The 54,925-nt window shown below is 29.8% G+C and carries 69 protein-coding genes and 1 tRNA gene (2 of these 70 running past the window's edge); 46 read left to right on the top strand and 24 right to left on the bottom strand.

What is annotated here, in order from left to right; all coding sequences use genetic code 11:
- Window positions 1-606 carry the 5' portion of a GNAT family N-acetyltransferase gene (locus VP90_RS02005; RefSeq protein ID WP_262589388.1) on the bottom strand. 66 nt of this gene lie to the left of the window's left edge, so 606 of the gene's 672 nt are visible here — the first part of the coding sequence; its start codon is at window positions 604-606; the stop codon falls past the left edge of the window.
- 28 nt (window positions 607-634) lie between these two features.
- Window positions 635-838 carry a hypothetical protein gene (locus VP90_RS02000; protein WP_262589386.1) on the bottom strand — a complete coding sequence of 68 codons (204 nt, stop codon included), beginning with the start codon at window positions 836-838 and terminating at the stop codon, window positions 635-637.
- Between the two features lie 32 nt (window positions 839-870).
- On the opposite strand from VP90_RS02000, the gene VP90_RS01995 reads away from it, so the two are divergent.
- The 14 genes from VP90_RS01995 to VP90_RS01930 all read left to right on the top strand — a co-directional run bounded on the left by VP90_RS01995 (window position 871) and on the right by VP90_RS01930 (window position 13,699).
- Window positions 871-1,428, top strand: a complete 558-nt coding sequence (locus VP90_RS01995) for a DUF4174 domain-containing protein (protein ID WP_262589385.1) — start codon at window positions 871-873, stop codon at window positions 1,426-1,428.
- A gap of 25 nt (window positions 1,429-1,453) precedes the next feature.
- The gene (locus tag VP90_RS01990) at window positions 1,454-2,053 is read left to right on the top strand and encodes a LysE family translocator (protein WP_262589384.1); all 600 of its coding nucleotides are present in this window, start codon (window positions 1,454-1,456) and stop codon (window positions 2,051-2,053) included.
- 11 nt (window positions 2,054-2,064) lie between these two features.
- The gene (locus VP90_RS01985) at window positions 2,065-2,484 is read left to right on the top strand and encodes a hypothetical protein (RefSeq protein ID WP_262589383.1); all 420 of its coding nucleotides are present in this window, start codon (window positions 2,065-2,067) and stop codon (window positions 2,482-2,484) included.
- Between the two features lie 46 nt (window positions 2,485-2,530).
- On the top strand, window positions 2,531-3,877 hold the full coding sequence (locus VP90_RS01980) for an NAD(P)/FAD-dependent oxidoreductase (RefSeq protein ID WP_262589382.1): 1,347 nt from the start codon (window positions 2,531-2,533) through the stop codon (window positions 3,875-3,877).
- Window positions 3,878-4,063: 186 nt separating this feature from the next.
- Window positions 4,064-4,639: a thermonuclease family protein gene (locus VP90_RS01975; protein WP_262589381.1), complete on the top strand. Its 576-nt coding sequence runs from the start codon at window positions 4,064-4,066 to the stop codon at window positions 4,637-4,639.
- A gap of 67 nt (window positions 4,640-4,706) precedes the next feature.
- Window positions 4,707-6,149, top strand: coding sequence for a hypothetical protein (locus VP90_RS01970; RefSeq protein ID WP_262589380.1), 1,443 nt, complete (start codon window positions 4,707-4,709; stop codon window positions 6,147-6,149).
- A complete protein-coding gene (locus tag VP90_RS01965) occupies window positions 6,149-6,982 on the top strand; it encodes a hypothetical protein (RefSeq protein ID WP_262589379.1) in 834 nt (277 codons plus the stop codon). The genes VP90_RS01970 and VP90_RS01965 overlap by 1 nt, the downstream gene beginning before the upstream one ends.
- Window positions 6,983-6,987: 5 nt before the next feature.
- On the top strand, window positions 6,988-7,932 hold the full coding sequence (locus tag VP90_RS01960) for a hypothetical protein (protein ID WP_262589378.1): 945 nt from the start codon (window positions 6,988-6,990) through the stop codon (window positions 7,930-7,932).
- On the top strand, window positions 7,929-8,687 hold the full coding sequence (locus VP90_RS01955) for a hypothetical protein (RefSeq protein WP_262589377.1): 759 nt from the start codon (window positions 7,929-7,931) through the stop codon (window positions 8,685-8,687). The genes VP90_RS01960 and VP90_RS01955 overlap by 4 nt, the downstream gene beginning before the upstream one ends.
- Complete coding sequence (locus VP90_RS01950) at window positions 8,674-9,111, top strand: hypothetical protein (RefSeq protein ID WP_262589376.1); 438 nt, start codon at window positions 8,674-8,676, stop codon at window positions 9,109-9,111. The genes VP90_RS01955 and VP90_RS01950 overlap by 14 nt, the downstream gene beginning before the upstream one ends.
- Before the next feature lie 73 nt (window positions 9,112-9,184).
- Complete coding sequence (gene rseP, locus VP90_RS01945) at window positions 9,185-10,297, top strand: RIP metalloprotease RseP (RefSeq protein ID WP_262589375.1); 1,113 nt, start codon at window positions 9,185-9,187, stop codon at window positions 10,295-10,297.
- 157 nt (window positions 10,298-10,454) lie between these two features.
- The gene (locus VP90_RS01940; RefSeq protein ID WP_075506581.1) at window positions 10,455-10,730 is read left to right on the top strand and encodes an HU family DNA-binding protein; all 276 of its coding nucleotides are present in this window, start codon (window positions 10,455-10,457) and stop codon (window positions 10,728-10,730) included.
- Window positions 10,731-10,875: 145 nt separating this feature from the next.
- Window positions 10,876-12,177 carry an ammonium transporter gene (locus VP90_RS01935; RefSeq protein WP_262589374.1) on the top strand — a complete coding sequence of 434 codons (1,302 nt, stop codon included), beginning with the start codon at window positions 10,876-10,878 and terminating at the stop codon, window positions 12,175-12,177.
- Between the two features lie 229 nt (window positions 12,178-12,406).
- On the top strand, window positions 12,407-13,699 hold the full coding sequence (locus VP90_RS01930) for an ammonium transporter (RefSeq protein ID WP_262589373.1): 1,293 nt from the start codon (window positions 12,407-12,409) through the stop codon (window positions 13,697-13,699).
- Window positions 13,700-13,754: 55 nt separating this feature from the next.
- Here the strand turns inward: VP90_RS01930 and bcp are convergent, their stop codons facing one another.
- Complete coding sequence (gene bcp / locus VP90_RS01925) at window positions 13,755-14,222, bottom strand: thioredoxin-dependent thiol peroxidase (protein ID WP_262589372.1); 468 nt, start codon at window positions 14,220-14,222, stop codon at window positions 13,755-13,757.
- Between the two features lie 87 nt (window positions 14,223-14,309).
- On the opposite strand from bcp, the gene VP90_RS01920 reads away from it, so the two are divergent.
- Entirely contained in the window at window positions 14,310-14,654 is a 345-nt protein-coding gene (locus VP90_RS01920) for a rhodanese-like domain-containing protein (RefSeq protein WP_262589371.1), read from the top strand.
- Here VP90_RS01920 and VP90_RS01915 read toward each other — a convergent pair.
- Both VP90_RS01915 and VP90_RS01910 read right to left on the bottom strand, forming a co-directional pair.
- On the bottom strand, window positions 14,651-15,229 hold the full coding sequence (locus VP90_RS01915) for a 2-hydroxychromene-2-carboxylate isomerase (protein WP_262589369.1): 579 nt from the start codon (window positions 15,227-15,229) through the stop codon (window positions 14,651-14,653). The two genes, VP90_RS01920 and VP90_RS01915, sit on opposite strands and share 4 nt — an antisense overlap.
- Complete coding sequence (locus VP90_RS01910) at window positions 15,222-15,695, bottom strand: ABA4-like family protein (RefSeq protein WP_262589366.1); 474 nt, start codon at window positions 15,693-15,695, stop codon at window positions 15,222-15,224. Before VP90_RS01910 ends, VP90_RS01915 begins: the two co-directional genes overlap by 8 nt.
- 24 nt (window positions 15,696-15,719) lie before the next feature.
- On the opposite strand from VP90_RS01910, the gene VP90_RS01905 reads away from it, so the two are divergent.
- Entirely contained in the window at window positions 15,720-16,283 is a 564-nt protein-coding gene (locus tag VP90_RS01905) for a regulatory protein RecX (RefSeq protein ID WP_262589365.1), read from the top strand.
- On the opposite strand, the gene VP90_RS01900 is transcribed toward VP90_RS01905, so the two are convergent.
- Genes VP90_RS01900 through VP90_RS01890 form a run of 3 tightly spaced genes read right to left on the bottom strand, consistent with a single transcriptional unit; the run spans window position 16,275 to window position 17,356 of the window.
- The gene (locus tag VP90_RS01900; protein ID WP_179850440.1) at window positions 16,275-16,418 is read right to left on the bottom strand and encodes a hypothetical protein; all 144 of its coding nucleotides are present in this window, start codon (window positions 16,416-16,418) and stop codon (window positions 16,275-16,277) included. The genes VP90_RS01905 and VP90_RS01900 overlap by 9 nt on opposite strands.
- The gene (locus VP90_RS01895) at window positions 16,418-17,182 is read right to left on the bottom strand and encodes a 3'(2'),5'-bisphosphate nucleotidase CysQ family protein (protein WP_262589363.1); all 765 of its coding nucleotides are present in this window, start codon (window positions 17,180-17,182) and stop codon (window positions 16,418-16,420) included. Before VP90_RS01895 ends, VP90_RS01900 begins: the two co-directional genes overlap by 1 nt.
- 3 nt (window positions 17,183-17,185) lie before the next feature.
- Window positions 17,186-17,356, bottom strand: coding sequence for a DUF3553 domain-containing protein (locus VP90_RS01890; RefSeq protein ID WP_075506600.1), 171 nt, complete (start codon window positions 17,354-17,356; stop codon window positions 17,186-17,188).
- A 41-nt stretch (window positions 17,357-17,397) separates the two neighbouring features.
- On the opposite strand from VP90_RS01890, the gene mnmA reads away from it, so the two are divergent.
- The 13 genes from mnmA (at window position 17,398) to VP90_RS01825 (ending at window position 28,864) form a co-directional block, all read left to right on the top strand.
- Entirely contained in the window at window positions 17,398-18,516 is a 1,119-nt protein-coding gene (mnmA, locus tag VP90_RS01885; RefSeq protein WP_262589361.1) for a tRNA 2-thiouridine(34) synthase MnmA, read from the top strand.
- Between the two features lie 163 nt (window positions 18,517-18,679).
- Window positions 18,680-19,855 (top strand): trans-sulfuration enzyme family protein, encoded by a 1,176-nt coding sequence (locus tag VP90_RS01880; protein ID WP_262589359.1) that lies wholly within the window; start codon window positions 18,680-18,682, stop codon window positions 19,853-19,855.
- Between the two features lie 3 nt (window positions 19,856-19,858).
- Window positions 19,859-21,073, top strand: coding sequence for an MFS transporter (locus VP90_RS01875; RefSeq protein ID WP_262589358.1), 1,215 nt, complete (start codon window positions 19,859-19,861; stop codon window positions 21,071-21,073).
- Window positions 21,039-22,259, top strand: coding sequence for a chorismate-binding protein (locus VP90_RS01870; RefSeq protein WP_262589356.1), 1,221 nt, complete (start codon window positions 21,039-21,041; stop codon window positions 22,257-22,259). The genes VP90_RS01875 and VP90_RS01870 overlap by 35 nt, the downstream gene beginning before the upstream one ends.
- Window positions 22,256-22,816 carry an aminodeoxychorismate/anthranilate synthase component II gene (locus tag VP90_RS01865; protein WP_262589355.1) on the top strand — a complete coding sequence of 187 codons (561 nt, stop codon included), beginning with the start codon at window positions 22,256-22,258 and terminating at the stop codon, window positions 22,814-22,816. The genes VP90_RS01870 and VP90_RS01865 overlap by 4 nt, the downstream gene beginning before the upstream one ends.
- A complete protein-coding gene (locus VP90_RS01860; protein ID WP_262589354.1) occupies window positions 22,776-23,519 on the top strand; it encodes an aminotransferase class IV in 744 nt (247 codons plus the stop codon). The genes VP90_RS01865 and VP90_RS01860 overlap by 41 nt, the downstream gene beginning before the upstream one ends.
- Before the next feature lie 2 nt (window positions 23,520-23,521).
- Window positions 23,522-23,920, top strand: a complete 399-nt coding sequence (locus VP90_RS01855) for an HIT family protein (RefSeq protein WP_262589353.1) — start codon at window positions 23,522-23,524, stop codon at window positions 23,918-23,920.
- 98 nt (window positions 23,921-24,018) lie between these two features.
- Window positions 24,019-24,813 (top strand): adenylyl-sulfate reductase, encoded by a 795-nt coding sequence (locus tag VP90_RS01850; RefSeq protein ID WP_262589352.1) that lies wholly within the window; start codon window positions 24,019-24,021, stop codon window positions 24,811-24,813.
- Between the two features lie 33 nt (window positions 24,814-24,846).
- Window positions 24,847-25,317: an adenylyl-sulfate reductase subunit beta gene (gene aprB, locus VP90_RS01845; protein ID WP_075506608.1), complete on the top strand. Its 471-nt coding sequence runs from the start codon at window positions 24,847-24,849 to the stop codon at window positions 25,315-25,317.
- Window positions 25,317-27,176, top strand: coding sequence for an adenylyl-sulfate reductase subunit alpha (aprA, locus tag VP90_RS01840; RefSeq protein ID WP_262589350.1), 1,860 nt, complete (start codon window positions 25,317-25,319; stop codon window positions 27,174-27,176). The genes aprB and aprA overlap by 1 nt, the downstream gene beginning before the upstream one ends.
- Before the next feature lie 28 nt (window positions 27,177-27,204).
- Window positions 27,205-27,555, top strand: a complete 351-nt coding sequence (locus tag VP90_RS01835; RefSeq protein WP_075506610.1) for a hypothetical protein — start codon at window positions 27,205-27,207, stop codon at window positions 27,553-27,555.
- 66 nt (window positions 27,556-27,621) lie between these two features.
- Complete coding sequence (locus VP90_RS01830) at window positions 27,622-27,756, top strand: hypothetical protein (RefSeq protein WP_262589346.1); 135 nt, start codon at window positions 27,622-27,624, stop codon at window positions 27,754-27,756.
- 28 nt (window positions 27,757-27,784) lie between these two features.
- Entirely contained in the window at window positions 27,785-28,864 is a 1,080-nt protein-coding gene (locus VP90_RS01825) for a sulfite exporter TauE/SafE family protein (protein ID WP_262589345.1), read from the top strand.
- On the opposite strand, the gene VP90_RS01820 is transcribed toward VP90_RS01825, so the two are convergent.
- The 3 genes from VP90_RS01820 to VP90_RS01810 are packed head-to-tail and all read right to left on the bottom strand — an operon-like array spanning window position 28,861 to window position 31,406.
- Complete coding sequence (locus VP90_RS01820) at window positions 28,861-29,934, bottom strand: YeiH family protein (protein WP_262589344.1); 1,074 nt, start codon at window positions 29,932-29,934, stop codon at window positions 28,861-28,863. The two genes, VP90_RS01825 and VP90_RS01820, sit on opposite strands and share 4 nt — an antisense overlap.
- A gap of 16 nt (window positions 29,935-29,950) precedes the next feature.
- On the bottom strand, window positions 29,951-31,117 hold the full coding sequence (locus VP90_RS01815; RefSeq protein WP_075506613.1) for a UxaA family hydrolase: 1,167 nt from the start codon (window positions 31,115-31,117) through the stop codon (window positions 29,951-29,953).
- A gap of 4 nt (window positions 31,118-31,121) precedes the next feature.
- Window positions 31,122-31,406 carry a UxaA family hydrolase gene (locus VP90_RS01810; protein WP_075506614.1) on the bottom strand — a complete coding sequence of 95 codons (285 nt, stop codon included), beginning with the start codon at window positions 31,404-31,406 and terminating at the stop codon, window positions 31,122-31,124.
- A gap of 116 nt (window positions 31,407-31,522) precedes the next feature.
- On the opposite strand from VP90_RS01810, the gene xsc reads away from it, so the two are divergent.
- Both xsc and VP90_RS01800 read left to right on the top strand, forming a co-directional pair.
- A complete protein-coding gene (gene xsc, locus VP90_RS01805; protein ID WP_262589343.1) occupies window positions 31,523-33,307 on the top strand; it encodes a sulfoacetaldehyde acetyltransferase in 1,785 nt (594 codons plus the stop codon).
- A 39-nt stretch (window positions 33,308-33,346) separates the two neighbouring features.
- Entirely contained in the window at window positions 33,347-34,651 is a 1,305-nt protein-coding gene (locus VP90_RS01800; protein ID WP_262589342.1) for an NAD(P)/FAD-dependent oxidoreductase, read from the top strand.
- Here VP90_RS01800 and VP90_RS01795 read toward each other — a convergent pair.
- Genes VP90_RS01795 through VP90_RS01785 form a run of 3 tightly spaced genes read right to left on the bottom strand, consistent with a single transcriptional unit; the run spans window position 34,648 to window position 37,237 of the window.
- Complete coding sequence (locus VP90_RS01795) at window positions 34,648-35,529, bottom strand: DMT family transporter (RefSeq protein WP_262589340.1); 882 nt, start codon at window positions 35,527-35,529, stop codon at window positions 34,648-34,650. The two genes, VP90_RS01800 and VP90_RS01795, sit on opposite strands and share 4 nt — an antisense overlap.
- 57 nt (window positions 35,530-35,586) lie before the next feature.
- Window positions 35,587-36,363, bottom strand: a complete 777-nt coding sequence (locus VP90_RS01790; protein WP_262589339.1) for a fumarylacetoacetate hydrolase — start codon at window positions 36,361-36,363, stop codon at window positions 35,587-35,589.
- Between the two features lie 13 nt (window positions 36,364-36,376).
- Window positions 36,377-37,237, bottom strand: coding sequence for a DMT family transporter (locus VP90_RS01785; RefSeq protein WP_262589337.1), 861 nt, complete (start codon window positions 37,235-37,237; stop codon window positions 36,377-36,379).
- 51 nt (window positions 37,238-37,288) lie between these two features.
- On the opposite strand from VP90_RS01785, the gene VP90_RS01780 reads away from it, so the two are divergent.
- Window positions 37,289-37,888 (top strand): LysE family translocator, encoded by a 600-nt coding sequence (locus VP90_RS01780; RefSeq protein WP_262589335.1) that lies wholly within the window; start codon window positions 37,289-37,291, stop codon window positions 37,886-37,888.
- Here the strand turns inward: VP90_RS01780 and VP90_RS01775 are convergent.
- From VP90_RS01775 to VP90_RS01760, 4 genes are read right to left on the bottom strand one after another with little or no spacing between them, the layout of a single operon-like run.
- A complete protein-coding gene (locus VP90_RS01775; protein ID WP_262589332.1) occupies window positions 37,885-38,688 on the bottom strand; it encodes a M23 family metallopeptidase in 804 nt (267 codons plus the stop codon). The two genes, VP90_RS01780 and VP90_RS01775, sit on opposite strands and share 4 nt — an antisense overlap.
- A complete protein-coding gene (locus VP90_RS01770) occupies window positions 38,673-39,431 on the bottom strand; it encodes an SDR family NAD(P)-dependent oxidoreductase (RefSeq protein WP_262589330.1) in 759 nt (252 codons plus the stop codon). Before VP90_RS01770 ends, VP90_RS01775 begins: the two co-directional genes overlap by 16 nt.
- Entirely contained in the window at window positions 39,431-40,024 is a 594-nt protein-coding gene (locus VP90_RS01765) for a TerC family protein (protein ID WP_262589329.1), read from the bottom strand. The genes VP90_RS01770 and VP90_RS01765 overlap by 1 nt, the downstream gene beginning before the upstream one ends.
- On the bottom strand, window positions 40,024-41,619 hold the full coding sequence (locus VP90_RS01760) for a GMC family oxidoreductase (protein WP_262589328.1): 1,596 nt from the start codon (window positions 41,617-41,619) through the stop codon (window positions 40,024-40,026). Before VP90_RS01760 ends, VP90_RS01765 begins: the two co-directional genes overlap by 1 nt.
- 140 nt (window positions 41,620-41,759) lie before the next feature.
- On the opposite strand from VP90_RS01760, the gene VP90_RS01755 reads away from it, so the two are divergent.
- From VP90_RS01755 to VP90_RS01735, 5 genes are all read left to right on the top strand, one after another.
- Complete coding sequence (locus tag VP90_RS01755) at window positions 41,760-42,854, top strand: TRAP transporter substrate-binding protein (RefSeq protein WP_262589327.1); 1,095 nt, start codon at window positions 41,760-41,762, stop codon at window positions 42,852-42,854.
- Window positions 42,855-42,926: 72 nt separating this feature from the next.
- Window positions 42,927-43,541, top strand: coding sequence for a TRAP transporter small permease subunit (locus VP90_RS01750; RefSeq protein WP_262589326.1), 615 nt, complete (start codon window positions 42,927-42,929; stop codon window positions 43,539-43,541).
- On the top strand, window positions 43,541-44,875 hold the full coding sequence (locus VP90_RS01745) for a TRAP transporter large permease (protein ID WP_262589325.1): 1,335 nt from the start codon (window positions 43,541-43,543) through the stop codon (window positions 44,873-44,875). Before VP90_RS01750 ends, VP90_RS01745 begins: the two co-directional genes overlap by 1 nt.
- A 26-nt stretch (window positions 44,876-44,901) precedes the next feature.
- Entirely contained in the window at window positions 44,902-46,359 is a 1,458-nt protein-coding gene (locus VP90_RS01740; RefSeq protein WP_262589324.1) for a cytosine permease, read from the top strand.
- Between the two features lies 1 nt (window position 46,360).
- Complete coding sequence (locus tag VP90_RS01735) at window positions 46,361-47,365, top strand: alcohol dehydrogenase catalytic domain-containing protein (RefSeq protein WP_262589323.1); 1,005 nt, start codon at window positions 46,361-46,363, stop codon at window positions 47,363-47,365.
- On the opposite strand, the gene VP90_RS01730 is transcribed toward VP90_RS01735, so the two are convergent.
- The gene (locus VP90_RS01730; protein WP_262589322.1) at window positions 47,349-47,483 is read right to left on the bottom strand and encodes a hypothetical protein; all 135 of its coding nucleotides are present in this window, start codon (window positions 47,481-47,483) and stop codon (window positions 47,349-47,351) included. The genes VP90_RS01735 and VP90_RS01730 overlap by 17 nt on opposite strands.
- A 75-nt stretch (window positions 47,484-47,558) precedes the next feature.
- Here VP90_RS01730 and VP90_RS01725 point away from each other — a divergent pair, with 75 nt between their 5' ends.
- Window positions 47,559-48,209 (top strand): DUF3047 domain-containing protein, encoded by a 651-nt coding sequence (locus tag VP90_RS01725; protein ID WP_262589321.1) that lies wholly within the window; start codon window positions 47,559-47,561, stop codon window positions 48,207-48,209.
- Here the strand turns inward: VP90_RS01725 and VP90_RS01720 are convergent, their stop codons facing one another.
- A complete protein-coding gene (locus tag VP90_RS01720) occupies window positions 48,210-48,350 on the bottom strand; it encodes a hypothetical protein (protein WP_262589320.1) in 141 nt (46 codons plus the stop codon).
- A gap of 58 nt (window positions 48,351-48,408) precedes the next feature.
- Here VP90_RS01720 and VP90_RS01715 point away from each other — a divergent pair, with 58 nt between their 5' ends.
- Entirely contained in the window at window positions 48,409-48,825 is a 417-nt protein-coding gene (locus VP90_RS01715; RefSeq protein ID WP_262589319.1) for a YbgC/FadM family acyl-CoA thioesterase, read from the top strand.
- On the opposite strand, the gene VP90_RS01710 is transcribed toward VP90_RS01715, so the two are convergent.
- Window positions 48,818-49,498: a uracil-DNA glycosylase gene (locus VP90_RS01710; protein WP_262589318.1), complete on the bottom strand. Its 681-nt coding sequence runs from the start codon at window positions 49,496-49,498 to the stop codon at window positions 48,818-48,820. The genes VP90_RS01715 and VP90_RS01710 overlap by 8 nt on opposite strands.
- A gap of 2 nt (window positions 49,499-49,500) precedes the next feature.
- Here VP90_RS01710 and VP90_RS01705 point away from each other — a divergent pair, with 2 nt between their 5' ends.
- Window positions 49,501-50,058 (top strand): histidine phosphatase family protein, encoded by a 558-nt coding sequence (locus VP90_RS01705; protein WP_262589317.1) that lies wholly within the window; start codon window positions 49,501-49,503, stop codon window positions 50,056-50,058.
- 10 nt (window positions 50,059-50,068) lie between these two features.
- Window positions 50,069-50,206: a hypothetical protein gene (locus tag VP90_RS01700; RefSeq protein ID WP_262589316.1), complete on the top strand. Its 138-nt coding sequence runs from the start codon at window positions 50,069-50,071 to the stop codon at window positions 50,204-50,206.
- On the opposite strand, the gene VP90_RS01695 is transcribed toward VP90_RS01700, so the two are convergent.
- Genes VP90_RS01695 through VP90_RS01685 form a run of 3 tightly spaced genes read right to left on the bottom strand, consistent with a single transcriptional unit; the run spans window position 50,203 to window position 51,032 of the window.
- Window positions 50,203-50,631 carry a hypothetical protein gene (locus VP90_RS01695; RefSeq protein WP_075506629.1) on the bottom strand — a complete coding sequence of 143 codons (429 nt, stop codon included), beginning with the start codon at window positions 50,629-50,631 and terminating at the stop codon, window positions 50,203-50,205. The two genes, VP90_RS01700 and VP90_RS01695, sit on opposite strands and share 4 nt — an antisense overlap.
- Complete coding sequence (locus VP90_RS01690; RefSeq protein ID WP_179850442.1) at window positions 50,618-50,788, bottom strand: hypothetical protein; 171 nt, start codon at window positions 50,786-50,788, stop codon at window positions 50,618-50,620. The genes VP90_RS01695 and VP90_RS01690 overlap by 14 nt, the downstream gene beginning before the upstream one ends.
- Window positions 50,781-51,032, bottom strand: coding sequence for a DUF1289 domain-containing protein (locus tag VP90_RS01685; RefSeq protein WP_262589315.1), 252 nt, complete (start codon window positions 51,030-51,032; stop codon window positions 50,781-50,783). Before VP90_RS01685 ends, VP90_RS01690 begins: the two co-directional genes overlap by 8 nt.
- A gap of 84 nt (window positions 51,033-51,116) precedes the next feature.
- Here VP90_RS01685 and VP90_RS01680 point away from each other — a divergent pair.
- From VP90_RS01680 to lon, 5 genes are all read left to right on the top strand, one after another.
- Window positions 51,117-51,201, top strand: a tRNA-Leu gene (locus tag VP90_RS01680).
- Window positions 51,202-51,211: 10 nt separating this feature from the next.
- Entirely contained in the window at window positions 51,212-52,681 is a 1,470-nt protein-coding gene (gene tig / locus VP90_RS01675) for a trigger factor (protein ID WP_262589314.1), read from the top strand.
- A gap of 32 nt (window positions 52,682-52,713) precedes the next feature.
- Window positions 52,714-53,325, top strand: a complete 612-nt coding sequence (clpP, locus tag VP90_RS01670; protein ID WP_262589313.1) for an ATP-dependent Clp endopeptidase proteolytic subunit ClpP — start codon at window positions 52,714-52,716, stop codon at window positions 53,323-53,325.
- A gap of 89 nt (window positions 53,326-53,414) precedes the next feature.
- Complete coding sequence (clpX, locus tag VP90_RS01665) at window positions 53,415-54,683, top strand: ATP-dependent Clp protease ATP-binding subunit ClpX (protein WP_262589312.1); 1,269 nt, start codon at window positions 53,415-53,417, stop codon at window positions 54,681-54,683.
- Window positions 54,684-54,743: 60 nt separating this feature from the next.
- A protein-coding gene (gene lon, locus VP90_RS01660; protein WP_262589311.1) for an endopeptidase La crosses the window boundary here: on the top strand, window positions 54,744-54,925 show its start. It continues 2,197 nt past the right edge of the window; the window shows 182 of its 2,379 coding nt (coding positions 1-182); it begins with the start codon at window positions 54,744-54,746; the stop codon falls past the right edge of the window.

The following is a 54,925-nucleotide window of genomic DNA, read 5'->3' as shown; positions in this document are numbered from 1 at the left end:
CAAATAACCTTTTTTTATCTTTTTCCAATCTTTATCAATGATTGCATACCAGGAAGTGTCTCTATTTCTTTTTTTATAAATTGTTGCTTGTCTAAATATACCTTCAAATTTAAAACCTAATCTTAAAGCAGCTTTATTCGATTTTTTATTTAAACTATCACATTTCCACTCGTATCTTCGGTAACCTAAATTCTCAAAAACATTTTTCATCATAAGATACATTGCCTCTGTTGCTTCAACTGTTCTTTGAAGATTTTTAGCATAAGTAATCCAACCTACTTCAATGGTTCCTATTTCTGGTTTAATTCTAAGATAACTTGCTAAACCACAATAGGTTTTAAGCCTTTTTGAATAAATTGAGTAAAAAAATGGATTACCTGATAACTTGTCAGTAGTTAAATACTTCTTAAAAGAACTAAAAGTCTTATAGGGTCCTGTTGGCATATAAGTCCAATCAATTCCTTTTTTGTCTAAAGAAAAGTTTTTATACAAATCTTTAGCATGCTTTTTTGGGTTAACTGGTTCTAAAAAGCAATATTTACCAATTAATTTTTTCTTTGAAGGGTATTTTGCTTTATTAAATTTTACACTAAAGCCTATTTTCATTTTTTTTCTTAACTGATTTATCTCATTATCAGATATCAAATTTTTCTAATAAGAAATTGATTAATAAATTGTAAATGAATGCAAAACTAAAAATATAAAATAGAAAAATTGCTGCTTTAGAATTAAATATGTATCCGGTTGAAGTTAAAAGAACCAAGAAAAAGCTTATTGATAAAGCAAGTTTAGATAGTGCTTTTTTCTTTAAATGAGATTTAATAACTTTTTCCTTCATATATCCTATTAACTAAAATACTTAATATACCAATGAATTTTAAAAAATATATATGGAAATGTAGATTGTTAGTTTTGAATACTCCAAACTACAGTAATCAAGAGTACAAAAGTTCAAAAGATATTTACCAAAAGTACATTAAAGAATTTCACAAACGATTTATTAAATTAGTTACAAAATTAGATAAAACTAAAAACTTTAGTGTGAGTTTAATTGGTTTTGATGGAACTGAAAAAGCTAACTTAGATACTATAAATCTAAAAAAAATATTTACCTTGGTTGATAAAATGCCAATGAATAAAATGATTAAGGATAAAAGTTTTAAACCTTTAAATCTTTCATTATTTTCTGATTATAAACCTGAGACAACTTTACATGGCTTAGGTTTTAAGAATAAAGAAAAGGCGCTTTATACAGTTAAAGCAATTAAAAAAAGATCAATCAAGTATCAAGTAAATGTTATTGCAACAATGCTCGGAAGAGCAAAAAATCATCCTAACAAAACTAAAGATATGGATGACGCAATTTTGATCTTTGAAAAGTGGATGAGAATGTATAAAAAAAATAAAAAGGAACAAATTAAAGAATAGTATAAATATAATCACTTATTAAAATATGACTTTAATTGAAATAGTAGCTTTAATAATTTTTTTATTTCCTCTAGCTTTTAGCCCAGGACCTGGGAACATGTTCTTTGCAGCTAATGGAGCTAGATTTGGTTTTGCTAAAACTTTATCAGCAAATTTTGGTTATCATCTTGCAACGATTATAGTTACTTTTCTTATTGGTTTTGGTTTTAATATATTTTTTTCATTTATTAATGATAAATATCAATACATTCAAATAATTGGATCATTATATGTAATCTATCTTGCTTATAAATTCTTCAAGGCAAGCACATATGAAAATAACAATCAAAATTTAAAATGTACTTTTGTTGATGGAGTTATACTTTTGGTATTTAACCCAAAAGCTTATGTGATAATTTCTTTAATGTTCACAATCTTTTTAGACGGTTCTCAAAGTTTAATAAGAATAATTTTAATCAGTACAATTTTTACAGTTAATAACTGCGTGTCATTTACTCTGTGGACATTATTTGGTGACTTACTAGGTGCAAAATTTAGAAATGAAAAATATTCAAAAATATTAAACAAATTCTTCTCATTGTCTTTATTTTTGGTTGGTATATGGATGCTTTCAATTAAAATTTAAAAAAACAAAATATGAAAAAACTTTTATCTGCAATAATTCTTAGCATCTTAAGCACAAGTGCTAATGCTGATGATCAACAAACTTTTGTGTTTAATAACTTACAAGGGGATTTCACTAATTGTTATAGTTATTATTTATTGTCTGAAGAAGGTTTTAAAAAAAGTGGTAGTGCTAACGATGAAACTATAGCAGGACTTAATAAATCAGCAGATTTATCATTAGAATCTGTTTTTATGATTGGTCAGCAATTAGGTATGAACACAGATACAATGAGAAATAGAGTTAAAACTTCCTTTGAAAGCATGAAAAAAGAGATGGGTGAAGATTATAAAAACTTTTCATCAGTTTTAGATAAATACGGAATATTTTGTAAGGACTTAATAGAAAAAACAGACGATAGAGTTGTATTCTGGGAAGATAAATTTAAGTAAATTATTATTTAGATAATTAAGGTTTATGTTAACCTAACGTTAACTAATGAGTAATATTTATCATTCAGATATTTATCAGTTCAACAAACCTGTTCCTAGTTATTGGGAAGCAACTTCAAGTGACAATTTAAATTTAGATAAACTTCAAAAAGATATTAGTTCAGAAATAGTAGTTATAGGTGGTGGTTACACAGGTTTACTTTGTGCAATTAACTTAATTGAAAATTATAATTTAGATGTAGTTTTGGTTGAGGCAGGAAAAATAGGTTGGGGTGCTTCTTCTCGTAATGCAGGATTTTGCTGTCTTCCTCCAAGCAAAATGTCTTATAAAAAAATGCAATCTGTTTATGGAACAGAGGAGACTAGAAAATTTTTTAAAAATTCTGTTGAAGGAGCTAATTATACTAAAGAATTAATCGATAATTATAATATTGATTGTGATGTAACAGGTGAAAATAACTTTGTTGTAGCTAATCACAAAAACAAATTTGATCAAATCAAAGAACAAGCTGAAGTTTATAAATCTGAATTTGGTATAGAGACTAAAGTATATTCAAAAGAGGAATTTGATGAAGTAGGTCATGGTGGAACTGAGCAATTTGGAGCTTTTTCATATAAACCTGGATTTGCAATCAATCCTTTAAAATTTGTGAATGGCCTTGCAAAATATGCTTTATCTAAAAAATTAAAAATCTATGAACACACAAAAGTTGAAAAAATTGAAAAAGAAAATGGCTCTTATCTTTTAAGAACTAATGAAGGGTCAATAAAAACTAAAAAAATTGTACTTGCAACTAACGGGTTTTATCAAGAAGGATTAATTCCTGAAATGGATGGAAGAGTATTACCTGTTATATCAAATATTATTGTAACAAGACCACTTACTAATGAAGAGCTTAGCTTACATAATTTTAATACTTACGCTCCAATAGCTAATTCTAAAAACCTTTTATATTATTATCGAAAGTTACCTGATAATCGAATTTTGTTTGGTACTAGAGGAGATTTTGAAGGAAGCGATCAATCAAATCAAAACAGAGCAAATGATATGGAAAAATTTTTAAAAAATATTTTTCCTAAATGGAGTAATGTTACAATTAATTATAATTGGAGAGGTTTGATTGCATTATCTCAAAAGCTCACTCCTTCAATTGGTAAAATAGATAATGAAGAAATTTATTATGGATTTGGTTATAGCGGTGTAGGGGTTAGTGCTGCACCATGGACCGGAAAGCAATTGTCTAAGCTAGTTTTTTCATCAAATAGTAAAGACTTAGATATCTCGTTAATTTACAAAGGTTTACCTAAGAAATTTATTTTCCCACAATTAAGAGTATTTTATTTTAAATTAGCAGTGTGGTTTTATAGAATTAAGGATAAGTTAAATATTTAATGATTGAGTTTATAGATATATTTTTTAATCAATATTTAAGGATATTTGTAGGTATTGTCCTAGTGGGTCTTATTTTGTTTTCTCTATATTATAAGTTTAAGAATAAATAGAACTCCTTTATTGTGTGATTGTTGAGGATTTGGTAATCTTAAACTATTAGATGAAGAAAGATTATGGCCAAAGCTAATGCAACAAGCAAAAATAAGTATTTTAATTCATATATTTTTTTTTAGCTTATTTTTAATATCTTCAGTATCTGCTCATTCTGGCAGAACTAACTCAGAGGGCTGTCATAATAAAAAAAGTGATAATACTTATCACTGCCATAAAAAAATTAATAAAAGTAAAGAGAGTAAAATTTCATCAACCAAAATCAAAGTAATTGATGGCGACACAATTCATCTTGGAAATAAAAAAATTCGTTTTTCTGGGATAGACGCTCCTGAGAAAAATCAAACATGTAATTTAAATGGAGAAAAAATTTACTGTGGGATTATAGCAAAAAAAAAATTAGAAGAAAAAATATCTAACAATATTGTAAAATGTATTAAGGAAGGATCTGATCGGTATAAAAGGATTATTGCTGAATGTTTTGTAAATGATGAAAGCCTATCATCATTCCTAGTACGTTCTGGATACGCTTTTGCATATAAAAAATATTCAAATAAATTTATTGAAGATGAAAAATTTGCTAAATCAAATAAATTAGGATTATGGAAAACCGTGTTCGAATATCCTTGGAAATTCAGGAAAAAAAAGTAGTTTTTTATAGTTTTTTTTTAGGTTACTCTAAGTTCTTAAGTCATTTTGTTAAAGTAAAAATACACCAATGTCGATAAAAAATTCTCTATTTAAATTTCCAGATATTTTTAAAAAAAAATCTTTAGATGCATTAACAAATTCTTCTACAGAATTTCCTTTATTAGATGTTGAGGCGCTATGTGAGGAGTGGCAGGTTGCTAAACTGGGAGATGACGACGGTAAGAAAAATATACCTTCATCATCAACAACTACCCATGGTTCTAATGAACAACAAATTATAGCAAGTTTTTCAGGTGTTTTGACTGAAAGAAAAAATCAAGCAATATCTCATGTTCAAGATTTGGATAGACAATTTGGTAATATGAAATTGAGCGAAATGGTATCCCAACTTAATACATTTGCTAGGAATGCAAAAAATTCATTTGAAAAAGTGATTCAAAAAGCTGCTGATGAATTACAGCAATCAAAATCAAGCTTTGAAAGTTTTAATAAAAAATATGAAAAATTTAAAAGTCAAAATAATTTAGAATATGATCCACATTATCCCCCAAGTAGAGTGTTGTTGTTTTCAATTTTATTTATTGAAGTATTGATCGAGACTTTTTTTAATTTTAGTTTTTTCAAAGATGTTTCAGAGGATTATATTATTGGAGGTGTAATCACAGCATTTTTTCTTTCATTAATAAATGTCGGTGTTTTGGGTTGGTTTTTTGGTAAAAATTGTTTTTGGTATAAAAATCATACAGATAAAAACAAAAAAATCTTTGGCTGGTCTTCATTTGGAGTTTTTTTAATTCTTGCTATTGCACTTAATTATTTTGTTGCAAATTACAGAGCTATTGCAACAAAGGCTACAACTAATGAAACAGTTTTCAATTTTAGCGAAGTATTTGAAAACATGTTTTCGTTAATTCATCCTCTGAGTTTAAATGATTTATTCCTCTTTCTTATAGGATTTGTAGCTGCAATTATTGCTTTCGTAACATCTTATAATATGGATGATAATTATCCTGGTTACGGAAAAATTCATAGACAACTCCAAGATATTAGAGAGGAATACAACGAAACCAAAAGTATAATTGAGGAAGAATTAGATTCTATACAAAAACAACAAATTAAAGATGTTTCGAAATTGTCTGATGATTTAAGAGTTAGTTACAATGTATCAACATCAATAATTGCTGATGAGGAAACATATTTATTAAAACTTAAAAATAGTCACGGATACTTAGAGCAAACCTGCAATGTGTGTTTGCGTAAATATCAAGAGAACAATGAATCAGCTAGAAACAAAACCAAACCTAAATATTTTGGAAAAAAATATAAATTTAATGATGATTTGAAAATTAAAAATAATTTAATAGAAAACAAAAATATATTAAAAAAAGCTTCTGTATATGTTGATCAAATAGGTGTTCACCTTACAAATGCTAAAAATGAAATCACAAATAACTATGAAGCAGCTAGAGATCGTTTTAGAGTTGTTGAAAATAAAAATAAACTTAATTAATGAGTTTCAAAGATAGAAAAAGATCAGGAGATTTAAAGGGTTATTTAATAATAGCTTTGGTGACTATAGTTTTTATTTTTGGTGCTGTATATTTTTTTATAAATGAGGAAAAAAAAGTTAAAATAGACCCCAAAACATTTTGTCCTAAAGAAAATAAGGAAAATTATGGAAAAACAGTTGCTTTACTAGATTTAACAGACAGTTTAAACAAGGCTCAAAAAGAATTTTTTATAAAAGAGATCCAAAGTTTAAAAAAAAATCTTCCCAAGCATCACAGTCTTACAATTTACACTTTGGATGCAAGTCTTGATTTGAAATCAAGTAGAAAAATCACAATGTGCAATCCAGGTACAGTAGATGACATTAACACTACGTATCAAAAAATATCTATTAACCCTAAAGAGATAACAAAAAGATGGAATGAAGATTTTTCAAATCAAATTATTAATGTCATTAATAATATTATAATTGAAGAAGATAGTCAGAATTCTTCTCCTGTAATGGAGATGTTTCAGTTGATAGCTTTAAATGAATTTAAAAACTTTGAAGGTATTGATAATAACTTATTAATTTTCTCAGACATGATTCAGAATACAAATCAAATGTCCATGTATAAAAATGGAATAATTTCATTTTCTGAGTTTAAAAAAGCTGAATATTTTTCTAAAGTTTTTACCAATTTGAATAATAACGTTGATATCGAACTCTTAGTAATAAAAAGAGATGGTTCAAGAATAATGCAGCAAAGTAAAAACTTTGTAAATTTTTGGGCTCAATTTTTTATGAATGGTAATAGAGCAAAAGATTTTAAACTTACTTTTGTTGACGGGTAAATAATATGAAAAAAGTAAAAAAATTTTATTTTGATAAATTAGATGATAGTTCAGTTAAATATGTCTTTTTTGGAACATATTTAATTGGGGCAATTATAATCGCTCTGGGTCCCAGAATTCCAGGAGAATTCACAACAACTTTTATTTTATTTGGTTTAATGATCATTTATTTATTTGGAATACTATTTTTGAATAAAAAATTTAATAAATTTGTTCGTGATGAACAATTAGGGGATAGTTTTTATTATCTAGGATTTCTTTATACATTAACGGCATTGGCAGTTTCTTTGTTTAGTATTGAGGAAAATATTAATGATTTGTTAAAAAATTTTGGTGTAGCAATCACAACAACTTTAGTAGGTCTAATTGGCAGGATAGTTCTTAGCCAATTTCGTGAAAACTTAGATGAAATTAAAGAAAAAGCAGAAGCTCAAATTTCTGACTCAGCAAGAAAACTAAATACTCAACTTATTGCCTCAATCGATATATTAAAAAACCAATCAGTTAATATATCCAAAAATACTGATAAAGCCTTACAAGATAGCTCATCTAGTTTAAGAAAATATATGGAAGAAAATAGCAAAATTCTTCAAGATAGTACTCAGAAATCAAAGGAGGTAATAGACGAGTTCAATATTAAGGCTAACGATATAACAAAAAAAATATCAAAAATTAATATACCAACTGACAAATTTATTGAATTTCAAGATGCAACAGATGGTATTGTTAAGACTTTAAATGATTTAGAGGCAGGTCTAAAAAAAAGTTCAGCTGAAAGTGAAATACACAAAGTTTCAGAAAACTTTAAATCATTAAACGCATCAATTTCAAATCAATCAAAACTTCTTAATGAAGAATTTGCTAACAGCAAAGAAACTCTTGAAGCACTTTCAAAAAATCTGGTCAATGTTGCTAAATTTATCTCTGACAATTTAAAAAAAAGTAAGTGATTAATCTTAGAGAACGTAGACGCCAGTTATTAAATCTTACTATTACAGAGATAATTTTAATTTTATTATTTCTTATTTTATTGATTACAGCTTCTCTTATTCAAAAAAATAGAGACCTTGAAAATGAAGTTGAAAAATTAAATATATTAAATGAAGAGTTTAGAGCATTAGATGTTGATGCAGCAAGGCTTGTTGAGTTTAGAAAATTTGAAGACGCTATAAAAGAATTAAAAGAGAAAAATGGCGACTTTGCCGAAATGGAAATTGAGGAAATTATAGGTGAATTAATATTGGCTCGAGATAACTACAATGAAATAAAAAAAAAGGATACAGAGATTGCAAAATTGATGAATAAATTAAAAGATTATGAAAAAACCAAAGATCAATTAGCATATTATAAAGAACGTTATGGAAACGATAAGCCTCCATGCTGGAAGAAAGAGGGAACCATTGCAAGACCAGAGTATTTATATGATGCTATTATCAATGATGTAGGAGTAGTTCTTTTAAATACAGATAGCAGGTATCCACACAGGATTGCTGAGAGAAAAGCACTTCCTTTAAATAGTATAGTAGAAAATATTACGCTTAGTTCCGATCAATTTTTAAGTCAAACAAAAGATGTTTTTGAATTAAACAAAGAAACCTGCAGACATTATCTTTTGGTCAAAGATCAGTCAGGAAATAATAAAAACCACTTTAAAAGATATTTGAGCGCAATTGAAGATCGATTTTATAAATATGAAGATAAATAACAAAGATAAGATCAATGAATATTTTAATGATGTCAAATCAGAAATCATTTTTAAAGCTTTAAAAGAGAGAAGCTTTAAAGGTGTAAGAAGATATGAAATCAATCATTTGTTAAAAACCTATAATATGAATCAAGTTTATTCATATTTAAAAATTAGATACAAAAAAAACAATTATTTATATATTTATTCTATTTCCTTAATTTTATTTTTAACAATATTTCTAAGTTTTATTGCTTACAATCAATTCTATTTAGAAAATAACATTATAGATCAATATTTGAATTTGAGATTTGTAGAAAATTTTAAAATCAATAATTTCTTTAACATTTTACTAATAATGATCATGATTAATTTTTTTTTAATTCTATATGAATTAATAATAAAAATACGTAATATAAAGTTTATAAAAAAAATAAAAACGTAAAGACAAAAAGTATCAGTATTGTTGATGATTGTGAGGTTGTGATTAATTTAATATTAACTTAAAATATAAAAATATGCTTAGTTATATTGTTCCATTTTTAATTCTTATTTTAGTAGTTGTTTTTATTCATGAATATGGACACTATTATTTTGCTAGAAGATATGGAGTAGGGGTCACTGATTTTTCTATTGGATTTGGTAAAGAATTATTTGGATGGAATGATAAACATGGGACTAGATGGAAAGTATGTGCAATTCCATTAGGTGGATACGTTAAGTTTTTTGGAGATCGTAATGTTTATTCACAAGCAGATCATGAAGAAATTTTAGAAAAATATAATGAAGAAGAGAGAGATAAATTATTTATTTTAAAACCTTTATATCAAAGAGTATTAATTGTGTTTGGTGGTCCTTTAGCTAACTTTTTATTAGCTTTAGCAATCTTCTTTTGTATTTACACTTTTGTTGGAAAAGATTTTACTCCTGCTGTAATTAGTGAAGTTCAAAAAGATAGCCCTGCAATGGTTGGAGGCTTAAAAAACCAAGATATTATTTTAGAAATTGATGGCAATGAAGTTAAAAGCATCATGGAGGTTTCTAAATATATCACAATGTCAACTTCAGACTTTATAGATTTCAAAGTTAAGCGTTCTTACGAAGAATTAATTTTAAAAGTAAAACCAAATATTGTTGAAGGTGAGGATGGATTAGGAAATAAAATTAATAAAAGAATGGTTGGTATAAAATTAAGTGCTTACAATGATAAAATTAATCATGTTAAATTAGGTCCAGCACAAGCATTGTATCATGCTGCAAACGAAGTTTATTTCGTAAGTGTTTCTTCTTTAAAATACATCGGTGGAATGATCATGGGTAAAGCAGACACCTCGCAACTTGGTGGCCCTATAAGGATTGCAAAAATATCAGGGCAAGTTGCAACCTTTGGAGTGTTAGCTTTTATTAGTATGATGGCCTATATTTCAATAAGTTTAGGCTTAATTAACCTGTTTCCGATACCAATGTTAGATGGTGGACACTTAATGTTTTATGCATTTGAAAAGGTTTTAGGGAGGCCTTTATCTCAAAAAACACAAGAGGGCTTTTTTCGAATCGGATTGTTTTTGTTGCTATCATTGATGTTTTTCACCACCTTTAATGACCTAAAAGACCTTGGTTTATTTAGATAATCTAAATTTCTAAATTGTTAAAAAGATCAATAAAATCAACGTTAATTTAATTTTTAACAAGATATTGTGTGTCTTGTTAATAAAGATACTAAAAAAAAGCTTGATTTATCAACGTTTATGACAAGTATCAATATTAACCAACAAAACCGGAGCTAAAATGAACAAAAAACAACTAGTAGCAAAGCTTTCTGGCTCATTAAACTTGAGCAAAGCAGACGCTGAGCGAACTTTTGATACAATTACCAACACTATTTTAGATGCACTAAAAGGTGATGATTCAGTAAAAATCGCTGGATTTGGTACGTACAAAGTAGCTAAAAGAAAAGCTAGAGTTGGAAGAAACCCAAGAACTGGTGAGCAGATTCAAATCGCTGCTTCTCAGAAAGTAAAATTCTTACCAGCAAAAGCTTTAAAAGAAGTATTCAATAGATAATATTTTTTTAACAGCCCTAACGTATTATAAAAACTCGTTTAGGGCTGTTACTATATGCAAAAACTGCATACCCAATTTTCCTAATCAGCGTTAGTTTTTAAATTTTTTAAATTTATAAACCACCTCTTTAACAAGTGGAGGTCTTATGACTAAAATAATAAAGAGAATATCTGCACCATTACTAAGTTTGGTATTTTTACTAAACATGAGTAGTGCAGGTATGGCAGAGACAACTGTTTCTGCTGAAGTGGGGTTTATATTTAACACTCTACTATTTTTAATTTGTGGTTTCCTTGTCATGTTCATGGCAGCAGGTTTTGCAATGTTAGAATCTGGAATGGTAACTTCAAGAAGTGTTTCGGTAATTTGTGCAAAGAATATTGGTTTGTATGCAATTGCTGGAATTATGTTTTGGCTAGTTGGTTACAACTTAGCTTATGGTATTCCAGAAGGCGGATACATTGGATCATTTACACCATGGTCAGATGCAAGTGCAATTGACACTGGTTATTCAGATGGTTCAGACTGGTTCTTCCAAATGGTATTCTGTGCAACAACAGTTTCAATTTGTTCAGGTGCTATGGCTGAAAGAATTAAGTTATGGCCGTTCTTCTTATTTGCAGCTTTATTAGCTGGAGTTATTTATCCAATCGTAATGGGTTGGCAGTGGGGTGGAGGCTGGTTAGCAGAACTAGGCTTCTCTGATTTCGCTGGTTCAACTTTAGTACACTCAACTGGTGGTGCTGCTGCTTTAGCGGGTATCATGTTGTTAGGTGCTAGAAGTGGAAGATTTGACAGTAAAGGTCAACCAAAAGCGTTACAACCTTTTGCTGCGTCTTCAATTCCATTAGTAACAATAGGTGTATTCATCCTATGGTTAGGTTGGTTTGGATTTAACGGTGGTTCACAATTAGCATTAGGTACTTTTGATGATGCAGTTGCGATCTCATCAATATTTATCAATACAAATCTTGCAGCTTGTGGTGGAGTAATGGCTGCTGGTATCATTACAAGATTAATGTACGGTAAAACAGATGTAATTCAAATGTTAAACGGAGCAATTGGTGGTCTAGTAGCAATCACTGCAGAACCATTAGCACCATCACCATTCGCAGCAATTTTAATTGGTGCTGTTGGTGGATTAATCGTAGTGTTTGGAACTAAATTATTATTTAGCTTTAAACTTGATGATGTTGTAGGTGCAATCCCAGCTCACTTATTTGCTGGAATTTGGGGAACACTTGCAGTGCCATTAACAAACGCTGATGCATCGTTCAGTGCACAATTAATTGGTGTACTTTCAATTAACATTTTTGTGTTTGCTGTGTCTTACATCATATGGTCAATAATGAAAGGTACGTTTGGAATCAGATTAAGTAAAGAAGCTGAAACTAAAGGTACAGACGTTACTGAAACAGGTGTAATTGCTTACGCAATACGTGACTAATTGCATGCAATATAGAGGCTCTTCGATCTCCATGTCGTTATCTCATTGAAGAGCCTCTAAAAAAAGAATTAACTTATATCTCTCTCTAGTTAGTTAATAACCAAAGGCCCCAGAAATGGGGCCTTTTTTTTACACATATGCTTATTTCTCATAACTCTTTTGACCTATCAGCAGTACTTAAAATTTTAATGTTTATTAAAACGACAAGATCAAAAAAAGGAGAGAGATAATGATTAATCATTTAAAAAAAATATCATTAAGCTTATTAATATTTTTAAGCTTTACTAATTTAGCTTCAGCAGAAACAACAATGTCAGCTGAAGGACAATATATTTTCAATTCATTAGGATTTTATCTTGGTGGTGTTTTAGTTGCATTCATGGCAGCAGGTTTTTGTATGCTTGAAAGTGGACTGGTGACAACTAAAAGTGTTTCAACAATTGCAGCAAAGAATATAGGTAAGTTTGCAATTTGTTCATTAATATTTTTTTTCTGTGGTTACAATTTAGCTTACGGAATTCCTGAAGGTGGATTTATTGGATCATTTTCAATGTGGAGTGATGCTTCTGAAATTTCAACAGGTTATTCAGATTATTCTGATTGGTTTTTTCAAACAATGTTTGTATGTGCAACTGCATCAATTGTATCTGGTGCTGTAGCAGAAAGAATTAAAATTTGGCCATTTTTCATTTTTGCAGCAATCATGGCTGGTATCATCTATCCTATTTCAATGGGATGGCAGTGGGGTGGAGGTTGGTTAGCAACTTCAGGTTTCTCTGATTTTGCTGGTTCAACTTTAGTTCACGCATGTGGTGGAGCAGCTGCTTTAGCGGGTGTAATATTATTAGGTGCAAGAGAAGGAAGATTTAATAAAAAAGGTGAAACAAAATCTTTAGTCCCATTTGCAGCATCTTCAATACCACTTGTGACATTAGGAACTTTCTTATTATGGTTTGGCTGGTTTGGATTTAATGGTTTCAGCCAACTTGCTATGGGAACGTTCGATGATGTTAATGCAATTAGTAAAATTGCAGTTAACACACATTTAGCAGGTGCTGCCGGTACTGTTACTGCTGCAGTAGTTACAAGATTGCTAGGTGGTAAAACTGATATCGTAATGATGCTTAATGGAGCATTAGCAGGTTTAGTTGCAATTACAGCAGAACCTTTAACTCCAAGTCCAGTGCTTGCAATTGCTATTGGAGCTGTTGGATCAATCATCATGTACTTTGGTACAAAGTTTTTAGAAAGTAAAAAAATTGATGATGTAGTTGGCGCAATTCCTGTTCATTTATTTGCTGGAATTTTTGGAACTTTAGTTGTGCCATTAAGCAACCCAGATACAAATTTTGGAACTCAGTTAACAGGTGTAATTGCAGTATGTGCATTTAGTTTCATACTTTCTTACATCACATTTAAAGTTCTAAAACAAACAATTGGTCTTAGAATTAGTTCTCAAGCTGAAAAACTTGGAACTGATGTTGCAGAAGTTGGTGTTAAAGCCTACGCAATAAGAGACTAATATATCTCTCAATATATAACAATTAAAGGCTCCTTAGAAATAAGGGGCCTTTTTTTTATTTTGAAATTTCTTTTAATGTTTCTAGGACTTCTTTAGCGTGATCTTTTACTTTAACGTTCTCCCAGATTTTTAGAATTTTACCTTTTTTATCAATTAAAAAAGTTGTTCTATTTATTCCCATAAATTCACGTCCCATAAATTTTTTCTTACCCCAAACTTTGTATTTTTTTAATACTTTAATTTCTTCATCTGCAAGTAAATCAAATTTGATTTTGTATTTATCTCTGAATTTATCATGGCTTTTTAAGCTGTCTTTTGAAATCCCGTATACTTCACAGTCTAGTTTTTTAAATTTTGCTAGTAATTTATTAAAGTCATTAGTTTCAATTGTACATCCAGGTGTGTCATCTTTTGGATAAAAATACAGAACTACATATTTACCAAGTGAATCTTTTAAAGAATATTTATCTTTTGAAGTTGATGGAATTACAAAACTAGGTGCTTTAGAATTAATTTTTAACATAATACACTAGCTATATAGTCCTTTTTTGATATTTTAAAATAAAATAATTAAATTAAAACTTACCTAAACCAAAAATTATTAAATTTTATGAGTGACATAAAAACTATAAGTGCTGATGAAGCTTATCAAATGGTTCAAGAAAATAAATGCAATCTAATTGATATTAGAGAATTAAATGAATTAGAACTTACAGGAAAAGTTGAAGGAGCTAACCATATACCTATGGGAAATTTAGAAGTTCTTCTTGATCCTAATAGTGATGTTTATAAAAATGGTCAAATTGATAAAGATAAAGAAGTGGTTTTGTTTTGTGCTGGAGGGATAAGATCTGAGATGTCAGTAAAGTCCTTAACTGAAAAAGGTTTCAAAAATATTTCTCACATTGAAGGTGGTTTTGGATCTATAAGCAATAGTAGTTTTAAAATAGTTTAAATATTTTTAACTTCATCTAAAGCATATTCTAGACGGTCTTGTCCCCAGAATATTTTATTATTAACTATAAAAGTTGGAGCTCCAAACACCTCTTTTTTAAAAGCTTCTTGAGTTAATTCTTTTAATTTATCTTTAATATCTTGATTACCAATAGAATTAAAAAAATCATTCTCATCAATTTTTAATTTTTTTAATAGTATTTTGATATTTTCTTCATTAGATAAATCTATATCTTCCTTCCAATAAGCTTCAAAAAAACTATTTAAGTATTCTTCTTTTTTATTATCTTTAACACAAAGATAACCTCTCATTATATGCAAAGAGTTTATTGGAAATCTAGAATTCCATTTGAAACTTATGTTATTTTTTTTTGAAACAAGCTCACAATCATTTTGCATATTTTTCATTTTATATTTGTTAAATGCAGGTGCGGTAATACCTGCTAAGTTGTGAAGACCACCTAACAATATTGGCTTTAATTTAAAATCAACATTGTTAATTTTTAAAATTTTTTTATATGCGATGTAAGCGTAAGGGCTAATAATATCGAAGTAAAAATCTATATGATCACTCATATAGATTTAGTTTTTTGGCGTAAAAAATTCTAATTATCCAATAAATAAATAAACCAATAGGACCAATTAGGTATGTAATTATTAAAGGAACTGACATTAATACTTTATTTACATAGTATTTTTGAGAGTCTTTAACCATCCATCCACCAACAAATAAATTTATAGCTATAAAATGAGTCCAGAAAAGAGTTAGGTATAGATTGTCTTCAAATAGCCGAGATAACTCAACTAAACCAAGATATAAACTAAAATTAGCATCGAAGTCATAACCAACGATGAAAGATCTGTATAAAATGTAAATATAAACCCCACTTAATAATAGAAATGGAAATATAGTAGTTACTACATACCTACTTAAGTGTGACTGGGGAAAAACTATTAAGATAAACCAAAAAGGTATAACTCCTAAATTGATCCACATATACAGCACATCAATTGTGAAATAGTTATAAATTTGTTCGATCATATTTATATTATATAAAATCTAACGATGATTCCTATAAGAAATAAAAGAAAAACACTTCAAGTTACTGTTGATGAAATGAGGAATTTTGCATTTGCTTATGTTGAAAAATATGCACCTTCAAAACAACAACTTAAAACATATTTATTAAAAAAATATATGAAACTCTCTGCAACAGACTCTCGAAAAAAAGATGTGAATAAATTAATCGATATTGTTCTATCTGATCTAGAAAAAAATAAATTTATCAATGATCAATTTTATTCAGAAAGTAAAGCGAAGAGCATGATCCAAAGAGGAAACTCTATAAATAAAATTAGAAATTATTTAATGGGCAAAGGAATTGATGATGGTTTTATTAAGGATACAGTTGAGAAAATAAAAGAAGATAATTCTGATCAGGATTTCTTTTCAGCAATAAAATTATGTAAGAAAAAGAGAATAGGACCAGCAAGAGCAGAGGATAATAGAACTTTGTTTTATAAAAAAGATATTTCTTTACTAGCAAGAAATGGATTTGATTTCGAAACATCCAAAAAAGTGATGGATATTGATAAAAATGAATATGAAAAGATAATTAAATTACTTTAATTTTCTTTTTTTCTCTTCATCAACAAGATGATTTATTTTGTTTCGAATATAATTTTTAACAAAAACAAAAACTAGTAATCCAAAAATTGAGACAGATACTATTATAATTAAAATAATTCTTAATTGCTCATCCATTAAATTATATTTTTACTTTTCAAAATTAAACTTGGATTTTTTAAATCTTTCTTACCATATAAAATTTCATTACCATTAAAGTCTCTCACAGATCCCCCTGCATTTTCTAAAATTGCATGTCCTGCTGCAATATCCCACTCGTAAGCTCGAGGCTCAGCAACATAACCATCAAACTCACATGCAGCAACAACACAAAATTTTAAAGAACTTTTCATTCTAGTATGCTCCTTAACACCTAACTCATCATAAATTTTTTGTATCTCAGGTTTAATTTTATTGCTGTAAGAAATGAAATTAAGTGGATCCGTTCTTTTAGATGGTAACTCAGAAAGGTTTATTGTTTTTTCATTAGCAAACTCAAAAGATTTGCCCTTCCCATATGAATAAAACATTCTTTTTTTAGCAGGCGCATTTATTAATCCTGCAACAGGTTTATTATTGATAATTAAACCTGCATTAATAGTAAATTCCTCTAAATTATTTATGTAATCATAAGTTCCATCGATAGGATCAACCAACCAAAAATCTTTTAATTTAGAATTATCTTTATTTTCAGAAGTTTCTTCTGAAATAATTGGAATGTCTGGTGTTACTTTTGATATTTGAGAAGAAATAAAATTATTTACTTCAATATCACCATTACTTACTGGAGTATTATCAGATTTAATTTCTTTACTTAATCCTTTTTCTCTAAGCTGAAGAGATAAATCTCCTGCTGATAAAAAAGCATCAACTAAATCTTCAATAATTTTTTGTAAGTCCATTTTTTATTTACCAATTTTTTTTAATTCTATATTTTTTGCGTTTATTACTTTTTTACCTGCATTTTCAAAATTGACAGTAACCTTATCTTTTATGATTGATTGTACTTGTCCAATACCCCAGTCTTTATTCTCAGGATTAGTGACTTTGTCACCTGGTTCATAATCTAAAATCATTTAATTTAACTTATATTGTAAATCAGTATAAATACCACCTAATGAATAAAGAATTAAACTCTATCGGAATTGACAAAAAACCTGAAGATACAACAGTAGTTGTTGCAATGTCTGGTGGGGTAGACTCGTCAACTGTAGCAGGAATTATGAAAAGCGAAGGTTATAAAGTTATAGGAATAACTCTTAAACTTTATGATGATGGAAAAGAAGTAGCGCAATCTAAACAGTGTTGTTCAGGTCAAGATATAATGGATGCAAAACGTGTTGCTCATAAATTAGGTATTGAGCATAAAATTTTATACTATCAAGATAAATTCAAGCAAGGAGTAATAGATAATTTTGTTGATAGTTATTTAAAAGGTGAAACTCCAATTCCATGTGTTCAATGTAATCAAACAGTAAAGTTTAAAGATTTATTTGAAGTATCAAAAGATCTTAAAGCAGATGCATTAGTTACGGGTCATTATGTAAAAAATATCACATCAAACAACACTAACAATATGTACAGAGCAATTGATGAAAATAGAGATCAAAGTTATTTTTTATTTAACACAACAAGAGAGCAGCTAGATTATTTAAGATTTCCATTAGGTGGAATGTTAAAAGATAAAACAAGAGAAATTGCTAAAGAGCTAGATTTAAATGTAGCTGATAAACCAGATAGTCAGGATATTTGTTTTGTGCCTAATGGAGATTATGCATCAGTAATTAGAAAATTTAGACCAGACTCTTTTCAAAAAGGGAATATTAAAAATTTAGATGGAAAAGTAATTGGTGTTCATGATGGTATTATTAATTTTACAATTGGACAAAGAAAGGGAATTAAGGTTTCGGATAAAGAAGCTTTATATGTTTTAAAAATAAATTCAGATAAAAATGAAATTATAGTAGGACCCAAAGAAAACCTTGGAAAAAAAGAAATATCTTTAAAAGATTTAAATTTATTAACTGATAAAAAAGACCTTGATCAAAATATATTTGTAAAGGTTAGATCAACAGGTAGTCTTCTTGAGGCAAAAGTAGATTTAAAAAATAACAATACTGCAAATGTTCATCTATTAAATCCTGAGGATGGAATATCTCCAGGACAGGCATGCGTATTCTATAGCAAAGACCAATATGGTCATAGAGTTCTTGGCGGTGGTTGGATTAAAGAATAAAAGAATTACTTCTTCTTATTTTTTCTTTTTGCTCTTCTCTTTTTGGAGCCTTGTTTTCTTCGACCCCTATGTTTCTTCGGATAACTCATTTAGTCCTATTTATTAATTTATTGACGTTTTTTACGGGATATAGCATTGTCTTTTAAACATATCAAATTTTATTATGAGTAATTCTTTTAAAACATTTTTAAAACATACTGCTAAAGATTTTCACAATCAGTCTGTTAATCCACCAATTGTACGAGCATCAACGATTATTTTCAAATCGATGCAAGATATTAGAAAAACTCAAGACAAGGCAAAAAAAAACCCAACAGGTGGACATTTTGATTATGGCAGACAAGGAACTTCTACGACTCATATTTTGCAGCAAATTTTATCTAAACTTGAAGAAAGTTATTTTACTTTTTTAACACCTACTGGGTTTGGAGCGGTATTCCTTGCAATCTTCAGTGTTACAAGACCTGGTGATGAAATTATTGCAGCTGACCCAGTTTACAGTCCAACAAGACTTTTGACACAAGATTTTTTAAAAGAATTTAATATTAAAACAACCTTTTATGATCCACATGATCTTAAAACACTAGAAAAAGCAATTACCAAAAAAACAAAATTAATTTTTGTGGAAAACCCAGGAAGTAACACTTTTGATTTTCAAGATTTAGGGAAGATTGTCTCCATTGCAAAAAAACATAAAATTTTAACAGCAATTGATAATACATGGGGAACTCCATATTTTTTAAAACCTATTAAACTTGGTTTTGATATGGCAATCGTTTCAGCAACAAAATATTACTCAGGTCACTCTGATGTAATGGGTGGAAGTCTAGCAGTAAATAAAAAAGTTTTTCCTAAAGTTAAAGCAACTGAAAGAGTTACAGGTTTAAGATTAGGACCTGATGATGCTTATTTAATTACAAGAGGATTAAGAACTTTAGATGTAAGATTAGATAGACATAGAGAAAATGCAAAAAAAGTAGCAGAATTTTTATCTAAATTTAAAAATATAAAATTATTGTATCCTTACAAAAAAGATTCTTACAATTTTAGAATGTGGAAGAAATATTATTCAGGTGCTTCAGGTTTAATGGGTTTAAGAATTAAAGCTAAAAGTGAAAAAGCAGTTGTTAAATTTGTAAATAATTTAAAATTATTTGGTCACGGTTATAGTTGGGGAGGTTTTGAAAGTTTAGCATTACATCAAAATGTTAGAGAACAAGGAAACAGAAGTTATCTTAAATTAGCAAAAAACGAGTACATAGTTAGACTGCATATTGGTTTAGAGGATCCAGAAGACCTTATCGCTGATATTAAGCAGTCAATGAAACATTTAAAGTAAACTGTGAATAATTTTTTTCCAACCAAAACAGCAATGGTTACACTCATTGCATGTTGCTTAGTTGTAATTATATCTCTTGGAATTAGACAAACATTTGGTTTGTTTTATTTTGATTTCTCTACAGATCTTGACATCACTATTTCTCAATTTGGTTTTGCAATGGGTTTGCAATTATTTTTATGGGGCGCTTTCAATCCTCTGTTTGGAGTTATTACAGATAAGTACGGAGGTAATATTGCTATTTTCATTGGTTTCTTTTTTTATTTATTAGGAGTTTTTCTTTTTTATTTGGGTTTTAATACTGGTGTTAATTTTATTTATACAATAGGTATTTTAATAGGTGTAGGCTTAGGATCTACAGCAATCAGTATACCTGTTTCTGTTGTAGCTAAACATTATCCAGCATCTAGAAGGACAATGGCCACAGGAATAGTCACAAGTGCAGGTTCTTTTGGTTATTTTGTTTCACCTTTAATTGTAAGTTATTCTCTTGTTGAAAATGGTTGGGAGAGCACAATGCTTTACTTCTGTTTTTTATTGGGACTAGGACTAATCGTTTCATTGTTTGTTAGTACTCCAAAAACTCCTGTTGGCGTTAAAGATAATAACAATCAAACTGCGAGAGAGGCTTTAAAAGAAGCACTTAATAATAAAAGTTTTATTTATTTAACTTTAGGATTTTTTGTATGTGGATGGCACATAGCACTAGTGGCAACACATATACCAACTTATATGGTAGACAAAGGTTTGCCTGACTGGTGTGCAACAACTGTTCTTTCATTAATAGGACTTTTTAATATGGTAGGAACTATTGTGAGTGGTTATCTGGCAACTAAATATAGTAAAAAATATTTATTAAGTGCAATTTATCTATTAAGAGGTGTCTCTATAATTGTTTTTATTTCTTTTCCTCCAAGTGTAATTAATTCAATAATATTTGGTATTACTTTTGGTTTCTTGTGGCTTTCTACTGTTCCACCAACTAACGGGATAGTTGCTCACATATTTGGAACAAAGTATGTGGGTATGCTTTATGGTATTGTATTTGTGAGTCATCAATTTGGATCATTCTTAGGAGCATATTTAAGTGGAGTTTTTTATGAACTTACAGGAAATTTTGATTATGCATGGTACGGATCTATCGCATTATCAATTTTTGCAGGTTTGATACATTTGCCTATTAATGAAAAAGCAATTGAAAGAACTCAACCGGCATAAATTTAATCCTTATTTAGAGGATCTTTATCAATCAGATAAACCCATGATTATCTACAAGGTAAGTGGTGGGTATAATATTTATACTGATTTTTCTAAAAAAATTATTTTAACAAATAAAAATATTAATAATTATTTAAACAATTTTAATAAATCAAAAAAAAAATCAGAAACTGATATGTTTATTGGTTTTTTTGGCTATGAAATTTTATGTAATTTGCTTGGATTAAAAATAAAAAAACAAAAAAAATTAAATTTTTATAAAGGTGCGTTTTATAAACCTGAAACAGTAATAAAAATTAGAAAAAAAATTTCAATATTTTCTAAAGTTAAGAAACAAAAGTTTAACAGCAGCTTTAAAGCTACAAAAATATTATCACCTTTTAAATTAAATATTGATTTCAAAAAGTATGAAAAAATTTTTAATGTTTTTTCAAAAAAAATTAGACAAGGGGAAACATACCAAATTAAAATTTGTACTAAATACAAAAATAAATCAGATATAGATCCTATCAACTTTTTTTGGAAATTAATGAAAGTTAATGCGTCTCCAGAAGCTTTTATGATAAGAGATAAGAATTACTCTATAGTAAGTTGTTCACCTGAAACATTGATTGATAAAAAAGGACTAAATATTTCAACAAAACCAATTGCTGGAACACTTAGAAAAAATAGAAATCTTAACAAAAATAAAGCGTTAAGTTTTTTTAGAAGAAATATTAAAGAAACCAAAGAACACAATATGATTGTAGATATGGAAAGAAGTGATCTTTCAAAAATTTGTAATCCAGGAAGTGTAAAAATTATTAAAGAGAAAACTGTTGAAGAGTATAAGGATCTTTATCACTATGTTACTTTAATTAAAGGAATATTAAAAAAGAGTGTTAAAAACATTGATATAATTAAAGCAATGATGCCTGGAGGATCAGTAATAGGCTGTCCTAAAATAAGCACTCTAAATCTTTTAAATAACCAAGAAAAAGAAAACAGAAATATTTACACAGGAAGTTTTGGTTATATGAAATTTAATGGAGATATGAGATTTAATATTATTATTAGATCAATTTTAAATTATAAAAATACATCAGAAATTTCCGTAGCCTCAGGAGTTGTTGTGGATAGTAATGCCAAACATGAATTCAATGAAAATTATATAAAGGCAAAAGCATTAATAGATTTATTTAAATGATTTATGTGATTGATCATAAAGATTCATTTACTCACAATGTAGTACATCAACTTTCTATATTTGATGAAGTTGAGTGCAGTGATTTTAATGAAATTAATTATTCTAAACTTCACAAAGCTTCAACAATATTACTATCACCAGGTCCAGGTTCACCAAAAGATTATCCTTTAACAACTAAAATTTATAAAAAATTTAAAGGTAAAAAAAAAATAATAGGAATTTGTTTAGGATTTCAACAAATCTTATTTTCTGAAGGAGGAAAAATAGTTGAACAAAATAAAATTTATCATGGTTTTCAATCCAATGTCATAGTTAATAAACAGAGTAAGTTATTTAAAAAAGGTCAAATTTTTAAAGTAGGAAGATATCATTCATTAAAACTAAAAGAGCCTTTTAAGGCAAAAAATTTTGATATAACTATGAGATGTGCTATTTCAGGTTCTGCAATGTCTATAGAAAATAACGTTGATAAAGTTTATGGATTTCAATTTCACCCAGAATCATTTTTAACAATCAATGGTAACACTCTTATTAAAAAAATCTTATCAGCTAAGTAATCTCAAAGAAGTTTCTTTTAAAGATCTTTGGGGGTCTAGAGGTGTATTTACAACAATGCGAATGGTTGGAAAACCTTCCAAGCTAATATTGTTAAAACCACATATTGAAAATTTAATTAAATCTACAAAAAAATATGAAATTAGAAAAAAAAACTTAAAGAATATTATTTTTGATCTAATTAAGAAAAATACACTCTACAAAGGTCCCGACAATTTATTTCGAATTGCTTTAAATAAAAAAATAATATCTGTATCTATAAGAAAAAGACCAAAACTTAAAAAAAATTTTAGTCTTTTATTATTTAAATATAAAAGAGTTGAGCCAAATTATAAAAATCTTTATTACAAAAAAATTTTAGCAAAACTTAGTGAAGTTGACTCATCTAAATTCGATATTGCTTTAGTTGCAAACAATAAAATATTAGAAACTGGTACTTCAAATTTAGTTTTTGTAAAAAATGGAAAAATATTTTCTCCAAAAAAGAATTGTTATTTTGGAAACACACTTAAGTTTCTAAGTAAAAAAGTTAAAATTAATTTCAAAGATGTATCAATTAAAGAAATTAATGATTATGAAGAAATAATTCTTATTGGATCAGGAAAGGGAGTTACATCAGTATCAAAAATAGATGAATTAAAATGGAAAAGTCAAAATAATGTTTCCTTTAATAAACTTAGAAAAATATATAATACTCTAATTTAAATATGAGAGATCCTAACAATCCTTGTTTATTCTGTGACTCAAAAAAAAGCGGTATTGCCCATGAAAATGATCTTGCTTATGCAAGTTACGACTCTTATCCCGTTTCTGATCACCACTGTTTAATAATTCCTAAGCGCCATATTAAAGATTATTTTGACATGACAAATGATGAATTGATTGCTTGCAATGATCTTATCCAAATAGTTAAAAATGAAATTCTAAGTAAAGATGTTAATGTAAAAGGATTTAATATTGGTACAAATGCTGGAAAAATTGCAGGTCAATCTATAATGCATTGCCATATACACTTGATACCGAGAAGAGATGGTGACGTTGATAACCCCCAAGGTGGGGTAAGATCAGTAATTCCTAATAAACAACATTACAAACGCAAACCATAAGTTGTTATTAATGACAAAATTGACCAATAGTTTTGGTTGAACTCTTTATTTAACTAGACTAGAAAATCTCAAACTAACTTTATAAATAATTAAAAATTATGTTATCTACAAATCCTTTTTCAATTTTAGCTGAAACAATTTCACCTTTTGCAATGCAAAGCTTCATAATTGCTATGGTAGTTTTAATTGCAGCAGGAACAATTATACAAATGATTGTTCACAAAAATGTTACTTATTTTTTTAATAATGCCAAAAAAGCTAAAGCTAATGCTGTTAAGGAATTGAGTTCAGGAGAAAGAGCTTCAATTATCGCAAAGACAACAGTTTATGATATCGGCACAACTGCAGAACTTGGATTTGGAAAAAGAAGACTTGCACATGTACTTGGTATGTACGGGACAATATTATTTTGGGTTGCATCAGCAGTCCTAGTATTCTGTTATACAGGAGCTGATAAACCAACTTCATCTACATGGTCAATGATTTGGCATGTAGGTGCAATACTTACATGTATCGGTGGATATTGGTTCTGGTTTTTCTTAAGAGTAGACGTATCTGCGGAAGCGCATCCTTGGTACAGAATAATTAAAGCTGATTTATTTGTTTTAGCTCTGTTAGCTTGTTCGACTTTTGGTTTGTTGTGGTCTTACACACAATCTAATGGTGAAGCAGGTTTATCTTATTTATTTTTGACTTTATTTGTTCTTTCAAATTTAGTTTTATTTGGAGGAGTTTATTGGTCTAAATTTGCACACATGTTTTATAAACCTGGTGCAGCAATCCAAAAAAATTTAGCAGAAGCAGATGGTTCACGAGACAACTTACCTCCTCCTGCTGACGCGCCTGAACAGTTTGGTTTAGGTATTAAAAGAGAGCAACCTAAACACTATTAATATGATGAAATTAAAAAAGGAGAATAAATAATTATGTCAACTTTCGTATACATGACAAGATGTGATGGCTGTGGTCACTGTGTGGATATTTGTCCATCAGATATTATGCACATAGATGAAAATATCAGACGTGCAAAAAATATTGAACCTAACTTTTGTTGGGAATGTTATTCATGTGTAAAAGCATGTCCAAATCATGCAATTGATGTAAGAGGTTATGCTGATTTTGCTCCTATGGGTCATAGCGTTAGAGTTAGAAGAGAAGAAGAAAAAGGAACAATCTCATGGAAGATTAAATTTAGAAATGGAACAGAGAAAAACTTTGTTTCTCCAATTACTACAAAACCATGGGGTAAATTTATTCCAAAACTTGCTGAAGGTGACAAACCAAACCAAGGTGAGATTAATTCACAAAGACTTTACACTGAGCCAGAAGGTTTAAATATTGATGGTGAGTTACCATCAGTTCCAAAAGAGTCGTTTAAAAAAGGAGTTTACTACTAATGGCTAGACATAAGACACATTACGAAGATTGCGATATATTAGTTGTTGGTGGCGGTATGGCTGGAACAGGTGCTACGTTCGAAGCTAGACACTGGGGAAGAGATATGAAAATTGTTTGTGTAGAAAAAGCAAACATAGATAGAAGTGGAGCTGTTGCTCAAGGTCTTTATGCAATTAATTGTTACATGGGGATGCAATGGGGAGAAAATCAACCTGAAGACCATGTTAGATATGCAAGAAATGACTTAATGGGAATGGTTAGAGAAGATTTAGGTTACGACATGGCTAGACACGTAGACTCTACTGTTCATATGTTTGATGAATGGGGTCTTCCAATGATGAAAAATGAACAAACTGGAAGATATCTAAGAGAAGGTAAATGGCAGATCATGATCCATGGTGAAAGTTACAAACCTATTGTTGCTGAGGCGGCAAAAAAATCTGCTGACAAAATTTATAATAGAATAATGATCACTCATTTACTTATGGATGAGTCTCAAGATAATAGAATTGGTGGAGCTGTTGGCTTTAACATGAGAACAGGTGATTTTCATGTTTTTAGAGCAAAAGCCGTAATAGTTGCAGCTGGTGGTGCTTCTCATATCTTCAAACCAAGAGCAGTTGGAGAAGGAATGGGTAGAACTTGGTACGCTCCTTGGAGTAACGGTTCAGCATATGCTCTTCCTATTGCTGCTGGAGCTAAAATGACACAAATGGAAAATAGAATTGTGTTATGTAGATTTAAAGATGGTTATGGGCCTGTTGGAGCTTATTTCTTACACTTAAAAACATATACTCAGAATGCTAATGGGGAAAATTATGAGAAGAAATGGTATGACCAAACTAAAGAGTTAGTTGGCGAATATATTGATCATCACCCAACACCTACTTGTTTAAGAAATCATGCTTTTATACAAGAAGTTGCTGCTGGTGGTGGACCAATTCACATGGTTACAACTGAAGCTTTCCAAGATCCACACTTAGAAACAGTTGGTTGGGAGAATTTCTTAGGAATGACTGTTGGTCAAGCTGTAGTATGGGCGTCTCAAAATATCGACCCTAAATATACTAATCCAGAATTAACAACCTCAGAACCATATGTTATGGGTTCACACGCTACTTGTTCAGGAGCTTGGGTAAGTGGTCCTGAAGATTTATCTCCACCAGAATATTTCTGGGGTTATAACAGAATGCTTACAATTGATGGGTTATTTGGTGCTGGAGACACTGTAGGTGGAAGTGCTCATAAGTTTTCATCTGGATCTTTCACAGAAGGTAGATTAGCTGCTAAAGCTGCTGTTAAGTATATCGAAGATAAAAAAGCTGAAGGAGTTAAGGTTTCAGACAAACAATGTGAGGATTTCAAAGCTATGGTCTACAAACCACTTGAAAACTTCACTGTTGCACAAAACGAAATCACAGGGGGAACTGTTTCTCCTAGCTATATATCACCAATCCAAGGTCTACAAAGACTACAGAAGATTATGGATGAATATGTAGGTGGAATTACATCTAATTATATGACTAATGGCAATATGTTAAAAAGAGGTCTTGAATTGCTTGAATGGCTTCAAGAAGATCTTGAGCATGTTGGAGCTGAGGATTATCACCAATTAATGAGAGCTTGGGAATTGAAACATAGAGCTTTAACTTCTCAGTGTGTAACTGAACATACTTTATTTAGAGAAGAAACTAGATGGCCAGGATACTATTATAGAGGAGATCATATGAAACTTGATGATGATAATTGGCATTGTCTGACAGTTTCTAGAAGAGATCCGAAAACTGGTAAATTTAGTATGGAGAAGGTTCCTGTCTACCACATCGTGGATGAGAACGAGAAGAAAAAAGCTTCTTAAGATACTTTAATTAGAAAATAGATAAGTTATGGATATTTTATCAAAAAAAGATGATGAAATATATGAGTTGGCTAAACCTATTTGGTTCAACCTGGTAAAATCATCAAACCTTAAAGATTATGGTGGATTTACTAGAGATTTTTCAACTCAGATGCTCTTTGGAGCCAATGAAGTAGAACTTGGAAAACAATGGGCTAACAACAAGCTTATCACTAATCTTCACGAAACGTTTGAGCCTTTTGGGTGTCTTAGAAGAGGAGAGCATATAACCGTTCTGATAAAACAAACCAATAAAGAAATTCCAGGAGAATTTTTGGGAAGGTTAGTTTTAGGCGTTGAGGATGAAATGGTTAAAGTTTTTGGCGCTACGATCTATTAGAAAAAAATTTATCTAATATTAAAATAATATTTGACAATTTGTACTCTGGGTGTATTGACGCATTTAATGCAATTTTCTAACGTAAAAATTTTCAATAAACTAACTAGCTTAAAAGTTTCTTTAATGAAAACAGGTATATTTTTAAGTCTAGCTGCTTATTGGGGAGTTATTATAGTTGGAACTTTTATTACTTTTAACTAAGTTGTTTTTGAACAATTTATTTATTTAAATGGATGTATTTTTACCCATCGCTCAAGTTTTTGTTAATCCAATAGAAATTTTAATATTAAGTGCAATCGTTGGTGTCCTTTCTGGATTGTTTGGAGTGGGAGGTGGTTTTTTAATGACACCTTTTTTAATTTTTTTAGGCATTCCTCCTGCATACGCAGTTGCAAATGAAGCAAACAATATCTTAGCTACTTCAGTTTCTGGTTCAACAACACATTATCTAAAAAACACTTTAGATTACAAAATGGGTTTAATGATTGTCATTGGCGGTGCTATAGGTACCTCATTAGGAATTTTTACCTTTTCTTATTTTAAAGGTATTGGAAAAATTGATACCGTAATCTCTTTAGCGTACATGTATATTTTAGCAATCATTGGATCTTTAATGTTAGTCGAAAGTCTTGGTGAAATAGATAAAGCTAAAAGAAACGTTTTAGTTAAAAAAAAATTACATGTTCATTATTGGATCCATGGTCTCCCTTTAAGAATGAGATTTCCAAAATCCAAATTATACGAAAGTATTTTTACCCCAATAGCTATTGGTTTAGTAGTTGGTTTTATTGCTGCAATAATGGGAATAGGTGGAGCATTTATATTAGTGCCAGCAATGATTTATATAATTAAGATGCCAACTAAACTTGTTCCTGGAACTTCATTATTTGTTACTATTTTTGTAAGTGTAATTGTTACTTTCCTGCATTCATTTAATTATGGCTCGATTGATTTACTTTTAGTATTTCTACTTGTTATTGGATCAATAATTGGTGTTCAAATTGGACAAAAACTAGGAGAAAAAATTGATAGCTCAGGATTAAGAGCGTTGATGGCTATTTTGATTTTAGCAGTTGGTATTGCAATTGCTTATGATTCATTTTTTGCAGATCATGATACAAATTCAACAACCACTTCTGTAATTCCTGATTTAAATTTTTTCTCACAATTTATTTTAGATTTTTCTAATGAGATGCCATTCTTTTATGGCTTATTTTCAATTATGTTTGCAATATTTTTAGGTGTAGCAGCAGCTTTTATAAGAAGATTTTTTTCAAATTTTAAAAAACAAATGTTGATGAAATCTTAATTGAATAAGTAAAGATATAATTCAATAGTTCCCAAACAAACAATTCCAACAGTAGCCATTCCAATAAATCCAACCACAAAAGGTTTATAGCCCATATCTTTTATATCTCTTAAATTGGTAGACATACCAATTGCTGCCATTGCCATTGTTAGGAATATTTTTGATAAAGATTTAATTCCATCTACAGTGCTAAGCCAAATTTCACTATTGTTAGTAATAAAAATTTGATCACCAACATTTCGAACAATAATCATTGCAACAAATCCAAGTACAAAATAGGGAAAAATATCAATTATTGAGTATTTTTTTTCTTTAGATTGGCCTCTGTTATAAAGATACGCAAACAAGGGTATCATAATAATCAAAAAGGTATTTCTGATTAGTTTAGTAACTGTTGCTACATTTAAAGTCTCTGGACTATTGAATTGCTGATCATAGATCAATCCAGCAGCCGCTACTTGTGCTGTTTCATGTATAGAAGTTCCTAAAAACAAACCGATTAGAAGTGGTTCACCATTAAAATAAAAATTTGCAAAGTATGGATAGATCAACATTGAGAGAATTCCAAACAAAGTGATGTTCGCAATTGCATAGGATATCTCATTTTTTTTGGCACCAATAACAGGAGCGGTTGCCATGATTGCTGTTGTTCCACAAACTGTACTGCCAATTGATATTAAATAAGCCATTCTTGTTGGGATTTTTAATCTCTTAATTAAAAGTTTAATAACTACTAATACACTTACAATACAAATTACAATTAAAGGAATAGCAATTGCGCCAAATTCAAGAAACTCAAAAGGTTTTAATTGAATACCTAAGCAAATTATTCCAAGTTTTAAAATATTTTTTTGAGTAAAATTCAAACCTCTTATGAAACTTTCTCTTATTTTAAAAACATTTCCAAAGAACATTCCTAAAAGGATTGCTATCATTGCAGTGGATATAGGACTTTTTTCATATCCTAATAATTCGATACCAATAATATTATTTAAACCTTGCGATAGTGTGTAAAGAACAAACGCAAGTATAATACCAGGTAAAAGTACCAGGTACTTATTTTCAGTCATAAACTAGGGTTATTTGTTAAGCACTTCTGTAAAGCTTAGTCATTACAAATTCTCTATGACCTAAAGCTTCAGCACAAGTTAACCTTCCATTAGCTGTTCTAATAGTTGCTTTAATTAGTTCATCACCAGCTTGATCCAAATTCATTTCTCTAGAAAGTATTTTAGAAACATCACAGTCAATATGTTCTTTCATACTGACCGCCGTTAATGGATTAGCTGTTAATTTTACAACTGGCTCAATTGGGTTTCCTATAATATTTCCTTGTCCTGTTGGGAATAAGTGAATATTAAAACCACCTGCAGCTTGTAATGTAACACATTCTGCTGCAGCTGAAGAAGTATCCATAAAATATAATCCCGGACCTTTTTGCGGTTCTTCAGCAGGTGTTAAAACATCTACGAATTGTCTTGATCCTATTTTTTGAAAATTTCCAAATGCTTTTTCTTCAATTGTAGTCAGACCTCCTGCTATATTCCCAGCAGTGGGTTGACTTTCTGATAAATCATCTGTTGCTTCTTTTAAAATGAAATCATTGTATTCATTCCATGTTTTTTTAAACTTCTCTTGTGCTTCTGGAGTTTTACCTCTTTTTTCACAAACAGTTTCAGCACCTGTAAGTTCTGAAGTTTCACCAAAACATAAATGAACTCCTAATGGTTCTAATTTATCCATTAAATTTCCAACTGTTGGATTGGATGCAAGACCTGAAGTAGTGTCAGACTCTCCACATTTTACTGAAATCCAAAGATCACTTATTGGACATTCTTCTCTTTGCTTTTCAGATGCCCACATTGAAAATTCTTGAGCTTTTTTTGAAGCTTTCATGATTGTTTCAATGTCACCAGCACCCTCAATACTAAAACCTTCAACAGGTTTTCCAGTTTTTGCTACTTCATCAACAATTCTTTTAGTCCATTTAGGCTCAATACCTATAATTATAGCAGCAGCAACATTTGGATTTTTTGCTGTACCTATCATTGTTCTAAAATGTAATTCTAAATCAGCACCAAACTGCAATCTTCCATACGAGTGAGGTAATGCAATTGTGCCTTTGATATTGTTTGCGACAGCTTCAGCACAAGCATTTGAAATATCATCAACAGGCAAAATGATTACATGATTTCTTGTTCCAGCTCTGCCATTTTCTCTTTTATAACCTAAAAAACTTTTTGGGATTTCCATATTACTACCACTTCTTTGTTTTGACGTTGTGAACATGTACGTGTTCACCTTTTTTGATTGATTTGACTACTTTACCAATATCATGACCATATTTAATAATAGTGTCACCTTCATTTAAATCGCTCATAGCAATTTTGTGTCCTAGAGGGATTTCATCTTCAGATTGAATGTTAACTGTCTTGTCATTTTCCATAATCCAGCAAGAGCAGTCCTGTTTCGGAGTGATTTTTTCAATAACAACTACTCCCACGTTGTCTTTTTCGTCGTGTATAATGATGTCTGTAGCCATAATGTTGTGTCGAATTGTTTGTTTGAATTTTAAAAAATCTTATATATTAATCGCGAAAATTGACAAACGAATTTTATAAATTCTTAATAATTATACTTTAGAGGGGTTCTAGTCTTATGACAAAAATGACAACAGAAGAAGCTTTTGTAAAAGTTTTACAAATGCATGGTATCGAGCACGCTTTTGGAATTATTGGTTCGGCTTTTATGCCAATATCAGATATTTTTCCTGATGCAGGAATTACTTTTTGGGATGTAGCCCATGAAACAAATGGTGGTTTAATTGCTGATGGTTACACAAGAGCTACAGGCAAAATGTCTATGGTTATTGCACAAAATGGACCAGGAATAACAGGACTAGTAACTCCAATTAAAACAGCATATTGGAACCACACACCTTTATTGTTGGTAACACCACAAGCTGCAAACAAAACTATGGGCCAAGGTGGATTTCAAGAAGTAGAACAAATGAACCTATTTAAAGATATGGTTTGTTATCAAGAAGAAGTTAGAGATCCATCAAGAATGGCAGAAGTTCTTAATAGAGTAATCGAAAAAGCTATAAGAGGTTCAGCTCCAGCACAAATAAACGTTCCAAGAGATTATTGGTGTCAGGTTATTGATATTGATTTACCACCAATTGTAAGATTAGAAAGACAAGGTGGAGGTAACGACGCCGTATCTAAAGCTGCTGATTTATTATCTAATGCAAAATTTCCAGTAATACTTTCAGGTGCTGGTGTTGTTATTGGTGGAGCTATTGATGCTACTAAAAATCTTGCTGAAAAATTAGATGCACCAGTATGTTCTGGTTATCAACATAACGATAGTTTTCCAGGAAGTCACCCACTAGCAGTAGGACCTTTAGGTTATAATGGTTCTAAAGCTGCAATGGAATTAATTTCAAAAGCTGATGTTGTTTTAGCACTAGGTACAAGATTAAATCCATTTTCAACCTTACCAGGATATGGAATTGATTATTGGCCAAAAAATGCAAACATCATTCAGGTAGATATTAATCCTGATAGAATTGGTTTAACAAAAAAAGTAACAGTTGGAATTAGTGGTGATGCAAAATTAGTTGCAGAGCAAATTTTAGCAAAACTATCTTCAAATGCTGGAGATACTGATAGACAAGCTAGAAAAGATTTAATTCACCAAACAAAATCTGCATGGTTACAAAAACTTTCAAGTTTAGATCATGAAGATGATGATGAAGGAACGGTTTGGAATAAAGAAGCTAGAGAAAGAGATGCAGACAGAATGTCACCAAGACAAGCTTGGAGAGCAATTCAATCTGGTATGCCTGATGACGTAATTATTTCAAGTGATATTGGAAATAACTGCGCAATTGGTAATGCTTACCCCACTTTTGAAAAACCAAGAAAATATTTAGCCCCAGGTTTATTTGGACCTTGTGGTTATGGATTTCCATCTATACTTGGTGCAAAAATTGGTTGCCCTGATACTCCAGTTATTGGTTTTGCGGGAGATGGAGCTTTTGGAATTAGCATGAATGAAATGAGCTCATGCGCTAGGGAAGAATGGCCTGCAATTACAATGGTAATTTTCAGAAATTATCAATGGGGAGCAGAAAAAAGAAATACTACTCTATGGTTTGATAACAATTTTGTTGGAACTGAATTAGATCCTGAATTAAGTTACGCTAAAGTTGCTGATGCATGTGGTTTAAAAGGTGTAACTGTTAGAACAATGGAAGAAACAACAAATGCAATCAAGCAATCTTGTGAAGATCAAAAGAAAGGAATTACAACATTTATAGAAGTAATTCTAAACCAAGAGCTTGGAGAACCATTTAGAAGAGATGCGATGAAGAAACCGGTAAGAGTTGCTGGTATCAACAAAGCAGATATGAAAAAACAACCTTCATTAAACTCTTAAAATCTTTTAAAAATTTATCAATTATCGTAAAGTCACTTCATGGAAGTGACTAACGATAATTGCTGTAGTTGGATTAATGACCTTAATCCAAGAACAAACATCAATTCTCTTCTATCAAACGATGAGTGTGATTGGTTAATAATAGGAGCTGGTTATACAGGTCTATCAGCTGCAAGAAAATTAGGTCAAATAAATTCAAATTTAAAAATTATACTAGCAGATGCCCAACTAGCAGGTGAGGGTGCTAGTGGAAGAAATTCTGGTTATTTGGTTGATACAACTTTGAACGATGGTTTTACATCAAATAAAGAACTACAAAATTACAAAAAGAAAGCTGATATTTATTCATTAGGAATAGATGTAGTAAAAAAATTTATTAAAGAAAATCAAGTAGATTGTGATTGGAATGAATGCGGTAAATATTTTGCTTCATCAAAAATTGAAGATAAAAAAATTTTAGAAAATTTTTCAAGTACATTGTCTAAGTTAGGCTTTGAACATAGTTTATTTGGAAACAAAGAATTGTCTGAAAAATTAGGTACTAGTTTTTATAATATCGGACTTTACACAAAGGGTGGTATTCTAATACATCCAGGAAAATTAGTTAGAGCAATGGTTGATGCTCTTCCTGCTAATGTTTTTTTGTATGAAAATTCTTGTTTATTAAATTGGACTAAAAATAAAGATTTCATTTTTTGTAATTTCAAAAATGGAAAAATTAAAACAAAAAATATTATTTTTGCTACGAATGGTTTCTTGAAATCACTAGGGATAAAATCAAATTATAACTTTCCCATTACTTTAACTGCGAGCATGACAAGGAGATTATCTGATGAAGAATTTAAATCTATTGGTGAACCAAAAGAATGGGGTGTACTGCCTGTAAGGCCAATGGGCGCAACAATTAGAATGACAAAAGATAGAAGAATTTTAATAAGAAATACAGCAGAAGTCCACAATCCATTTGGTATGTCAAATTCCACTCTTAAAAAAAGATCTTTCAATCAGAAACTTGGAATACAAAAAAGATTTCCACAATTACCTAGTGATATAATCAAATCATCTTGGTCTGGAATAGTATCAAGAACAAGGAATAGTTCTCAAATATTTGAAAAAATTGATAGTAATATTTTTGCTGCTGGTTGTTATAACGGTTCAGGTATTGGTGTAGGAACTTTATTTGGTGAACAAATTGCTCTTAAAGCGATTAATGAAAGTACTAGTGAAATAAAAACAATAGAAGCGAGGAATAAACCTACTTGGTTACCACCGCAACCATTTTTAAATTTAGGAATAAAAACTAGATTAGTTTATGAACGTTTGAGAGCTAGATCAGAAATCTAATTGGTTCTAATTCTTTGATTTATCACAAGAACAGCACCAATGATTAAAATCGGAAGACCCATTATTAGATCATATTGCCATTCTAAATTTTCAAATATTGTTGAAATAATTAATGCTAAAACGGGCATTACAACACCAACATAACCAGCTCTTCCGGGTCCAACTTTTTCAAGTAACTTTAAATAAGATACAAAAGCAAATATTGAACCAAAAATTGAAAGATAAAGCAGTGAAGAGATGTAGCTAAAACTAGTTTCAAATAATAATTCAGCTCCTCTAAATTTTGTAATTATCAGTGTAACAATTGAACCATAAAACATAGCATATGCTATTGTTTGTATTGGAGGAAAATTATTGTTTAAGTTTCTTTGGTGAACCATATTACCTGTTGATGCACTAAATGTTCCAATCAAAGCTAGAAACAATCCTATATGGGTTCCTTCTCTGAAACTAAAATTGAAAATTTCATCATTGAAAATGATCAAAATGCCCACCATACCAATTGAAGCTCCGATTAAAGTTTTTAAAGAAGGTTTCTTTTTAAAATAGAAGGTTTCCCCAACTATATTCATTATTACCACAGTTGAAAATACAATTGCTGGAAAAGCACTAATCAAATAAGTGTTAGACAAATAGAAAAAAACATAATTTACCGAATACAAACAAATTCCAAAAAACAAAAACCAAAAATGCTGATTAATTGAAAATTGTAATTTTTCTTTTTTAATTATTAAAAAAATAAAAATTATAAATGAAGCTATTAAAAATCTATAAAATACAGATACCAGTGGATCAACATAGCCTAATTGAAATTTAATTAGATACCAGGTGGGTGACCAACAAAAAAGAGTGATTATAAAAAGAATGATATTATTCATGATTAGTTAATTTTTCACACGTATTCTATGAATAAAATTATCCTTATGATTATAATATTATGAAATAACTGCTCTTACAGATCCAAGTTTATCAATTTTTGCTGTATATGTTCCTTTTTTTATAATAGGCACAACCCCAACTGTGGATCCTGTGAAAACATAAAAATCTTTGTCTAAATTAATTTTATCTTTTTTAACCTTATTTAAAACAAATCTTAATGAATTTATTGGATTTACATAAACAGCATTTGTGTTTCCATTTACACTTTGCTTAGCTTTTTTATTTGAAATATTTGTTTTTAAATTACCTATGTTAATTTTTTTAAATTTTTTCTTTTGACCAATCAAAAATTTAATATTACCTCCAAAGTCACTACTTAAATCTCCAAAAGAAGTAATACCTTTTCTTTTTTGCCTATATCCAACTACTTCGATACACGGTGCCATGTGCGAAATATATTTAGTAACGTTACTATTTGTGAGTTTACCTTTTGAAGTGAAAAAAGTTTTTTTGATTAAATAACAAACTTCAAGTTCAATCCCTAAAGCATATTTATTTATTTTTACTTTCTTTCCACTTTTTATTAAGTTTTTTTTGAAAACAGATGCAATAAAAGGCTCTTTTTCTTTTAATTTTTTCATTAACGGAATGCCAGTTCCACCAGCTTTAAAACCTATTGTTGGATCTTTTATTTTGCTTTCACATAATTTTCTAAATTTGTCTGCTTCAATAAGTTTTTTTGTAAATTTGCCAGGTATTGGAGAAATAATTTTATTATTTTGAAAAGCATTAACTAATTTATCAGAAATTTTATCTCTAAGTATTTTTGTCATAAGAATTTTTAATTTATTTTTTTGATGTTTGATTAATAACAAATATTCCTGAAGTTGTAATTATTATTGCACCTATAATAGTAAATAAATCTGGAACATCATCATAGAAGAAAAATCCAAAAATTATTGCCCAAAAAATTAAAGTATAATGAAATGGTTGTATTATGCTAGCTCTTGCATTTTTAAGTGCTAATATTTGGAAATATATACCTAATGAAAAAAATAAACCAATCGGCACAAAGAAATATAAAGAATTAAAATTAACAGGTTGCCAAAAATTAAATGCCATTATTGAAGTTATAACAATCCCAACTAAAGAAGAGTAGAACAAGGATACTTCAGGAGCATCATATTCAGTTATTTTTTTTGTTGCGATTTGATAAAGACCCAGAAAAAAAGCTGCTAGCAATGGAATAAAAGAATTTACACTAAATACATCAGACGCAGGTCTAATAATTATCAAAACTCCAATAAAACCCATAAAGATTGCTATCCAAGTTTTGATTGATACTCTCTCATTTAAAATAAATACAGATAAGACAACTATGATTATAGGTGCTAGTGCACCTATGCTATGAGCGTTGGCTAAAGACAAGTGTTTAAAAGATAAAACAAAAAAACCAGATTCTAAAATAGATAACAGACTTCTTATTATTTGAAGTTTTAAATTATTAGATCTATAAAAATTAGTATTGTTAGCTCTTTTTGCTTCTATCAATCCTAACAAAAGCACAAAAGTATATTTGATAAACAACAATTGAAATATAGAGTAATGAATAACCGCAGTTTTCTGAATTGCATCAAGGATTGAAAATGAAAAGTAAGCAATTATTGCAAATATAATTCCTAGTGTTTCTCTTGATTTAAATTTCATTTTTTTTGTTTTAATTTTATTTCAAGTTGTTATTGATTAATTCAAACTGACATGGATTTTGTATTACTATATTTCGTTATAGCAAGTTTTTTAATAGTGATAGTGCCTGGCCCCACTGTTAGTCTGATAATTGCTAATTCTTTAAGATCTGGTGTAAAAGCAGGATTATTAAATGTTTTTGGTACTCAAATTGGCGTTTTAATTTTGTTATTTTTATTAGCACTTGGATTTGAGATAGTTTCTCCTTTTCTAGAAGTGATCATTAATTATGTAAGAATTCTAGGTTCAATTTATTTAATTTCACTTGGAGTAATTACAATTAAGTCAGATATTGATTTAAACAAAACTCAAGTAACTAGATTTGAAAAAAAATATTTTCTGCAAGGATTAATAGTGATTTTAACTAATCCAAAAATATTTTTGTTCCTTGGTGCATTTATTCCTCAATTTATTAATATAAATGAACCTGTTAGCTATCAGATAATTTATTTTGGAATTATCTTTATAATTGTAGCTACAATATTTGATAGCTCATATGCATTTGTATTTGGCAAGTTTAGAGAATTCATAGCATCAAAATATTTAAAAGTTTTAAATAAAATTGGTGGATTCATATTAATTCTTGTTGGTATTTGGATGTTTTTTTATTAATTTTCCAAAACAGACATTGGGTCCAATCTAGTTTGAAACCAATTAATTCTAAAATCAAGATGAGGTCCAGTTGATCTACCTGTCGATCCTACAGTTCCAATTACATCTCCTTGATTAATTAAATCTCCAACAGAAACTAAAACATTTTCCAAATGTGAATATATAGTTGATATACCATGACCGTGATCCATAATTACTGTACCACCGGTGTAATATAAATCATCTTCAGCCATTGTAACTTTTCCTGAGCCAGATGATTTAATCATTGTCCCTTGTTTTGCTGCTATATCAATTCCATAATGTGGCCATCTAGGTTTACCGTTTAAAATTCTTTGACTCCCATATACACCACTAATTATTCCTTCAACAGGCATTATAAACTTTTGCTTAAAAAACTGTAAATCAGAATTAATTGCTCTTGCTTCACCAATTGCATTATTTTCTTTTTTTATTCTTTTATAGACTGACTCAGGTGGGGTTACTTTGCTTTCTTCTAAGCCATCTATTCTTTGAATGTTATATTTTCTTTTTAAAACTTTTTTTGTTATTGTAGTTTTTTTTCCATCAAAGATTTTTGTAAAAATAAGATCATATTTTCGATCTCTATCAATACCAAAAACAAAAAAACCATCTTTTGATACTCTTACTTCTTTTTTTCCAACTATTATTTTAGCATCAGGATTTGTTTTCCCTAAAATAAAATGGCCTTGTAAGAATTTACCTTGAAATTCTATTGCGTTTGCAGTTGAAAAAAAAAAGAAAAATATTAATAAAAATCTATTTATTACTGAGCTGTCCATCCACCATCTATTATAATTGATGTTCCAGTTATCATTGAAGAAGCGGGTGAGGCTAAGAAACAAACTGTTGTTGCTACATCACTTTCAGTTGCTGCTTTTCCCATTGGAATATTTCCAAGTGCTAGTTTTTTAAATTTTTTATTTTTAAAGAAATTTTTAACCATTGGAGTTTCAACAAACGTAGGAGCTACTGTGTTAACTCTTATATTTCTTTTAGCCAACTCTACACCCATACCTTTTGTTAAACCTTCAATCCCAAATTTAGTCATATTGTAAACATTTCTCCCACCCATACCAACATGACCTAATTGAGAAGACATATTAATAATAGAGCCAGTTCTCTTTTTATTTTTAAGCATTTTCTTAACTACTAATTGTGCAACATTAAATGCAGCTTTTAGATTTAAATCTACCAAGTAGTTCATACTTTTTTGTTTAATTTTTTCAAAAGGTTCAGGAATATTAGTTCCAGCATTGTTTACTAACACATCAATAATTTTGATTTTTTCTAATTTTGCTTTTAGATCTTCATAATTCATTACATCACAAGGAACTTTAATTACTTTTCCTTTAATTTTTTTAATATCTTTTTCTAATTTATTTAAATCAGATGGAGTTCTGCTTAATGCTATTACTGTTGCTCCAGCTTCAGCTAGTGCAATAGAACAAGCTCTCCCTAGTCCTTTACCAGCACCAGTAACTAGTGCGTACTTATTTTTAAGATTAATTTTTTGAAGATACATTAAAAGAATATTATTTTAATATCTGTATAAATCAACTCAACAGCTACTATTAATATTGCTAATAACCCAACCCATGCAATCCATTTGTATTTTTTTATCCATCCAGAAATTAATGTGGCAGCAGTTGCCATTAAAACAATCGATAGAACCAATCCAAATACAAGTAATCCATAATGATCACCTGCAGCACCAGCAACACCCAAAACATTATCTAAACTCATTGTGAAATCAGCAAGTAAAACCGTCCAAATTGCTTTTAAAAAGCTTGAGTTATCTACTTTTATATCTTCATCTGAATCTGATCCATTGATTACATCAACATAAAGTTTGTAGACAATATAAAGAAGTAAAATTCCACCAATAAGTCTCAGTCCAGTAATTTGTAACAAATAAGCTGTTAGTAACGTTAATATTATACGTAATATTACTGCACCACCAATTCCCCAAAATATAACCTTCTTCCTTTGCTCAACAGGAAATTTTGAAGCTACCATTCCAATTATAATGGCATTGTCACCAGCTAGTACTAAATCAATAAAAATAATTTGTGTTAAAATAGCAATTTGTTCGGGAGTAAAAAATTCTGCAAACATTATTGTTGTAGTATCATGTCAGCACCTTTTTCTGCAATCATAATCGTAGGTGCGTTAGTATTTCCTGAAGTAATGTTAGGCATTATCGATGCATCAATAACTCGAAGATTTTCTATTCCTCTTACTTTTAATTTTTCATCAACTACTGACATCTCATCTTGACCCATTTTACATGTACCAACAGGATGAAAAATTGTTTGTGCAAAATTTGATGCTTCTTTTACCAATTCCTCGTCATCATCAATATGAATACCAGGTCTATATTCCTCAGGTGTATATTTCTTAAAAGTTTCAGATTCCATTATAATTCTTCTTGTCAATTTTAATCCTTTAGCAGCAATCATTCTATCGTGATCGGTTGATAGGTAGTTTTGTTTTATTTTTGCGTAAACACGGGAGTCTTTATCAACAATACTTACGTGACCTCTACTTGTAGGTCTTATATTTGAAACAGTTGGAGTAAAAGCGTGAAAATCATGATTTTTTGTAGCTCCCAAAGTATCCATACTCATTGGTTGTACGTGCCATTGTAAATCAGGTAATTCTAAAGAAGGATCACTTTTTGCAAACATACAAAGTTGGCTTGCACCCATAGTCATTGGACCACTTCTTTTAAAAACATACTCTAATCCGATAAGCAAATTTCCAAACAAGCTATTAATTTTTTTATTAAGAGATTTTAAACCGTTAATTTTATAAATAGGTCTTAACATTAAGTGATCGTGTAGATTTTCACCTACACCATTTAAATTATGAACCATATCAATTCCTAATTTTTTTAGTTTTTCTGGATTTCCAATTCCTGATACTTGCAATATTTGAGGAGAACCAATTGCACCAGAAGAAACTATAACTTCTCTATTTGCTTCAGCTGTTTTCAATTCATTATCTTGCCAATACTCAACTGATTTTGCTTTTTTATTTTCAAAGTTAATTTTTTTAACATGAGCGTGGGTAATAATTGTTAAATTTTTTCTATGCTTAATAGGGTTTAGATAACCAACAGCAGTACTGCATCTAAATCCATCTTTTTCAGTTACTTGAAAATAACCACAGCCATGATTGTCTCCTGTATTAAAATCTTTTGTTTTTGGTACACCAAATTCCTCAGCAGCGTTTTGAAACTCATCTAAAAGAGGAAGGTGTATTCTTTGATCTGAGACAGAGAGAGGTCCACCAACTCCATGATATTCACTTTTACCTCTTTCTTGATTCTCTGCTTTTATAAAATAGGGCAGAACATCATCCCAACCCCAGCCAGTATTTCCAAGCTGTCTCCAAATATCATAATCTCTATGTTGTCCTCGTATATATAAAAGTCCATTGATAGAAGAGCTTCCTCCTAAAGTTTTTCCACGGGGATAACGTATTGAAATATTATTCATGCTTTCATCTGGTTCTGTCTTATAGCACCAGTCAGTATTAGGATTGTGCATCGTTTTAAAATAACCAACTGGAATATGGATCCATGGGTAATTATCTTTACCTCCAGCCTCAATTAAAAGAACTTTGTGTGAAGAGTTTTCTGATAGCCTATTTGCTAAAACACAGCCTGCAGATCCAGCTCCTAGTATAATAAAATCAAAATTATTCATAAATTAGAACTCTTATAAATTAAAAAAATTATATTTCTAACTAATCTGTTAAAAATTTTAAAATATACCAATATTAACACTTGTTTTAGTTTTCATTCTTTGACAAAGTTTCGACTTTAAAAATAAAGAGAGGGAAACAAATGAAAAAAATCATTTCAATGTTATTTGCAGTTGCAATGGTGTTTGGATTTATTTCAAATGCTAATGCTGCAAAAACACTAAAATGTCAGACAGTTCTTAACACAAAAGCTGATGAAGTTAAGATGTTAAAGGACTTTACTGACACAGTAACAGCGTTAACTGGTGGATCTCTTAAGTTTGAAATTATGCCAGCTGGAGCTGTTGTTGGTGTAAAAGAAACTTTAGATGCAGTTGACAAAGGCCTAATCGATTGTGGTTTCGCATGGACTCACTATTGGTCAGGTGACCATCCTGCAGCTATGCTATTCGGTTCTCCAGTAGCTGGTGGTGGTGTTGGTATTGACAACATTGCATTCTTATCATGGTTTCAGTATGGCGGTGGAAAAGAGTTATACGACAGACTATGGAAAGAAATGGGAAGAGACATCAAAGGATTTATGATTCAACCAGTTGGACCAGAAGCTTTAGGTTGGTTTCCAAAACCAATTAAAGATATGGCTGACTTTAGAAAATATAAGTTCAGAACTCCTCCAGGAATTCCAGGACAAACATATAAAGACATCGGTATCGCATCTGTAGCTATGGGTGGTGGAGATATTCTACCAGCTTTAGAAGCAGGAACAATTGATGCTGCTGAATGGTGTTGTCCAAAACCAGACTTAACGTTTGGTTTCCAAAAAGTATTAAAGCACTACTACCTACAAGGTTTACACCAAGTAGTTGTAAATGCTGACTTTTATATTACTGGAAAAACATACAACGCTATGAGCGATCATGAGAAGAAGTCTCTTGAAGTTGCAGCTAATGCATCATTAGCTAAATCTTTAAGTTACAGAATCTATGAAAATGGTAAAGCTTTAAGAGAGCTTACCGAAGTTCATGGAGTTAAATTAGAGGACACACCTTCTGATTACTTCACAGAATACATGGCTGCAGCTAAGAAAAGTTTGGAAACAAACGCTGCAAACAATGCATTCTTTGCAGAAGTATGGGACTCTATGAAAGAATTTGCTGATATAGCAGTTCCTTTCTGGAGTGGTGCTCAAATGTCTAATGCGAAGCTAGGAATGGCTCACGCAGCAACATTAAAGTAATCCAATAATTAATCTATAATTCAATTAGAGCGGACTTAATTGTCCGCTCTAATTTTTCTAACAAAATTTTTTATGGCTGAAGAACCAACTAAACTAGATATATCAGATGAAATGATAGCCGAAAGGCGAGGTGGTTCAGGGAAGATGCCAAATGACATGCCATCATGGATGGCAAGTTCTATTGTAAATATTGATAAATTTAGCAAATGGATAGGTAACGTTGTTTGTTGGATACTGATGCCACTTATCTTTGCTATGACTTACGAAGTTTTGGCGAGAAAACTTTTTCATGCACCTACAATTTGGGCTTATGACATAAGTAGATTTTTGTATGGTGCACTATTCATGTTAGGTGCAGGTTATGCACTTTCAAAAGGTGTTCATATAAGAGCAGATTTTTTATACAGAAATTTCAAAACAAAAAACCAAGGGACGATTGATTTTTGGTTATATATTTTATTTTATTTTCCAGGACTAATAGTCTTTCTTTATATGACAATTGGTTATGTGGGTGAGTCTATTCAAAGAGGTGAAAGAGGAATGGATACTACATGGATGCCTTATATGTGGCCAATTAAAACTTGTTTAATGGTTGGTATAGTATTTTTATTAATCCAAGGTATTTCAGAATTATTAAAAAGTTATTGGGCTGCTACTAGAGGAAAATGGCCAGGAGAAGATGAATAATGTTAGCTGAATTTATAGATCCAGCATATTTAGGTTTTATTCTGGTAGGAGTAATGCTTTTTGCAATTTTCGTAGGATTTCCTATTTCATTTACACTTATATTTTTAGGTTTTGTATTTGGATATTTAGGGTTTGGAAAATTGGTTTTTTATTTAATGACGCTCCAATTTTCGATGGTCATGACCGAACAAACCCTCGCCGCCGTCCCGCTCTTTGTCTTTATGGGTATTATGATGGAGCAGGCAGGTTTGATGGAAAGATTATTCTCATCATTTCAAATGATGCTAGCAAGAGTTAGAGGAGCATTATATTACGCTGTTCTTTTTGTTTCAGTCATTTTTGCTGCAGCAACAGGAATTGTTGGTGCCTCAGTAACCATACTCGGTATTATGGCTGCAAAATCTATGAATAGATCTGGCTATGACGTTAGGCTTGCTGCAGGTACGATAACAGCTGGTGGTACTTTAGGAATTTTAATACCCCCAAGTATCATGCTAGTTGTTATGGGACCAATTATGGAAATTCCAGTTATTGATTTATTTGCGGCCGCTATAATTCCAGGAATTCTTCTAGCAAGTTTGTACGCTGGATACACAACAATAAGATGTATGATCAATCCTAAATTGGGACCTGTAATACCTGAAGAGATGAGAGCTGCTAGCATGAAAGAAGTTTGGATTGAATTCTTCTTAGGTTTAGTTCCACCTGCAGCATTAGTTTTTGCAGCATTAGGAAGCATACTTTTTGGTTTTGCAACTCCAACAGAAGCAGCTGGTTGTGGTGCAATGGGAGCTTTACTACTTTCTTTAGCATACAAAAAATTAACTTTTTCAAAACTTCAAGAAGCTCTTGTTAAAACTTTAGAGATAACAGCTTTAATTATGGTTTTAGTTGCCGCATCAAACTTTTTTGGTGCTGTTTTTGCAAGACTAGGTACTCCAACTCTATTAACTGAATTCTTGTTAGGTTTAGAAATGAACAAATATTTAATATTAGCGATTGTAATGGTTGCAATATTTTTATTGGGTTGGCCTTTAGAGTGGGTACCAATCGTAATGATTATTGTTCCAATTATTTTACCATTGATTGAAGCTCTTGGCTTTAATCTTACTTGGTTTGCAATATTAGTTGCCGTCAATCTCCAGACCGCCTGGCTGTCCCCACCAGTGGCTTTGTCTGCGTATTTCTTAAAAGGGGTGGTGCCTGAATGGGATTTAAAAGATATTTATTATGGAATGATGCAATTTATGGTGCTTCAAATAATTGGTTTGGTTTTAATTATAATATTTCCTAAAATTGCACTTTGGTTACCAACTCTCCTATATGGACAGTAGAAATTATTAGTTTAAAATAATTTTTAGTGAATCAACCTAAAGTTAAATACTCCCTATCAAATTGGGATTTAGTTTCGGTAAATCCAAACTATAAAACTTGGAATTGGAAAGACCTTTTTTGTTACTGGGGAGTTAATGTACAAAGTGTAATTGGTTTTTCTCTAATTGCCTCAATTTATATAATGTACAATCTAAACACCTTTGTGGTTTTAATAGGAACTTTATTAGGTTCATTTTTTGTTTATTTGTTTGCTAATTTTATTGGAAAACCTTCACAAAAGTTTGGATTACCTTTTGTAGTTTTGTTGAGATCTTCTTTAGGATTTAATGGAGCGAAATTTTTTGGATTAATCAGAAGCTTGGTTGGAATCTTCTTATTTGGAATTCAAACTTATTTTTTATCAAAAATTTTAACTTATCTTATTAGAATATTACTTTTCACTATCGATGAGTCATTGTTAGTACAAGATATATTTATTTTTTATTTTTTTGGTTTAAATATTATAGATTGGTCATCAATTTTAATTGTAATTATTTTTCAAACATTTTTGTTTAGTATTGGTGCTCAATATAATAAAAAAATAATAAATTTTTCAGCAATCAGTGTTTATGTAGGAATTATTGTTTTTTTCTTCCTTGTTTTTTTAAGTGATGTCAAATTAACATCAAAAGCCTTTGTAAATATTTTTAATACCAAAAACTTTTTTGATCTTAATAATTTATTACCACTTTTAACTGTAGCAGGAACTGTCTTTGCTTATTTTTCAATATTAATAATTAGTTTTGGGGACATTTCTAGGAATGTTAAAAATACTAAAGAGTTGGGTAAAGGGAATTTAAGTTTGCTTATTAATTTAATTATTTTCTCTTTTTTCTCTATATTTATTGTTGCCGGATCAGATGCACTTTTAAATCAAAAATTTTCAGACATAGACAGAATTTTTACAAATCCCACTGATATAATTGGCAAATATGACAATATTCAAATAACTACATTGGTACTATTTTTTATCGTAATTGCTTCAGCATCCACGAATTTAGTAGCCAATTATATTCCATCTCAATATTCACTAATAAATTTTGTTCCAAATAAATTATCTTTAAGGAGTGCAAGTTATATAATTTCTTTCCTCGGTTTTTTGGTAGCTATTTCTTGGCTTACAATTTTGAGTCAAATTGGCATTTTATCTTTTATAGATACATTTGGTGCATTTTTTGGTCCGTTATTTGGAGTAATAGTTGCTGACTATTATCTGATCAATAAACAAAGTTTGAGTAACAAAGATTTGTATTCAGTAGAAAAAGAAAGTAGTTACTATTATTCAAGAGGGTGGCATATCAAAGGTGTTTATTCAGTATTTCTAGGTTTTATTTTTTCAGCATCAACAATTTGGAACACAAATTTAATGTTTTTACAGTCTTATGCGTGGTTAATTGGTGCATTTGTAGCCTGGATAACGTATTACTTGTTGGCAAAAAAATAATATGAAAGCTTTAGTATATACTGGAACACAAGAATTAGTTTACAGAGACGAACCTAATCCAATTGAAGTTTCGGGAGAAAGTATTTTAAAAATCCATGCTTCAGGAATATGTGGTTCTGATATGCACGCATATCATGGACATGATGAGAGAAGAATTCCTCCGTTAATATTAGGCCATGAAGTTAGTGGTGAAGTCCAAAATGGTAAATTTAAAGGTAAAGACGTTGTTTTAAATCCTTTGATAACTTGTGGTAAATGTGAATACTGCACAAGTGGAAGAGAACATCTTTGTCCTCATAGAATTATTTTAGGCATGAATAAACCAATTGAAAGACAAGGGGTTTTTGCAGAGTTTGTCTCAACACCAGACACAAATATTTATGAAATTCCAGATGGATTAGATAAAAATGAAGCGCCAGTAGCAGAGCCAACTGCTGTTTCTCTACATGCAGTATTAATTGGTGAACAATCTTTAAAAAAACCTTTGTCTGAATGTAAAATTTTAATCCAAGGTGGTGGTGCAATAGGATTATTATGTGGTTTAATTTTATCTAAAATTAAAAATTGTAAAAATATAATTCTCTCTGATCCTAATAAATTGAGATTAAATGAGTGCTCAAAATATTTAGATGCAAAATATGTTGCACCAGACCATAACGAAATAGAAAGTAATAAATTTGATATTGTATTTGATACGGTAGGGTTAGAAATTTCAAGACAACAGGCTATTGAAGTAGTTAAGCCGGGTGGTTCAATTATACACATAGGCTTAACACAGCCAGCTGGAACCTTTAATTTTAGAAAAATGACACTTCAAGAGGTGACCGTAATAGGAACTTATTGTTATACCAATAAGGATTTTGAGCAAACTTTGTCAATATTAGCTAACAAAGAGATAGGTTCTCTAGATTGGATTGAATTTAGAGATTTAAAAAATGGTGGTGATGCCTTTAAACAAATTCATGATGGCACCTGTGTTGCACCTAAAATTATACTGATACCTTAGAATTAGAATTTAATTTTATAGCTCTAGAACTACCCATTTTGAGTTCATTAGACATAATTGGTGCAGATATCATTATTGACCAATAAATTAAAAGTAAAAAAATTGAAATTGTTTTCATATCATTAATTTAAAAATTAATTCTGATTTTTGCATGTTTAAATCTTGTCTAAATAATGTATTAAGAACTTAAATTATGAAAATATTTTTTAAACTCATCTCAATTTTTTTGATTTCAATTAGCTCAGTTGTTGCAAATGAAGTTGTAGTTTTTGAGTTTACAGAAGCAGAACTTTCAGAATTAACTGTCAGAAAAGTAAGGGGAGCAAAGAACGAGACAAAATATACTGTTGGGAAAAATGAAAATGGAAATTTCCTTAAGGCTGTAGCCGATAATGCAGCATCTGGTCTTGGCAAAGAAGTTAAAATTGATCTAAACAAGACTCCATTTATAAATATTACATGGAAAATTGAGCAAGATTTATCCGGAATTAAAGAAGATACAAAGAAAGGCCATGATTTTGCAGCGAGAGTTTTTGCTGTTAAAAAAACAGGTGCAACACCATTATCAAACAGAGCAGTTAACTATGTGTTTTCAAGCAATAGAGATGTTGGTGTTAGTTCACCAAGTCCATACACAAAAAAATCTATAGACAATGTAATGGCCACAACCAAAACTAATTTAAATGAATGGGTAACAGTTAAATCAAATGTAAAAGAAGATTTTAAGAAATTCCATGATTTAGATTTAGATGAATTAGATGGATTGGCGGTTATGGCTGATACAGATAATTCTAAAATGAAATCTATAGGCTATTTCCAGAATATTTATTTTTCAGCAAATTAATTAAAGTTTAGTATATTTTTTTAGACCCATACTCAGGAATGACAGTATGATTGCTACAATTACATCCTCTGTTGGAGTGGCATTAGGAACACCAAAGTTCCATAAAATTACTCCAATCAACCAAATTATATAAACATTCATTGTAGTTATTATATCTTAGTTTGTATAAAAATTTCTCATTATTTGATATTAATGAACAATGCATAAAACTTTTAGCCATAATGTTAAAATTTACTATGAAGATACCGACTCTGGAGGAGTAGTTTATTACGCAAATTATTTAAAATACTTTGAAAGAGCTAGAACAGAAGCATTATTAGCTATTGGTTTAAGTAATTTGAAAATTAAAGATGAGTTTAATTCTTTAATAATCGTTAAGTCATGCAATATTGAATATAAAAAATCATCATACTTAGAAGATAATTTAACAATAAAATCTTTTATTTCCTCTTTGTCAAAAACCTCCTTTGTAATGGATCAGTCAATTTACAGAGATGATTTATTAATTGTGGATGCAAAAATACATTTAGTATTTGTAAATACAATCGGAAAACCTACAAAAATTCCTGAGATAGTTTTAAATAGCTTTGAGCCTTATATTTTAAAATCTAAATAGCTGTTACTCTTTTAATTTTTTTGAAAAAATTAACTATCATTTTTTCAGATATTAATTTTGTATTTACATTTCTAGGACTTGGATGATAACAAGCGTACAATCTGATTTTATTTGATAAATCATAATATTTCCCGTGCTTAAAAGTATACTTTCCATTTAATTTATTTTTACTTTTGTAATATTTAATACAATTATCAAAAGCAACTTTACCTAAAGCAACAATTGTTTGGATTTTGCTTAAAGTTTCAATCTCATTTTGAAAATGATTTGAGCAATTTGATAATTCTTCATTTGTTGGTTTGTCACCAGGAGGAACACATTTCAGTATATTGGTTATAAAAGTTGATTTTAATTCTAATCCATCATTTAAATTTTCTGAATAAGGTAGATTAGAAATATTTGCTTTTTTTAAACAAGAAAACAAGAAATCGCTTGATTTGTCTCCAGTGAAAGGTCTTCCTGTTCTGGTTCCTCCATGTGCAGCTGGCGCCAAACCTAAAATTAATAATTTCGAATTTATCTTACCAAATCCAGGAACTGGTTTACCCCAATAAGTTTCGTTAATATTTTGTTTTCGTTTTACAGTAGATAATTTTTTAATAAAATTAATTAATCTAGGACATTTTCTACATTTAATAATTTTCTTATTAAGTTGTTTTAATTTATTATTCATCTATGAAAATTTTAAAATATTTTTTAATTATATTTATATTTTTAAGTTCTCCAATTAAAGCAGATTCAAATGAAGCTATGATTGGTCAGCTTCAAAAAGGTGGTAAATTAATATTTATTCGTCATGCATATGCACCGGGAGGAGGGGATCCTTCTAATTTTGATGTCAATAATTGTGAAACCCAAAGAAACTTAAATAACGAGGGAAGAGTACAATCAAAAAAAATTGGAAATTTTTTTAGACAAAATGGAATTTTAATAAACAAAATTTACTCTAGCGAATGGTGTAGATGCAAAGAAACTGCGGAAATAGCCTTTAAAAATTATGAAACAAAAAATTTTTTGAATTCATTTTTTAGTGTAAAATTTGCTAAAAATAGAAAACAACAAGTTATTGATTTTAATAAATTCTTAAACACGTGGGATCAAAAACAAAATATAATTTTTGTAACACATTACGTGGTAATATCTGAGCTTTTAAACTACGCACCATCATCAGGTGAGATTGTTATTTCAGATAAAAATTTAAAAGTGATTGATACTTTAGAAATAGAATATTAAATTAGCATTAATGTCTTCAAAAAGAGCTATGCGACAAGCACAAAAACAAGCATTCGCTAAACATAGATCTAATATTTCAAATAGTAGATTTGATTTTAAAAAAAAAAATTTAGATAAACTTAAGGAAAATAAAAAAAAGAAGTCTTAACTTTGATTTGCAAATTTTTCTATTTTTTTACATGTAGAAATTTTTGAAATCCCTTCGATATCGTTCATAACACTCTTAATAAATATCTCAGGCTTATTCTTTTCAATTAATATTTGAGTATAAAACTGAGGATAACCATGTTTTAAAGTAAAAATTTTACCATCCTCTTCATAAATATTTCTTACATAGGAGTTTGATTTTTTTACACTTAAATCAGTAATTCTATATTTTTGATAAGTTTTTTCTGCATAAACATAATTTCTAGTCATAATTAATTCATTAAGATTAAATATGTATTCATTTTTTAAATATTTATCTTCTTTATGATCACATTTACTTAAAATTATAATTTCTGAAAATGAATGATTTATAAATGAGAAAGAAAATAAAATGAGAGAAAAAAAAAATAATTTATTTTTTTTCATTTTTTTCAGCAAAAAATAATCCAATTAAAAAAAGTGCTGTCCACCCAATACCTAGTAATGCTTTGGGGCTAGTTTCAGCGCTCCACATATCTAGAACTAAAGCACCAAAGATTAATCCTATAATGTAAATTATAACTACAATTGTTGATTTACTCATTTTTAAGATTTTTTTTGAATAAAGATATTCCGTTATTTATTTTATGTTCATAAGACTCGTTAAAACTATCTAACTGCCAACCACTTAATCTTTTTTTGATACTTTCTAAATTATTTTGTTTCCATTCATCGGTAGTTTCTTCTTGTTTCCACTGTTTTTTTTCATCATTATTTCTTCCACAACCATAACAATAACCTGTTGAGGGATCTGTTTTGCAAATGCTAATACAAGGCGAAATAATCATAATATTTATATTTTTATATCCTTTTACACTATTATTCGGATTGGACAAATGAGTTCAATAATATATAAAGCACCTAATTTAACTGGGGCGATGGCGGAATTGGTAGACGCGCTGGTCTTAGGAACCAGTCGAGCAATCGGTGAAGGTTCGAGTCCTTTTCGCCCTACCATTAAATAATTATGAAAGTTACTGTAGAAAATAAAAAAGGTTTAAATAAAGATCTAAAAATTTTTATCGATAAAGAGACTATGAACTCTTATATGGATGAAAAATATGAAGAGATTAAAGGAACAGTAAATTTAAAAGGTTTTAGACCAGGAAAAGTACCAAAAGAAATTTTAAAAAGACAATTCGGCAAAGCTGTATTTGGTGAAGTATTAGACAAAGTTTTAAAAGATACATCCACAAAAGCATTGGAAGAAAACAAAATTAAACCAGCGGGTCAGCCAAAGTTAGATTTAAAAACATATGGTGAAGATAAAGAATTAGAATATGTTTTATCAGTTACAGAGTTACCTAAAGTAGAGATTAAGTCATTAGAAAACATTAAATTTGATGAATACACTGTTAAAATTGATGATAGTGAGACAGATAAAAGAATAAAAGAAATTGCTAAGAACCAACCAAATTTCAAGGAAGGTGCTGCAGATACAAAAGCAAAAGAAGGTGATCTAGTTGCATTAGATTATAAAGCAACAATTGACGGAAAAGAATTTAAAGGAAGTGAAGGAAAAAATACACAGCTTACATTAGGTAAAGATTTATTTTTGAAAGGTTTCGATAAGCAACTAATTGGTGTTAAAAAAGATGATGAGAAAGTTGTTGAAGCAACACTGCCAGAGAATTACCCTGAAAAAGAATTAGTTAATAAAAAAGCTAAATTTAATTGTAAAATTTTATCAGTCAAACAAGCACAAGAAGTGAAAATAGATGATGATTTTGCAAAAAATTTAGGAGCTAAAGATCTGAAAGATCTTAAAGCTTTAATTTCAAAACAAATAAATGATGAATATAAAAATTCTTTAGATCAACTTTCAAAAAATCAAATTTTAAAAGAAATTGAAAAAATTAAAGTTGAAGAAGTTCCAGGAAACTTAGTAGAGGAAGAAGTTAAAATTCTTTCACAAGGTATGTCTGAAGATGAGGCTAAAAAGAATAAAAAATCTTTTGAGGAAAAAGCAAAAACAAGAATTAAGACGGGATTAATCTTAAATGAATTTGGTGAAAAAAATCAAATCAAAGTTAGTGAACAAGAAATTCAAGCTGAAGTTCAAAAGCAATTAAGAATGATGCCGGGCCAAGAGAAAATGGTTATGGATTTTTATCAAAAAAACCCATCTGCTTTGGCCAGTCTAAGAGGTACAGTCTACGAAGAGAAAATTTTAAATCTTATAAAAGAAAAAGGTAAACCAAATAAAAAAGAAATTTCAAAAGATGAGGCGGAAAAAATCTTAAAAGAAGCTCATAAATATGATCACGATCACGATCATGATCATGATCATGACCATGATCATTCACATCATAACGAAGCTAAGAAAGAAACAAAAAAGAAACCAGAAGCAAAAACTGCAGAGAAAAAAAAGCCTTCTACAAAAACATCAAAAGCAAAACCAGCCGCTAAAAAAACAAAAAAAGTTAGCAAAAAGTAATCACAAGTTGTATAAGTAGAACGAATCAACTTATGACAACAAAATTATCAGAACACATGAGCAATCTAGTGCCGATGGTTGTAGAGCAATCAAGCAAAGGTGAGAGAGCTTATGATATTTATTCAAGACTTTTAAAGGAAAGAATTATATTTTTAACGGGTCAGATAAATGACAATATTGCATCCTTAGTAACAGCTCAGTTATTATTTTTAGAAGCTGAAGATCCTAAAAAAGAAATTTATTTATACATCAATAGTCCTGGTGGACTGGTTACAGCTGGTCTTGGAATTTACGACACCATGCAATATGTAAAACCCGATATTTCAACTTTATGTATTGGACAAGCTGCATCAATGGGATCATTTTTGTTGGCTGCAGGAACTAAAGGTAAGAGATTTTCTTTACCCAACTCAAGAATAATGGTTCATCAACCTTCAGCAGGTTTTCAAGGACAAGCTACAGATATAGAAATTCATGCTAATGAAGTCTTGTCATTAAAGAAAAGATTAAATGAAATTTATTCAAAACATACAGGTAAAACTGTTGATGAAATAAAATCTGCTTTAGAAAGAGATAATTTCATGACTGCTGATGTCGCAAAATCATTTGGTCTTATTGACGAAGTAGTAGAAAAAAGATCATAATACACAATATATTGATAACTTACTAATCCAAACTTGATTAGTATAAGTCATCTATAATAAAGTAATGAAATTGATTCGTTTAAAAAATTATGAGTACAAATAATAAAAATATTCTTTACTGTTCTTTTTGTGGAAAGAGCCAACACGAGGTTAGAAAATTAATTGCAGGTCCAACTGTATTTATTTGTGATGAATGTGTTGAGCTTTGTATGGATATTATAAAAGAGGAAAGCAAAGATACTTTTGTTAAACACCAAGACGGTCTTCCTTCACCAAAAGAAATTTGTACAGTACTTGATGATTATGTGATTGGTCAAGCACATGCCAAGAAAGTTTTATCGGTAGCTGTACACAATCATTACAAAAGACTAAATTATGAAAACAAAAATAGCAAGAATGTAGAATTATCTAAATCAAATATTTTGCTAGTTGGTCCTACTGGTTGTGGTAAAACTTTATTAGCACAAACTCTTGCTAGAATTTTAGATGTTCCATTTACAATGGCAGATGCAACAACATTGACTGAAGCAGGATATGTTGGTGAAGATGTTGAAAATATTATTTTAAAATTACTTCAGGCTTCAGATTACAATGTTGAAAAAGCTCAACGAGGAATAGTGTATATCGATGAAGTTGATAAGATTAGTAGAAAATCTGAGAACCCATCCATTACAAGAGATGTATCTGGAGAAGGAGTTCAGCAAGCTTTACTAAAAATAATGGAAGGAACTGTCGCAAGTGTTCCACCTCAAGGAGGCAGAAAACATCCTCAACAAGAATTTTTACAAGTAGACACAACAAATATTCTTTTTATTTGTGGAGGTGCTTTTGCTGGATTAGACAAGATTATTTCTCAAAGAGACAAAGGTACTTCAATTGGTTTTGGAGCAGATGTAAAAAACACTCAAGACAAGAAAACAGGAGAGTGGATGAAAGGACTAGAACCTGAGGATTTATTAAAATTTGGATTGATACCAGAGTTTATTGGAAGACTACCAATGATAGCAACTCTTGAGGATCTAGATGAAAAATCATTGATCAAAATTTTACAAGAACCTAAAAATTCTCTAACTAAACAGTATCAAGAACTATTTAAGTTGGATGGAGCGAAATTAACATTTAAAGAAAATGCTCTTAAAGAAATAGCTCAAAAAGCAATTAGTAAAAAAACAGGAGCAAGAGGATTGAGATCAATATTAGAAAATATTTTATTAAAAACTATGTATGATCTCCCAAGTCAAGATAACATTGAAGAAGTAATTGTTGATGCAGGAGCTGCAAAAGGTCAATCACAACCAATTTTAGTTCATTCTAAAGGCGAAAATAAATCTAAGTCTGGCAAAACATCAGCGGCTTAATATCCTTAATAAGTAACAAAAACCTATTGCAATATAATATATAATATCCATATTAATCCTATGGACGTTAAAATATCATTGCCGTTATTACCTTTAAGAGACATTGTAGTCTTCCCAAGCATGGTAATACCTCTGTTTGTAGGAAGAGATAAATCTATTTCTGCACTAAATGAGGTGATGAAAAAAGATAAGAAGATCATTCTTGTAACACAAAAAAACTCAGAGATTGATGATCCCAAGAA

Source organism: Candidatus Pelagibacter ubique HIMB140 (genome assembly GCF_025558165.1).
In the GTDB taxonomy this organism is placed as follows: Bacteria; Pseudomonadota; Alphaproteobacteria; order Pelagibacterales; family Pelagibacteraceae; genus Pelagibacter; species Pelagibacter ubique_T.
This window is presented reverse-complemented; position numbering and strand designations above follow the sequence as displayed.

Bases quoted from the DNA above. Each gene is read 5' to 3' on its own strand.
- VP90_RS02000 (WP_262589386.1), bottom strand. From the start codon at position 838: ATGAAGGAAAAAGTTATTAAATCTCATTTAAAGAAAAAAGCACTATCT.
- VP90_RS01995 (WP_262589385.1), top strand. From the start codon at position 871: ATGAATTTTAAAAAATATATATGGAAATGTAGATTGTTAGTTTTGAAT.
- VP90_RS01990 (WP_262589384.1), top strand. From the start codon at position 1,454: ATGACTTTAATTGAAATAGTAGCTTTAATAATTTTTTTATTTCCTCTA.
- VP90_RS01985 (WP_262589383.1), top strand. From the start codon at position 2,065: ATGAAAAAACTTTTATCTGCAATAATTCTTAGCATCTTAAGCACAAGT.
- VP90_RS01980 (WP_262589382.1), top strand. From the start codon at position 2,531: ATGAGTAATATTTATCATTCAGATATTTATCAGTTCAACAAACCTGTT.
- VP90_RS01975 (WP_262589381.1), top strand. From the start codon at position 4,064: ATGCAACAAGCAAAAATAAGTATTTTAATTCATATATTTTTTTTTAGC.
- VP90_RS01970 (WP_262589380.1), top strand. From the start codon at position 4,707: ATGTCGATAAAAAATTCTCTATTTAAATTTCCAGATATTTTTAAAAAA.
- VP90_RS01965 (WP_262589379.1), top strand. From the start codon at position 6,149: ATGAGTTTCAAAGATAGAAAAAGATCAGGAGATTTAAAGGGTTATTTA.
- VP90_RS01960 (WP_262589378.1), top strand. From the start codon at position 6,988: ATGAAAAAAGTAAAAAAATTTTATTTTGATAAATTAGATGATAGTTCA.
- VP90_RS01950 (WP_262589376.1), top strand. From the start codon at position 8,674: ATGAAGATAAATAACAAAGATAAGATCAATGAATATTTTAATGATGTC.
- rseP (WP_262589375.1), top strand. From the start codon at position 9,185: ATGCTTAGTTATATTGTTCCATTTTTAATTCTTATTTTAGTAGTTGTT.
- VP90_RS01940 (WP_075506581.1), top strand. From the start codon at position 10,455: ATGAACAAAAAACAACTAGTAGCAAAGCTTTCTGGCTCATTAAACTTG.
- VP90_RS01935 (WP_262589374.1), top strand. From the start codon at position 10,876: ATGACTAAAATAATAAAGAGAATATCTGCACCATTACTAAGTTTGGTA.
- VP90_RS01930 (WP_262589373.1), top strand. From the start codon at position 12,407: ATGATTAATCATTTAAAAAAAATATCATTAAGCTTATTAATATTTTTA.
- bcp (WP_262589372.1), bottom strand. From the start codon at position 14,222: ATGTTAAAAATTAATTCTAAAGCACCTAGTTTTGTAATTCCATCAACT.
- VP90_RS01920 (WP_262589371.1), top strand. From the start codon at position 14,310: ATGAGTGACATAAAAACTATAAGTGCTGATGAAGCTTATCAAATGGTT.
- VP90_RS01915 (WP_262589369.1), bottom strand. From the start codon at position 15,229: ATGAGTGATCATATAGATTTTTACTTCGATATTATTAGCCCTTACGCT.
- VP90_RS01910 (WP_262589366.1), bottom strand. From the start codon at position 15,695: ATGATCGAACAAATTTATAACTATTTCACAATTGATGTGCTGTATATG.
- VP90_RS01905 (WP_262589365.1), top strand. From the start codon at position 15,720: ATGATTCCTATAAGAAATAAAAGAAAAACACTTCAAGTTACTGTTGAT.
- VP90_RS01900 (WP_179850440.1), bottom strand. From the start codon at position 16,418: ATGGATGAGCAATTAAGAATTATTTTAATTATAATAGTATCTGTCTCA.
- VP90_RS01895 (WP_262589363.1), bottom strand. From the start codon at position 17,182: ATGGACTTACAAAAAATTATTGAAGATTTAGTTGATGCTTTTTTATCA.
- VP90_RS01890 (WP_075506600.1), bottom strand. From the start codon at position 17,356: ATGATTTTAGATTATGAACCAGGTGACAAAGTCACTAATCCTGAGAAT.
- mnmA (WP_262589361.1), top strand. From the start codon at position 17,398: ATGAATAAAGAATTAAACTCTATCGGAATTGACAAAAAACCTGAAGAT.
- VP90_RS01880 (WP_262589359.1), top strand. From the start codon at position 18,680: ATGAGTAATTCTTTTAAAACATTTTTAAAACATACTGCTAAAGATTTT.
- VP90_RS01870 (WP_262589356.1), top strand. From the start codon at position 21,039: ATGAAAAAGCAATTGAAAGAACTCAACCGGCATAAATTTAATCCTTAT.
- VP90_RS01865 (WP_262589355.1), top strand. From the start codon at position 22,256: ATGATTTATGTGATTGATCATAAAGATTCATTTACTCACAATGTAGTA.
- VP90_RS01860 (WP_262589354.1), top strand. From the start codon at position 22,776: ATGGTAACACTCTTATTAAAAAAATCTTATCAGCTAAGTAATCTCAAA.
- VP90_RS01855 (WP_262589353.1), top strand. From the start codon at position 23,522: ATGAGAGATCCTAACAATCCTTGTTTATTCTGTGACTCAAAAAAAAGC.
- VP90_RS01850 (WP_262589352.1), top strand. From the start codon at position 24,019: ATGTTATCTACAAATCCTTTTTCAATTTTAGCTGAAACAATTTCACCT.
- aprB (WP_075506608.1), top strand. From the start codon at position 24,847: ATGTCAACTTTCGTATACATGACAAGATGTGATGGCTGTGGTCACTGT.
- aprA (WP_262589350.1), top strand. From the start codon at position 25,317: ATGGCTAGACATAAGACACATTACGAAGATTGCGATATATTAGTTGTT.
- VP90_RS01835 (WP_075506610.1), top strand. From the start codon at position 27,205: ATGGATATTTTATCAAAAAAAGATGATGAAATATATGAGTTGGCTAAA.
- VP90_RS01830 (WP_262589346.1), top strand. From the start codon at position 27,622: ATGCAATTTTCTAACGTAAAAATTTTCAATAAACTAACTAGCTTAAAA.
- VP90_RS01825 (WP_262589345.1), top strand. From the start codon at position 27,785: ATGGATGTATTTTTACCCATCGCTCAAGTTTTTGTTAATCCAATAGAA.
- VP90_RS01820 (WP_262589344.1), bottom strand. From the start codon at position 29,934: ATGACTGAAAATAAGTACCTGGTACTTTTACCTGGTATTATACTTGCG.
- VP90_RS01815 (WP_075506613.1), bottom strand. From the start codon at position 31,117: ATGGAAATCCCAAAAAGTTTTTTAGGTTATAAAAGAGAAAATGGCAGA.
- VP90_RS01810 (WP_075506614.1), bottom strand. From the start codon at position 31,406: ATGGCTACAGACATCATTATACACGACGAAAAAGACAACGTGGGAGTA.
- xsc (WP_262589343.1), top strand. From the start codon at position 31,523: ATGACAAAAATGACAACAGAAGAAGCTTTTGTAAAAGTTTTACAAATG.
- VP90_RS01800 (WP_262589342.1), top strand. From the start codon at position 33,347: ATGGAAGTGACTAACGATAATTGCTGTAGTTGGATTAATGACCTTAAT.
- VP90_RS01795 (WP_262589340.1), bottom strand. From the start codon at position 35,529: ATGAATAATATCATTCTTTTTATAATCACTCTTTTTTGTTGGTCACCC.
- VP90_RS01790 (WP_262589339.1), bottom strand. From the start codon at position 36,363: ATGACAAAAATACTTAGAGATAAAATTTCTGATAAATTAGTTAATGCT.
- VP90_RS01785 (WP_262589337.1), bottom strand. From the start codon at position 37,237: ATGAAATTTAAATCAAGAGAAACACTAGGAATTATATTTGCAATAATT.
- VP90_RS01780 (WP_262589335.1), top strand. From the start codon at position 37,289: ATGGATTTTGTATTACTATATTTCGTTATAGCAAGTTTTTTAATAGTG.
- VP90_RS01775 (WP_262589332.1), bottom strand. From the start codon at position 38,688: ATGGACAGCTCAGTAATAAATAGATTTTTATTAATATTTTTCTTTTTT.
- VP90_RS01770 (WP_262589330.1), bottom strand. From the start codon at position 39,431: ATGTATCTTCAAAAAATTAATCTTAAAAATAAGTACGCACTAGTTACT.
- VP90_RS01765 (WP_262589329.1), bottom strand. From the start codon at position 40,024: ATGTTTGCAGAATTTTTTACTCCCGAACAAATTGCTATTTTAACACAA.
- VP90_RS01760 (WP_262589328.1), bottom strand. From the start codon at position 41,619: ATGAATAATTTTGATTTTATTATACTAGGAGCTGGATCTGCAGGCTGT.
- VP90_RS01755 (WP_262589327.1), top strand. From the start codon at position 41,760: ATGAAAAAAATCATTTCAATGTTATTTGCAGTTGCAATGGTGTTTGGA.
- VP90_RS01750 (WP_262589326.1), top strand. From the start codon at position 42,927: ATGGCTGAAGAACCAACTAAACTAGATATATCAGATGAAATGATAGCC.
- VP90_RS01745 (WP_262589325.1), top strand. From the start codon at position 43,541: ATGTTAGCTGAATTTATAGATCCAGCATATTTAGGTTTTATTCTGGTA.
- VP90_RS01735 (WP_262589323.1), top strand. From the start codon at position 46,361: ATGAAAGCTTTAGTATATACTGGAACACAAGAATTAGTTTACAGAGAC.
- VP90_RS01730 (WP_262589322.1), bottom strand. From the start codon at position 47,483: ATGAAAACAATTTCAATTTTTTTACTTTTAATTTATTGGTCAATAATG.
- VP90_RS01725 (WP_262589321.1), top strand. From the start codon at position 47,559: ATGAAAATATTTTTTAAACTCATCTCAATTTTTTTGATTTCAATTAGC.
- VP90_RS01720 (WP_262589320.1), bottom strand. From the start codon at position 48,350: ATGAATGTTTATATAATTTGGTTGATTGGAGTAATTTTATGGAACTTT.
- VP90_RS01715 (WP_262589319.1), top strand. From the start codon at position 48,409: ATGCATAAAACTTTTAGCCATAATGTTAAAATTTACTATGAAGATACC.
- VP90_RS01710 (WP_262589318.1), bottom strand. From the start codon at position 49,498: ATGAATAATAAATTAAAACAACTTAATAAGAAAATTATTAAATGTAGA.
- VP90_RS01705 (WP_262589317.1), top strand. From the start codon at position 49,501: ATGAAAATTTTAAAATATTTTTTAATTATATTTATATTTTTAAGTTCT.
- VP90_RS01700 (WP_262589316.1), top strand. From the start codon at position 50,069: ATGTCTTCAAAAAGAGCTATGCGACAAGCACAAAAACAAGCATTCGCT.
- VP90_RS01695 (WP_075506629.1), bottom strand. From the start codon at position 50,631: ATGAAAAAAAATAAATTATTTTTTTTTTCTCTCATTTTATTTTCTTTC.
- VP90_RS01690 (WP_179850442.1), bottom strand. From the start codon at position 50,788: ATGAGTAAATCAACAATTGTAGTTATAATTTACATTATAGGATTAATC.
- VP90_RS01685 (WP_262589315.1), bottom strand. From the start codon at position 51,032: ATGATTATTTCGCCTTGTATTAGCATTTGCAAAACAGATCCCTCAACA.
- tig (WP_262589314.1), top strand. From the start codon at position 51,212: ATGAAAGTTACTGTAGAAAATAAAAAAGGTTTAAATAAAGATCTAAAA.
- clpP (WP_262589313.1), top strand. From the start codon at position 52,714: ATGACAACAAAATTATCAGAACACATGAGCAATCTAGTGCCGATGGTT.
- clpX (WP_262589312.1), top strand. From the start codon at position 53,415: ATGAGTACAAATAATAAAAATATTCTTTACTGTTCTTTTTGTGGAAAG.